At 61.2% G+C, this 56,966-nt stretch carries 53 protein-coding genes and 1 pseudogene (1 of these 54 running past the window's edge); 20 read left to right on the top strand and 34 right to left on the bottom strand.

All coding sequences use genetic code 11. The annotated features are described in order from the left end of the window. Nucleotides 1–464, bottom strand: partial view of a LysR family transcriptional regulator gene (locus M0D64_RS26170; protein WP_168435734.1) — the start only. 496 nt of this gene lie to the left of the window's left edge; only the first 464 of its 960 coding nucleotides appear in the window; the start codon lies at nt 462–464; its stop codon lies beyond the left edge, outside the window. Nucleotides 465–594: 130 nt separating this feature from the next. Here M0D64_RS26170 and M0D64_RS26165 point away from each other — a divergent pair, with 130 nt between their 5' ends. Beyond that, on the top strand, nt 595–1,761 hold the full coding sequence (locus M0D64_RS26165; RefSeq protein WP_054033760.1) for a mandelate racemase/muconate lactonizing enzyme family protein: 1,167 nt from the start codon (nt 595–597) through the stop codon (nt 1,759–1,761). Nucleotides 1,762–1,765: 4 nt separating this feature from the next. On the opposite strand, the gene M0D64_RS26160 is transcribed toward M0D64_RS26165, so the two are convergent. Then, nucleotides 1,766–1,927 carry a hypothetical protein gene (locus tag M0D64_RS26160; protein WP_154561138.1) on the bottom strand — a complete coding sequence of 54 codons (162 nt, stop codon included), beginning with the start codon at nt 1,925–1,927 and terminating at the stop codon, nt 1,766–1,768. On the opposite strand from M0D64_RS26160, the gene dctA reads away from it, so the two are divergent. Both dctA and M0D64_RS26150 read left to right on the top strand, forming a co-directional pair. Next, entirely contained in the window at nt 1,926–3,281 is a 1,356-nt protein-coding gene (gene dctA, locus M0D64_RS26155; RefSeq protein ID WP_266259814.1) for a C4-dicarboxylate transporter DctA, read from the top strand. The genes M0D64_RS26160 and dctA overlap by 2 nt on opposite strands. Before the next feature lie 472 nt (nt 3,282–3,753). Further along, complete coding sequence (locus M0D64_RS26150; protein ID WP_266259813.1) at nt 3,754–4,125, top strand: hypothetical protein; 372 nt, start codon at nt 3,754–3,756, stop codon at nt 4,123–4,125. Nucleotides 4,126–4,219: 94 nt separating this feature from the next. Here M0D64_RS26150 and M0D64_RS26145 read toward each other — a convergent pair whose 3' ends face one another. Both M0D64_RS26145 and M0D64_RS26140 read right to left on the bottom strand, forming a co-directional pair. After that, nucleotides 4,220–4,621, bottom strand: a complete 402-nt coding sequence (locus M0D64_RS26145; RefSeq protein ID WP_266259811.1) for a hypothetical protein — start codon at nt 4,619–4,621, stop codon at nt 4,220–4,222. Between the two features lie 93 nt (nt 4,622–4,714). After that, nucleotides 4,715–5,485, bottom strand: a complete 771-nt coding sequence (locus M0D64_RS26140) for a CerR family C-terminal domain-containing protein (protein ID WP_266259810.1) — start codon at nt 5,483–5,485, stop codon at nt 4,715–4,717. 109 nt (nt 5,486–5,594) lie between these two features. Between M0D64_RS26140 and M0D64_RS26135 the strand changes: the two genes are divergently transcribed. The 3 genes from M0D64_RS26135 to M0D64_RS26125 are packed head-to-tail and all read left to right on the top strand — an operon-like array spanning nt 5,595 to nt 9,827. After that, the gene (locus M0D64_RS26135; protein ID WP_266259809.1) at nt 5,595–6,737 is read left to right on the top strand and encodes an HlyD family secretion protein; all 1,143 of its coding nucleotides are present in this window, start codon (nt 5,595–5,597) and stop codon (nt 6,735–6,737) included. Next, on the top strand, nt 6,730–8,340 hold the full coding sequence (locus M0D64_RS26130) for an MDR family MFS transporter (RefSeq protein WP_266259808.1): 1,611 nt from the start codon (nt 6,730–6,732) through the stop codon (nt 8,338–8,340). Before M0D64_RS26135 ends, M0D64_RS26130 begins: the two co-directional genes overlap by 8 nt. Before the next feature lie 17 nt (nt 8,341–8,357). After that, complete coding sequence (locus M0D64_RS26125) at nt 8,358–9,827, top strand: efflux transporter outer membrane subunit (protein ID WP_266259879.1); 1,470 nt, start codon at nt 8,358–8,360, stop codon at nt 9,825–9,827. A gap of 39 nt (nt 9,828–9,866) precedes the next feature. On the opposite strand, the gene M0D64_RS26120 is transcribed toward M0D64_RS26125, so the two are convergent. Then, nucleotides 9,867–11,390, bottom strand: coding sequence for a PLP-dependent aminotransferase family protein (locus tag M0D64_RS26120; RefSeq protein WP_266259805.1), 1,524 nt, complete (start codon nt 11,388–11,390; stop codon nt 9,867–9,869). Between the two features lie 140 nt (nt 11,391–11,530). Between M0D64_RS26120 and M0D64_RS26115 the strand changes: the two genes are divergently transcribed. After that, entirely contained in the window at nt 11,531–12,193 is a 663-nt protein-coding gene (locus tag M0D64_RS26115; protein ID WP_154561124.1) for an FMN-binding negative transcriptional regulator, read from the top strand. Between the two features lie 82 nt (nt 12,194–12,275). Here the strand turns inward: M0D64_RS26115 and M0D64_RS26110 are convergent, their stop codons facing one another. Further along, nucleotides 12,276–12,914: a TetR/AcrR family transcriptional regulator gene (locus tag M0D64_RS26110; RefSeq protein ID WP_266259878.1), complete on the bottom strand. Its 639-nt coding sequence runs from the start codon at nt 12,912–12,914 to the stop codon at nt 12,276–12,278. Nucleotides 12,915–13,142: 228 nt separating this feature from the next. Here M0D64_RS26110 and M0D64_RS26105 point away from each other — a divergent pair, with 228 nt between their 5' ends. Together M0D64_RS26105 and M0D64_RS26100 are read left to right on the top strand one after the other, a co-directional pair. After that, nucleotides 13,143–13,544 carry an ester cyclase gene (locus M0D64_RS26105; RefSeq protein ID WP_266259804.1) on the top strand — a complete coding sequence of 134 codons (402 nt, stop codon included), beginning with the start codon at nt 13,143–13,145 and terminating at the stop codon, nt 13,542–13,544. Nucleotides 13,545–13,592: 48 nt separating this feature from the next. Beyond that, nucleotides 13,593–14,348 (top strand): SDR family oxidoreductase, encoded by a 756-nt coding sequence (locus M0D64_RS26100; protein ID WP_266259802.1) that lies wholly within the window; start codon nt 13,593–13,595, stop codon nt 14,346–14,348. A 118-nt stretch (nt 14,349–14,466) separates the two neighbouring features. On the opposite strand, the gene M0D64_RS26095 is transcribed toward M0D64_RS26100, so the two are convergent. After that, nucleotides 14,467–15,384, bottom strand: coding sequence for a LysR family transcriptional regulator (locus M0D64_RS26095; protein WP_266240688.1), 918 nt, complete (start codon nt 15,382–15,384; stop codon nt 14,467–14,469). A gap of 139 nt (nt 15,385–15,523) precedes the next feature. On the opposite strand from M0D64_RS26095, the gene M0D64_RS26090 reads away from it, so the two are divergent. Continuing rightward, a complete protein-coding gene (locus M0D64_RS26090; protein ID WP_154561114.1) occupies nt 15,524–16,288 on the top strand; it encodes an SDR family oxidoreductase in 765 nt (254 codons plus the stop codon). A 70-nt stretch (nt 16,289–16,358) separates the two neighbouring features. On the opposite strand, the gene M0D64_RS26085 is transcribed toward M0D64_RS26090, so the two are convergent. Next, a complete protein-coding gene (locus tag M0D64_RS26085; RefSeq protein WP_301717647.1) occupies nt 16,359–17,396 on the bottom strand; it encodes a methyl-accepting chemotaxis protein in 1,038 nt (345 codons plus the stop codon). A gap of 218 nt (nt 17,397–17,614) precedes the next feature. Then, nucleotides 17,615–18,532, bottom strand: coding sequence for an AraC family transcriptional regulator (locus M0D64_RS26080; RefSeq protein WP_154561110.1), 918 nt, complete (start codon nt 18,530–18,532; stop codon nt 17,615–17,617). Between the two features lie 100 nt (nt 18,533–18,632). Between M0D64_RS26080 and M0D64_RS26075 the strand changes: the two genes are divergently transcribed. The 3 genes from M0D64_RS26075 (at nt 18,633) to M0D64_RS26065 (ending at nt 20,095) form a co-directional block, all read left to right on the top strand. Continuing rightward, nucleotides 18,633–19,376, top strand: a complete 744-nt coding sequence (locus M0D64_RS26075; protein WP_266259801.1) for an SDR family oxidoreductase — start codon at nt 18,633–18,635, stop codon at nt 19,374–19,376. Between the two features lie 118 nt (nt 19,377–19,494). After that, entirely contained in the window at nt 19,495–19,827 is a 333-nt protein-coding gene (locus M0D64_RS26070; protein WP_233464891.1) for a hypothetical protein, read from the top strand. A gap of 64 nt (nt 19,828–19,891) precedes the next feature. Beyond that, entirely contained in the window at nt 19,892–20,095 is a 204-nt protein-coding gene (locus tag M0D64_RS26065; protein WP_154561106.1) for a hypothetical protein, read from the top strand. Nucleotides 20,096–20,174: 79 nt separating this feature from the next. Here the strand turns inward: M0D64_RS26065 and M0D64_RS26060 are convergent, their stop codons facing one another. Next, entirely contained in the window at nt 20,175–21,842 is a 1,668-nt protein-coding gene (locus M0D64_RS26060; protein ID WP_266259799.1) for an alkaline phosphatase family protein, read from the bottom strand. A gap of 292 nt (nt 21,843–22,134) precedes the next feature. On the opposite strand from M0D64_RS26060, the gene M0D64_RS26055 reads away from it, so the two are divergent. Further along, nucleotides 22,135–22,557 (top strand): hypothetical protein, encoded by a 423-nt coding sequence (locus M0D64_RS26055; RefSeq protein ID WP_154561102.1) that lies wholly within the window; start codon nt 22,135–22,137, stop codon nt 22,555–22,557. Between the two features lie 28 nt (nt 22,558–22,585). On the opposite strand, the gene M0D64_RS26050 is transcribed toward M0D64_RS26055, so the two are convergent. Continuing rightward, complete coding sequence (locus M0D64_RS26050) at nt 22,586–23,023, bottom strand: MerR family transcriptional regulator (protein WP_154561100.1); 438 nt, start codon at nt 23,021–23,023, stop codon at nt 22,586–22,588. A gap of 70 nt (nt 23,024–23,093) precedes the next feature. On the opposite strand from M0D64_RS26050, the gene M0D64_RS26045 reads away from it, so the two are divergent. Continuing rightward, a complete protein-coding gene (locus M0D64_RS26045) occupies nt 23,094–24,329 on the top strand; it encodes an NADH:flavin oxidoreductase/NADH oxidase family protein (protein WP_266259797.1) in 1,236 nt (411 codons plus the stop codon). A 61-nt stretch (nt 24,330–24,390) separates the two neighbouring features. On the opposite strand, the gene M0D64_RS26040 is transcribed toward M0D64_RS26045, so the two are convergent. The 5 genes from M0D64_RS26040 to M0D64_RS26020 form a co-directional block, all read right to left on the bottom strand. Beyond that, nucleotides 24,391–25,461, bottom strand: coding sequence for a rhodanese-like domain-containing protein (locus M0D64_RS26040; RefSeq protein WP_154561191.1), 1,071 nt, complete (start codon nt 25,459–25,461; stop codon nt 24,391–24,393). Nucleotides 25,462–25,654: 193 nt separating this feature from the next. Beyond that, nucleotides 25,655–26,311, bottom strand: coding sequence for a peroxiredoxin (locus tag M0D64_RS26035; protein WP_171928162.1), 657 nt, complete (start codon nt 26,309–26,311; stop codon nt 25,655–25,657). A 307-nt stretch (nt 26,312–26,618) separates the two neighbouring features. Next, complete coding sequence (locus M0D64_RS26030; RefSeq protein WP_266259795.1) at nt 26,619–27,122, bottom strand: HPP family protein; 504 nt, start codon at nt 27,120–27,122, stop codon at nt 26,619–26,621. A gap of 69 nt (nt 27,123–27,191) precedes the next feature. Continuing rightward, nucleotides 27,192–28,394, bottom strand: a complete 1,203-nt coding sequence (locus M0D64_RS26025; RefSeq protein WP_266259794.1) for an NAD-dependent formate dehydrogenase — start codon at nt 28,392–28,394, stop codon at nt 27,192–27,194. A 157-nt stretch (nt 28,395–28,551) separates the two neighbouring features. After that, the gene (locus tag M0D64_RS26020; protein WP_266259793.1) at nt 28,552–29,481 is read right to left on the bottom strand and encodes a LysR family transcriptional regulator; all 930 of its coding nucleotides are present in this window, start codon (nt 29,479–29,481) and stop codon (nt 28,552–28,554) included. A gap of 209 nt (nt 29,482–29,690) precedes the next feature. Between M0D64_RS26020 and M0D64_RS26015 the strand changes: the two genes are divergently transcribed. Continuing rightward, nucleotides 29,691–30,350 (top strand): M24 family metallopeptidase, encoded by a 660-nt coding sequence (locus tag M0D64_RS26015; RefSeq protein WP_266259792.1) that lies wholly within the window; start codon nt 29,691–29,693, stop codon nt 30,348–30,350. A 34-nt stretch (nt 30,351–30,384) separates the two neighbouring features. Here the strand turns inward: M0D64_RS26015 and M0D64_RS26010 are convergent, their stop codons facing one another. Together M0D64_RS26010 and M0D64_RS26005 are read right to left on the bottom strand one after the other, a co-directional pair. Then, on the bottom strand, nt 30,385–31,878 hold the full coding sequence (locus tag M0D64_RS26010) for a HAMP domain-containing sensor histidine kinase (RefSeq protein ID WP_266259791.1): 1,494 nt from the start codon (nt 31,876–31,878) through the stop codon (nt 30,385–30,387). Continuing rightward, a complete protein-coding gene (locus M0D64_RS26005) occupies nt 31,875–32,630 on the bottom strand; it encodes a response regulator transcription factor (RefSeq protein ID WP_054033720.1) in 756 nt (251 codons plus the stop codon). Before M0D64_RS26005 ends, M0D64_RS26010 begins: the two co-directional genes overlap by 4 nt. Before the next feature lie 254 nt (nt 32,631–32,884). Between M0D64_RS26005 and M0D64_RS26000 the strand changes: the two genes are divergently transcribed. Together M0D64_RS26000 and msrA are read left to right on the top strand one after the other, a co-directional pair. After that, the gene (locus tag M0D64_RS26000) at nt 32,885–34,771 is read left to right on the top strand and encodes a cytochrome c biogenesis protein DipZ (RefSeq protein ID WP_266259790.1); all 1,887 of its coding nucleotides are present in this window, start codon (nt 32,885–32,887) and stop codon (nt 34,769–34,771) included. A 47-nt stretch (nt 34,772–34,818) separates the two neighbouring features. After that, the gene (gene msrA, locus M0D64_RS25995) at nt 34,819–35,556 is read left to right on the top strand and encodes a peptide-methionine (S)-S-oxide reductase MsrA (RefSeq protein WP_266259789.1); all 738 of its coding nucleotides are present in this window, start codon (nt 34,819–34,821) and stop codon (nt 35,554–35,556) included. 29 nt (nt 35,557–35,585) lie between these two features. Here the strand turns inward: msrA and M0D64_RS25990 are convergent, their stop codons facing one another. The 16 genes and pseudogenes from M0D64_RS25990 to M0D64_RS25915 form a co-directional block, all read right to left on the bottom strand. Continuing rightward, nucleotides 35,586–36,419, bottom strand: coding sequence for an AraC family transcriptional regulator (locus tag M0D64_RS25990; protein ID WP_266259787.1), 834 nt, complete (start codon nt 36,417–36,419; stop codon nt 35,586–35,588). 123 nt (nt 36,420–36,542) lie between these two features. Beyond that, nucleotides 36,543–38,051: a DHA2 family efflux MFS transporter permease subunit gene (locus M0D64_RS25985; RefSeq protein WP_266259785.1), complete on the bottom strand. Its 1,509-nt coding sequence runs from the start codon at nt 38,049–38,051 to the stop codon at nt 36,543–36,545. Nucleotides 38,052–38,270: 219 nt separating this feature from the next. Continuing rightward, the gene (locus M0D64_RS25980; protein WP_266259784.1) at nt 38,271–38,948 is read right to left on the bottom strand and encodes a glutathione S-transferase family protein; all 678 of its coding nucleotides are present in this window, start codon (nt 38,946–38,948) and stop codon (nt 38,271–38,273) included. Between the two features lie 165 nt (nt 38,949–39,113). Further along, complete coding sequence (locus M0D64_RS25975) at nt 39,114–40,754, bottom strand: AMP-binding protein (protein ID WP_266259877.1); 1,641 nt, start codon at nt 40,752–40,754, stop codon at nt 39,114–39,116. A gap of 76 nt (nt 40,755–40,830) precedes the next feature. Continuing rightward, nucleotides 40,831–41,226 carry a RidA family protein gene (locus M0D64_RS25970; protein WP_054033712.1) on the bottom strand — a complete coding sequence of 132 codons (396 nt, stop codon included), beginning with the start codon at nt 41,224–41,226 and terminating at the stop codon, nt 40,831–40,833. Continuing rightward, complete coding sequence (locus M0D64_RS25965) at nt 41,223–41,666, bottom strand: thioesterase family protein (protein ID WP_266259783.1); 444 nt, start codon at nt 41,664–41,666, stop codon at nt 41,223–41,225. Before M0D64_RS25965 ends, M0D64_RS25970 begins: the two co-directional genes overlap by 4 nt. Next, nucleotides 41,663–42,871 (bottom strand): acyl-CoA dehydrogenase family protein, encoded by a 1,209-nt coding sequence (locus M0D64_RS25960; protein ID WP_266259782.1) that lies wholly within the window; start codon nt 42,869–42,871, stop codon nt 41,663–41,665. Before M0D64_RS25960 ends, M0D64_RS25965 begins: the two co-directional genes overlap by 4 nt. 1 nt (nt 42,872) lies before the next feature. Next, on the bottom strand, nt 42,873–43,724 hold the full coding sequence (locus tag M0D64_RS25955; RefSeq protein WP_154561078.1) for an enoyl-CoA hydratase family protein: 852 nt from the start codon (nt 43,722–43,724) through the stop codon (nt 42,873–42,875). Between the two features lie 23 nt (nt 43,725–43,747). Further along, nucleotides 43,748–44,305 carry a MarR family winged helix-turn-helix transcriptional regulator gene (locus tag M0D64_RS25950; protein WP_168435731.1) on the bottom strand — a complete coding sequence of 186 codons (558 nt, stop codon included), beginning with the start codon at nt 44,303–44,305 and terminating at the stop codon, nt 43,748–43,750. Continuing rightward, nucleotides 44,302–45,075: an SDR family NAD(P)-dependent oxidoreductase gene (locus tag M0D64_RS25945; protein ID WP_266259781.1), complete on the bottom strand. Its 774-nt coding sequence runs from the start codon at nt 45,073–45,075 to the stop codon at nt 44,302–44,304. The genes M0D64_RS25950 and M0D64_RS25945 overlap by 4 nt, the downstream gene beginning before the upstream one ends. Next, complete coding sequence (locus M0D64_RS25940; protein WP_171928167.1) at nt 45,072–47,444, bottom strand: bifunctional salicylyl-CoA 5-hydroxylase/oxidoreductase; 2,373 nt, start codon at nt 47,442–47,444, stop codon at nt 45,072–45,074. Before M0D64_RS25940 ends, M0D64_RS25945 begins: the two co-directional genes overlap by 4 nt. Before the next feature lie 174 nt (nt 47,445–47,618). Further along, nucleotides 47,619–50,975, bottom strand: a complete 3,357-nt coding sequence (locus tag M0D64_RS25935) for an EAL domain-containing protein (RefSeq protein ID WP_266259780.1) — start codon at nt 50,973–50,975, stop codon at nt 47,619–47,621. Between the two features lie 410 nt (nt 50,976–51,385). Continuing rightward, the gene (phbB, locus tag M0D64_RS25930) at nt 51,386–52,129 is read right to left on the bottom strand and encodes an acetoacetyl-CoA reductase (protein ID WP_266259778.1); all 744 of its coding nucleotides are present in this window, start codon (nt 52,127–52,129) and stop codon (nt 51,386–51,388) included. Nucleotides 52,130–52,269: 140 nt separating this feature from the next. Beyond that, nucleotides 52,270–52,836, bottom strand: coding sequence for a TIGR01841 family phasin (phaP, locus tag M0D64_RS25925; RefSeq protein ID WP_266259777.1), 567 nt, complete (start codon nt 52,834–52,836; stop codon nt 52,270–52,272). A gap of 293 nt (nt 52,837–53,129) precedes the next feature. Then, a pseudogene (locus tag M0D64_RS25920) lies at nt 53,130–53,324 on the bottom strand (hypothetical protein); the annotation flags it as partial. An 800-nt stretch (nt 53,325–54,124) separates the two neighbouring features. Further along, the gene (locus M0D64_RS25915; protein WP_266259776.1) at nt 54,125–54,274 is read right to left on the bottom strand and encodes a hypothetical protein; all 150 of its coding nucleotides are present in this window, start codon (nt 54,272–54,274) and stop codon (nt 54,125–54,127) included. On the opposite strand from M0D64_RS25915, the gene M0D64_RS25910 reads away from it, so the two are divergent. Both M0D64_RS25910 and M0D64_RS25905 read left to right on the top strand, forming a co-directional pair. Further along, a complete protein-coding gene (locus tag M0D64_RS25910) occupies nt 54,275–56,206 on the top strand; it encodes a protease pro-enzyme activation domain-containing protein (RefSeq protein WP_266259774.1) in 1,932 nt (643 codons plus the stop codon). A gap of 234 nt (nt 56,207–56,440) precedes the next feature. Next, nucleotides 56,441–56,599 (top strand): hypothetical protein, encoded by a 159-nt coding sequence (locus tag M0D64_RS25905; RefSeq protein ID WP_171928170.1) that lies wholly within the window; start codon nt 56,441–56,443, stop codon nt 56,597–56,599. The last annotated feature ends 367 nt before the right edge of the window (nt 56,600–56,966 follow it).

The following is a 56,966-nucleotide window of genomic DNA, read 5'->3' as shown; positions in this document are numbered from 1 at the left end:
AGCCGGCTGTCAGGGAGTTCGCCAAAACGAATCGCCATATCGAACGCCTCCTCCACCAGATCGATGGGCCGGTCGGTCACCTCAAACTGGATCTCCACGTTGGGAAAACGCTTCGCGAATTCGGACACAAGCGGCGCGATGGTCGTGCGCCCGAAGCCGAGCGTCGCATTGACGCGTAGCAGTCCGTGGGGATCGGATCGAGCCCCCGATATCTCGTCCTCCATCTGCCGGACTTGCCCGACGATCTGTGTCGCGTAGCGCAGGTAAGTCTCGCCCTCGGGCGTCAGGCTGACACTCCGCGTTGTCCGGTTGACTAACCGCGCCCCCAGTCTTTGTTCCATCAGCCCCAGGCGTTTGGTCGCGGCCGGCGGGGTGAGATCGAGCGCCCGCGCCGCTCCCGACAAGCTTTTGAGTCTGGCGAGGAGGATGAAAAACTCGAAGTCGGATGCTGAGTCAGTCGTCACTTCAGTTGTTCACCAAAAGTAAAAAATGAAATGAATCCAAGTGAATTCTAATCCCTCCTTTCGCGGATAAGCTAGTTTCCATTGCAGCGGGACGCATGCAAAACGTGCCCAAAACTCAGGAGACCCCGTCATGAGAATCGTTGAAATCCGCGAAAAAACTGTTCCGATCAGCTCCCCGATCCGGAATGCCTACATTGACTTCAGCAAGATGACGCTGAGTCTCGTCGCCGTGGTGACGGATGTCATCCGGGACGGAAAACCGGTCGTGGGTTATGGCTTCAATTCCAACGGCCGCTACGGCCAGGGCAAGCTGATGCGCGAGCGCTTCATTCCGCGCATTCTTGAAGCCGATCCCGCCACGCTCGTCAACGATGCCGGCGACAACCTCGATCCGCACAAGATCTGGGCGACCATGTTCACGAACGAAAAGCCGGGCGGTCACGGCGAGCGCTCGGTCGCCATCGGCACGATCGACATGGCGATCTGGGATGCGGTGGCGAAGATCGAAGGCAAGCCGCTGTTCCAGTTACTGGCCGACCGTTACGGCAATGGCCAACCCGATCGCAAGATCTTCGTGTACGCGGCGGGTGGTTACTACTACCCGGGCCAGGATCACGAGAAGCTGAAAGACGAAATGCGCAGCTACATCGACCGAGGCTATACGGTTGTGAAGAAGAAGATCGGCGGCGCTTCGCTCGATGAAGATCTGCGCCGCATCGACTCGATCCTGAGCGTACTCGGCGACGGTCAGAAACTCGCCGTCGATGCCAATGGCCGCTTCGACCTTGACACCGCGATCCAGTACGCGAAGGCACTCTCGCAATACGACCTGTTCTGGTACGAAGAACCGGGCGACCCGCTCGACTACGAATTGCAGGCGACGCTGCGCAACTACTACGACAAGCCGATGGCAACTGGCGAAGACCTGTTCTCGATGCAAGACGCACGCAACCTGATCCGTTACGGCGGCATGCGTCCGGATCGCGACTGGTTGCAGTTCGACTGCGCGCTGAGCTATGGCCTGGTGGAGTATCTGCGCACGCTCGACATGCTGCGTCAACACGGCTGGTCGCCGAGCCGCTGTATTCCGCACGGCGGGCACCAGATGTCGTTGAACATTGCGGCCGGACTCGGTCTGGGTGGCAATGAATCTTATCCGGACCTGTTCCAGCCTTATGGCGGCTTTCCCGACGGCGTGAAGGTGGAGAACGGCTTCATCACCATGCCGGATCTGCCTGGCATCGGCTTCGAAGGAAAAGCGGATCTTTTCGCCGAAATGCAAAAGCTGTCCGCATAAGCCTTCAAACGGCAAAACGCGCCGACAAAAGCGTCGGCGTAGCGTTCATAAGAATAGACAAAAGGAACGCACGCGAAATCAGTCCGTGCTCGCCGCAGCGGTAGATCCCGCTGCGGCGGCTGGTGCTGAATTTCATTAAAAGATGCCACGCATAGGAGACAGTCATGCGGGTTTCAAAGATCGGAAAATCTCTTTCCAAGCTCTACGTACAGGTTCTGATTGGCATTGTTGCCGGCGTCCTCGTCGGCCATTTCTATCCTGACATCGGTTCTCAGCTCAAACCTCTCGGAGATCTGTTCATCAAGCTGATCCGGATGCTGCTTGCGCCGATCATTTTCGCGTCTGTTGTCGTCGGCATTGCCCGCATGAACGACCTTCATGCGGCCGGTCGCGTTGGCGTCAAGGCGGTTGTTTACTTTGAAATTGCATCGACGATTGCGCTTGCTGTTGGCCTTGTAATCGTGAACGTCATCAAGCCGGGCAGTGGTATGAACATTGACCCCGCGCATATCGACAGTTCGGCCATTTCCAGCTACACCCATGCGGCACAGCAGCACGGCATGCTTGAGTTCTTCATGAGCATTGTTCCGAACAGCATTGTCGGAGCGTTCGCAAATGGAGATATCCTGCCCATCATCTTCTTTTCGCTTCTGCTCGCCATCTCTCTCGCCAGGCTTGGTCCCCGCACTGTGCCGTTCGTCGACATGCTCGACATGTTCCTTCAGGGCATGTTCGGTGTCGTACGAATCGTGATGTATGTCGCGCCCATCGGTGCCTTTGGCGGCATGGCATTTACCATCGCGAAGTACGGAATTGGCACGCTCGCATCGTTCGGCCAACTGATGCTGTGCCTCTACCTGACCTCGATCTTCTTCGTGGTCGTTGTGCTTGGTTTTGTCATGCGGATGAGCGGACTGTCGCTGTGGAAGTTTCTCCGCTACATCAAGGACGAGATCTTCATTACTCTCGGTACCGCTTCGACTGAAGCGGTGCTCCCGCAGATGCTCATCAAAATGGAGAAGCTGGGGTGTTCACGCCCCGTGGTCGGGATGGTGCTGCCTACGGGCTATACCTTTAACGCCGATGGCACGGCGATCTACCTGACTATGGCCTCGATGTTCGTCGCGCAAGCGATGAATATCCACTTGACGATCGGCGATCAGTTGCTGCTCCTCGGTGTGTTGCTGCTGACATCCAAAGGGTCTGCGGGTGTGGCCGGAGCCGGATTCGTCGCGCTGGCTGCTACGCTGGCCTCGATGCACAAAATCCCTGTGTCTGGACTGGTGCTGCTGCTAGGCGTCGATCGCTTCCTCAACGAAGCTCGTGCCGTCACAAACTTGATCGGCAACGGGGTAGCGACGATTGTCGTCGCTCGATGGGAGGGGGCGCTCGATATGAACAAGGCCCGCGCGATGCTCAACCGTACCGACGTGAGCATCGATGCGTTGGAGTCCGCCGACGAGACGCCGGCGGATCGGACGCCTCCGAAAGACGCTGTTATTCGGCCCCACACGCATTGAATCGTCGAGGCAACTTGATGCTGAGCAGATTCCTTCGCCGCGAGTAGCGCAACGCTGACGCAAGCACTCGTAGAAACACATCCTTGGCGTATGGCCGATCCATGCACGTCGTGCGATCTTCGCCCCCAAAACACCTCGGCGTGTTCCTACAAGCGCTTGCGGCAACCGTCTACGAAGAAACGCGAACGGCAAGACTGCGGATACAGAGAGGGTGATCCCGGCCGAATCATGTAGCCCCGCGCTCTGTGACCTCGAGATTCTGTCATCAACCGTATAACGAATTTATAAAACCGAGGGGTGTGTACCGTAAATTCAGCATATCTAGGCGCACGTCTCGCCATTCCACTCGACCCACATACCTTCTTTATCAAGAAGCCCGCGCTTTATACAACGGCTTTAGATACAGCTCGATATCATCGCTCCGCTTGACGCCGCTGCTTCACAGCCAGGCGTCATTCTTCGGAGAAAAATCATGTTTGAAATTGGCAAAGAGTATTCCCGGGAAGACATTCACAGGGTGACGGGAGGATGCAAGCAGGCATTCTTGCCTACGAAGGGCGGCAAGGTCGTCGCTGCGCGATTGCGTCAGGACCTCAACCCCTATGCCCCAGATGTGATCGTCTGCGATAGCAGCGCCGCTGCACGTGCGGCCGGCCGGACGCTCGCGCGACAGACCGAGCCGCTTCCTATTTTTGTCCGAACAGCAACTGACCGATTCCGTTACATGGGCGAGTACGTCACCGATGAATCGTTCACTGCTCCGCTCGACTACGCCAAATACGTGCAGAACACCGGATTTACGCTTGGTCAGATTTCACGCGTGATCAAGATGAAACGCCGTTGATCTCTACGGCGTTTTCGATTCGTAATCGTTCTTTCGCCGGCTGGGTTGTTGCTCGCACCCAACCGGCGATCATCAATGACGCGACAGACAGCGCTCACTCCTCGCACTTCACATCCTGCCGTCGCACGACGATGATCACCGGGTAGGTGCCGTGCTCGAGTTCCACGCGTGCGACCACAGCCATCGTCGCGTTGTCGACGTCGTCGTACACGCTGACTTTTTCGTTCCGAAGGTTTGTCACGCCGGTACAGGCTGACGCGCGACCTTCGTCGGAGATCTTGCATTGAATCGGGTTGTCAGCAACGTAGCGATATTTGTCCCGGTCGGGGGTTGAAAGGTATTCACGAAAGCTCTGCGCCGATCCACCGACGCCGGTGAGATACCCAATGGCGCACTGCAGTTTGGGTGCGTCGCTGCCCCCGGATGTTTGGGCGGTTGCGATCGTGCTTGCGGTTGCAATGACCGCGGCGAGTGTCAATGCAAGGGGATATCTCATGGCGCAAATCACCGTTGTCGGTTCGAAGTGCTGGATTGTAATGGCATCTTGCCCAACGGGTTCGAAAGCGTTGATGCGTGCGCCGGCGTGAGATCACTGCTGCTTGCGCGGCTTTCCTTTACCCGTGGTTTGCGTGGTTTGCGCGGGGGGTGTGAGCCCCTCGTCACGTTCCCGGCTCCAATGCTCGAGCAGCGTGCGAGTCTGATCGCGGACGGTCGACGTGAGCAGTGCCGCCTTCTCTGCGTCGATGCTCTTCCAGCCGAGCATCGACAGCTTGGACGGATGCGCGAGGTGAAAAATCACCAGTTGCCCATGCAGGCTGAAGGTGCGGATCAAGGTGACCGGATCGTCGGCTGCACGCCCGGAAATTCGCGCCACTAGCGCCACGCTGACATCGTTGAGCGGCTGGCGAATCCGGCAGCCGAAAATCTGCATGGCACTCTGAGGTTCGTGTCCCGCCTGTTCGCGCGCAAAGAACATCCGCCGGCCGGGCTTGCTTGCCTTGACGAAAGCGCTGTGCGCGATCGCTGTCTGAATACCGATGAAGGCGTCGATCAACGCCGGGGTGTCGGCGTTTTCACGCAGCGCTTCCTGCGCGTGTTCGATGGCCGGGCCGAATGTCTCCCATGCGTCGTCGGCGAGCATCTCGACACATGCGCGATACACCCCTTCCTTATTCTCGAAGTAGTACTGCAGCGCGGGCGCGTTGACGCCGGCGCGGGCCGCGATGTCGCGTGTCGACGCGCCCTCGAAACCGTGTTCGCCAAACAGTTCGATCGCCGCCTCGATGATCCGGTGCCGCGTTTCGTCGCCGCGTGCATAGCCGCCCTCCGGCGAGCGACGCAGCTTCTTTGCGGTGCTCATGCATCTTTCTCCATTGCGCGTATTGCGGGAATTCGTAAGAAATATATCACTTGACACAATTTGATCAACTGGAATAATTGTGCCACGTGGAAACAATTGGACCGATACGATGTCAGCGACCGCAGGCTCTCCCTCCCGCCCGATACCCGCCAATGATTCGCCCGCAGCAGGCGCGAGGCGTCCCAGCCGGCGCACGGTGCTGATCGCGCTCGGCGTCGTCGCGCTGATCGTCGGCGCCGTCTGGCTCGCCCGCTGGTGGACCGTGGGCCGCTTCATCGAAAGCACCGACGACGCCTATCTGCAGGCCGACAGCGTCACCGTGGCGCCCAAGATCGCCGGCTACGTTACGGAAGTTTACGTCGCGGACAACCAGGTCGTGAAGCCTGGTGATCCGCTTGTCCATCTCGACGCCCGCCAGTATCAGGTCGCGCTCGACCAGGCGCGGGCCACGATCGATGCGCGCAAGGCCGACATCGAACGCGCGCAGGCCGACATCAAACAGCAGCAATCCAACATTGCGCAGGCCCAGGCGCAGCAACAGGTGGCGCGCGTGAGCGCGCAGCATGCGAGTGACGAAGTGCGCCGCTACGCGCCGCTCGTCGCCACCGGCGCTGAAAGCAGCGAACGGTTGGCGGAATTGACCAGTAGCCGCGATCAGGCGAATGCCACGCTCGCCGCGAATGCGGCGGCGGTCGAGGCAGCACGCTCGCAGATTGGTTCGGCCACCGCGCAGCTCGCGCAGGCGCGCGCGCAGCTCGAAGCCGCCCAGGCCAGCGCGCAGCAATCGCAACTCGATCTCGACAACACCGTGGTGCGCAGTGTCCTCGGCGGCAAGGTCGGCGATCGCACCGTGCGTGTGGGTCAGTACGTGCAACCCGGCACGCGGATGCTCACGGTCGTGCCGGTCCAAAGTACCTATTTGCTGGCGAACTTCAAGGAAACGCAGGTGGGCGGGATGCGCATCGGTCAGCCGGTGGAAATGCACGTCGACGCGTTGCCCGGTCATACGCTGCACGGCGTGATCGACAGTTTCTCGCCCGGCACGGGCTCGCAGTTTGCGCTGCTGCCGCCGGAAAATGCCACGGGTAACTTTACGAAAATCGTGCAGCGGGTGCCTGTGCGGATTCGGATCGACACGGGCACGGAGACGCGCAGCGTGCTCTTGCCGGGGCTGTCGGTAACCGTGGATGTCGACACGCGTTCGGCACGCGATCGTGACGCACGCATCGATAGCGAGAACCATCGTGGCTGAATCGGGAACCACCAGTCCCGCCGCCGTGGCGCCACCCGCACCGCGTGGGGAGGAGCGAGCCAGCGTCGGCGACTGGATCGCCGTCGCCGCAGGCGCGCTCGGTGCCCTGATGGCGACACTCGACATCTCGATCACGAACTCCGCGCTGCCGCAGATCCAGGGCGAAATCGGCGCCACCGGTACGGAAGGCACCTGGATTTCGACCGGCTATCTGATGTCGGAAATCGTGATGATTCCGCTGGCGGCATGGCTTACGCGCGTGTTCGGCCTGCGCAATTTCCTGCTGACGAATTCGGCACTTTTCATTGCGTTCTCGATGATGTGCGGCTGGTCACACACCTTACCCATGATGATCGCCGGCCGCATCGGCCAGGGCTTCACGGGCGGCGCGCTGATTCCGACGGCGCAGACCATCATCCGCACGCGCCTGCCGCTATCGCAGATGCCGGTCGGCATGACCATGTTCGGCTTGATCGTGTTGCTCGGGCCGCTGCTTGGACCGGTTGTCGGTGGCTGGCTCGCGGAGAACATTAGCTGGAGCTGGTGCTTCTTCATGAATCTGCCGATCTGCCTTGCGCTGATGACCCTGTTGATCGTCGGCCTGCCGTCAGACCGGCCGCACTGGGAAGCGTTTTTCAAGGCGGACTGGCTCGGCATCGTGGGTCTCGCGATTGGCCTCAGTTCGCTCACGGTTGTGCTCGAGGAAGGCCAGCGCGAGCGCTGGTTCGAATCGTCGATGATCGTGACGCTTACCTGCGTGTCGCTCTTCGGCATGATCTTGATCGCCGCCTCGCAAATGACCGCGAAAAAGCCGATCGTACGTCTGGGTCTGATGCGCAACCCGAATTACGCCAGCGTGATCGTGATTGTGTCCGCGGTCGGCGCAGCCCTTTATGGTGTGTCGTATCTGCTGCCGCAGTTTCTCGGGGTGGTCGCGGGCTACAACGCCGAACAGTCCGGCGCGATCATGCTGCTTTCCGGGCTGCCGGCCTTCATGATCATGCCGATCCTGCCGCGGCTGCTTGGCAAGGTCGATTTCCGCGTGCTGGTGATCACCGGGCTGGTGTTGTACGCGATCAGTTGCATGATCGACATTGAGTTGACGGCACAGAGCGTCGGGCACGATTTCATCTGGTCGCAACTGATACGCGGCACCGCACAGATGCTCGCGATGATGCCGCTCAATCAGGCGTCGATGGCGGCCGTATCGCGCGAAGATTCCGGTGACGCCGCCGGTCTGTACAACATGGCGCGCAATCTCGGCGGGTCGATCGGCCTTGCGATCATCGGTACTGTGATCGACCGGCGCACGACCTTTCATACCGCGATGATCCGGGAGTCTGTCAGCGCAAATTCGCTGATCGGCCAGGAGAGCCTGGCGGCGAACGCGGCGAACTGGTTCGCCCACACGGGCGACATGGCGTACTCGCAGATGCGCGCGCTTGGGCAACTCGGCGCGCAGATCCAGCAGCAGGCCGTCGTGATGACCTATTCGGAAACCTTCTATCTGCTCGGCATCGCGCTGATCGCCTGCATTCCGCTTGCGCTGCTTCTGAAAACACCCAGCCGGAACGCACCGCCGCCTTCTTCCGCCGGACACTAATGTCTTTTCATCACACCATGATGTTTAACCGTCCCTCGTCTATCGCACTGGCCGCCGTCGCGCTTCTGTCCGCCTTGTCGGGTTGCACGGTCGGCCCGGATTATCACGGCGCACCGCCGGTTGCGCAGGACGCCCGCAGCAGCGCGACCTTCGTGCGTGCGCCGGCTTCCGGTACGACTGCGACGCCGGCGCCGAACCAGTGGTGGCTCGCATTCAACGATCCGCAGCTGAACGACCTCATCGCCGCCGCCTTTGCGCATAGTCCCGACGTGCATATTGCGCAGGCCCGGTTGCGGGAATCGCGTTCACAACTGCAGAAGCAACGTGCGAACGAATTGCCGAAAATCTCTGGCGATGCTGCCGCGCTGCGCTTGCGCTCGCCTGATCTGAGTTCGCTCAGCTCCGGAAGCTCGTCAGGCAGCAGTACAGCGTCGTCGGGTCGCGGCCCGTTGCAGCTCTATACCGCGGGCTTCGACGCTACGTGGGAAATCGATCTGTTTGGCGGCACGCGGCGCGCCATCGAAGCGGCGTCCGCGGATGCGGAAGCCGTCGACGCCGATCTCGCGGACACCCAGGTGTCGCTCGCGGCCGAGGTTGCGCAGGCCTACATCGAACTGCGCGACCAGCAGACGCGGCTTGAACTCGCGCAGCGTCAGGCAGAGACCGAACAGAAGATGTTGACGCTCACACAGCAGCGCCGGGAGCGCGGCACAGCAGCAGACATCGATGTGGAACGCCTGACCACGCAGGTTGAAAACACGCGCGCGACGCTGATTCCGCTCGACGCGCAACTGACCGATTCACTCGACCGCCTCGCCGTGCTGACCGGCCGTGAGCCCGGTGCGCTGGACCAACAACTCGCGGGCACGCGGCCGCTGCCGGCGTTGCCGGAGACGGTTGCGATCGGCGATCCGTCGGTGATGTTGCAGCAGCGTCCCGACATTCGTGCGGCGGAGCGGCGGCTTGCGTCGAGCAATGCGCAGATCGGTGAACACATCGCGGATTTTTTCCCGAAGGTGACGTTGCTCGGCGATATCGGTTTCAGCGCAGGCGATCCGGGGCATCTCGTGCGCAAAAACAATTTCAGCTGGATCGCCGCGCCGTATCTGCAATGGAACGCGTTCGATTTTGGCCGCACACTGGGTAGCGTGCACGCAGCCGAGGCATCGCGTGACGAAGCCGAGGCGCGTTATACGAAGGCCGTGCTCGGCGCGCTGCAGGACGCGAACTCCTCGCTCTCGCGCTATGGGCATCAGCGCGAGCATGTCGTCACGTTGCAAAAGGTGGAGGCCTCAGCAAGCCACTCGGCCACGCTGATGCGGCAGCGCTATTCCGCCGGTGTCGCCACGCTGATCGATCTGCTTGACACGCAGCGCGAAGAATTCACCTCGCAGCAGAGTGTGGTCGCGGGGCAGGCCGAGTTGCTCAAGGACTTTGTGTCGCTGCAGAAAAGCCTCGGCATCGGCTGGCAAGCGCAGCAAGGCTAGCGCCGCGCGGGACCGACCATTCCCTGGTAGATCGTTCAGTTACGCTTTGACGGTAGCGACGCCCTGCGGATTCGCACGGCGCGCCGCTTTTGCCGCAGCCGCGATACACGCGGCGAGACGTTGAGTGGCAATTTCAATTTCGGCGTCGCTGAAACCGCCGAGACCCAGTATCAAACCCATTGGACCGGTCCCATTGGAATACATGGGTGACACCGCTCGTACAGCAACCCCGCTTTCGCCCGCCAACGACGCCACCAACCGGTCGTCGACGCCCCCTCCAAGCCAGAGCACGAGGTGCATGCCCTGATCGCTCGGCTGCAACCAGGCGACCTCTTTCGGCAGCAGTCGCTCGAGCGTCTCGATGATGCACGCGCGGCGGTCCGCATAGACGCCACGAATACGCCGGATGTGACGATCCAGATGGCCTTCCGCGATGAAGGCCGCCAGTACGTGCTGATCTGCGTTTGGGGGATTGCGGTCCATTAGCACGCGCGCGCCGCAAAAGGCCTCTACGAGGTTCTCCGGGACAACGGCATAGCCGAGCCTCAATGACGGAAACAGGATCTTGCTAAAGGTGCCGAGATAGACCACCCGGTTAGGGTCCAGCCCCTGGAGCGACGGAAACGGATGTCCCGCATACCGCAGTTCGCTGTCGTAGTCGTCTTCGACCACCCAGGCGTTGTTCGCGCGGGCCCACGCCAACAGCGCGTTGCGTCTCGCCATGCTCAATGGCATTCCCAGCGGATACTGGTGCGACGATGTGACGAACGCCACCCGCGCGTGCGGGCCCAGCTTGATACCCTCATCGACGTTGAGGCCCTCCGCGTCGACAGGCACCCGGATCATGCGCTCCGGGTGACCGGTGCTTTCCAGAATGGCCGTAATGCCCCTATACGCCGGGTCCTCTACCCACGCCGACGCGTCGCCGTCGAGCAGCACCTGGCATGACAGGTAAAGACCCTGCTGTGTGCCGCTCGTGACGATCACCTGGTCCGCCTCGCAACGAACCGAGCGCGATTTCCTGACGTAGTCGGCCACCGCTTCGCGCAGCGCCAGCGCCCCTTGTGGGTCGCCATACCCAGCCGGAGCGCCGGGTCCGCGGGCGCGTAGCCGGTTGCCGAGCCGGCGCCAGACATCGTCGGGAGCGGCAGGGCCAATGGGTACCGAAACTGCGAAAGGTGCCTGCGGTACGGCAGAAAATTGACGTGCAACCTGTGCGAACAGACGGGCGCGTTCTGGAAGCGGGGCAGTTTCAACGGATGAGGACCGCGCTCGGGGATCGGCAGGGACCGTCAACGATTGCGCCACGCGCGTGTCGGAGCCAGGCTGCGATTGCAGAAAGCCTTCGGCGATCAGTTGCTCGAATGCCTCGACGACGGTTCCCCGCGCAACATGCAACGACGCAGCTAACGTGCGCGTGGAGGGGAGCACCTCGCCGGGTTTGAGGTCACCACGGCGAACGGCGTCGCGCAGTGCCTGCGCGAGCTGACGACCCAAATGGCCCGCGGCGCGATCCAGCATGCCGATCGACGGAACTTCCACCGCTTTCGGTTTGCGAGCCATGGCTTTCTGGTCCAAAGAAAATGATCCAAACTGGTTCTACAATATAAACCAGTTTGCCGCCACAATTCTTTGCAGGCCTGCCGCACCGGCGTTGCCTGCAATGAGGGTTAGCGCATCGCTGCACTCATCACGGAGCCCCTATGTACGTACCCACCCATTTTGATGAACCGCGCACTGAGGTGCTGCACACGCTGATCGCAGAGAATCCGCTTGGCATTCTGTTCACGCATGGCAAAAGCGGTCTCGACGCCAACCACATTCCGTTTGATCTGAAAGCCGGCGAAGGCGCATGTGGTGTCCTTCATGCTCACGTGGCTCGCGCAAATCCGGTCTGGCAGGACGTGGCCAACGGGGACGAGGTACTGGTCGTGTTTCGCGCGGGCGACGCCTACATCTCGCCCACCTGGTATCCGAGCAAGCACGAGTTTCACAAGCAGGTGCCGACCTGGAACTACAGGGTGGTCCACGCTCATGGCCGGGTGACCATCCGCGATGACGAACGCTATGTTCGAGGGCTGGTCGCCCGTCTCACGCGGACCCATGAAGCCTCCCAGCCACAGCCGTGGAAGATGACGGACAGCGCCGCCGACTACATCGATACGATGCTCAAGGCGATCGTCGGAGTCGAGATCGAAATCACCCGCTTGGTCGGGAAGATCAAGCTCAGCCAGAACAAGGAGGTGCGGGATATACAAGGGGCCGGCGCTGCCCTAAACGAACGGGGAGAAAACGTGATCGGCGGAGCCATGCTTGAGTACGCCGCCATAAAGGCCGCCGCAAAAGCGGGCGATTCCCCCGCCTGACGCTCATGAAAAATCGCGACGAGCATGGAACAGCGGTGAGTCTCGGTAAAGCTCCATACACACCACCGAACGACACATTGGGCTACCGTCGGCGCGAACGTCCCCGCGATTGAATCTCAGGCTGCGTGTCCACCGCAGCGAGGAGATGCTGGCGACCCTCGTCAAGAATTTCATCTGCGAGCGCCGGATCAACGTCTGCAACAGCACGCGAAAGCAGCAGCGCACCGACCATCTGGCTGAACAGAGTGATCGCCTTGCTGCGGCCACCTTCGCTGATCCCCTCGGTCTCTTCGATGACCTTGGCGAATCGGTCGAGGTTCACCGCGAGCCCCTCTGCGTAAGAGCCGCGCGCGACGTCGTCGAATCGGCGGGCATCGCCTACAAAACCCGACCACGGGCAACCCGCCTCGATATTCGCGCGATGTTCGGGAGACAGGTACCACTCAATGTTGTACTTGACCGGATCAGCGCCAGATGACTTCGCGCCGTCGATCAGGGCGGCATAAGCCTCTCCCCCTTCTTCCATCGCCTTTTCCATCACCGCGGCGACCAGCGCGTCTTTTGATTTGAAGTGGTTGTAGAAACCGCCCTGCGTAAAGCCCGCCGCTTTCATCAGCTCTGCGAGCCCGACCGCATCGACGCCGCGCTCGCGAAACAGCTTCTCAGCCGCTGCCACGATCGCGTGCCGGTTTTCCGCCGCCTGCTGCCTGGAAACACCCACTTTCCCTCCCTTTGGCCGATAGCGACCCAATAAGACCCATCAAAAAATACAATGGTGATCGCCATTGACATCGCTGGGGCGGACACCCACAATCCATTTCAATGACAATGTCATTCACCATTGTCGTAAGTATAGCCTTCTTTACCTGTATGTCCAGGCAGCAGGAGGCACAACGGTTATGCGACGCGTGAGTGCGTCGTCACCTCACTCTTGAAAGAGGACCTCGACATGACGAAGACAACCCCTGAACAGAACAAGGCGCTCGTGCTGGAAGCATTCGAGACCCTGTTCAACAAGCGCGACTACGCGGCGGCTGAGCGCTTGTGGTCGGACCGCTACATTCAGCATAGCGCCCATATCGCGCCGGGACGCGAGGGCCTGTTCAACCTGGTTCGCACGCTGCCCGACACCGCGCGCTATGAGAACCAGCTGATCGTGGCCGAGGGCGATTACGTCATCGCGCATGGCCGCTTCACTGGGATCGGCCGGCCCGCTGCGTGGATCGCAGCCGACGTCGTCCGCTTTGAAAACGGCAAGCTCGCCGAGCACTGGGACGTGCTTCAGGACGAAGCGACTCGGACCGAATCAGCGAGCGGTCTGCCGATGTTCGGCGACAGCTTCCCTGCCTGACCGCACCAACCTCATCTACAGCAAATCAACTTCATCAGGAATACGATCATGAAACTCACCGGAAACACGATCTTCATCACGGGCGGCGGTTCGGGCATTGGCCGCGGGCTTGCCGAGGCACTCCATAAGCGCGGCAACAAGGTCATCATCAGCGGCCGCCGGCGCGGGCATCTCGACGAGGTGGTGGCAGCGAATCCCGGCATGGCTGCAATCGAGCTCGACATTGCCGACCCGGCCAGCATCGAGAAGGTATCGGCGCAATTGATCGCGGACTATCCCGACCTCAACGTGCTGATCAATAACGCCGGGATCATGGAGCCCGACCAGGCGGGCGGCCACATCGACGACGCGCTGCTGGTGTCCACCATCACGACCAACCTCATCGGGCCGATCCGCATGACATCGGCGCTGCTCGATCATCTCAAGACCCGGAACGACGCTGTCGTCGCCTATACGAGCTCGGTTCTCGCTTTCGTTCCGTTGGCCGCGACGTCTGTGTATTCGTCGACCAAGGCTGCGCTGCATTCGTACGTTCTCTCGCAACGCTTCATGCTGCGGAACACGAAGGTTCGCGTGCTTGAGATCGCACCGCCCTGGGTGCGCACGGACCTCATGAACAGCCGCGAGGCCGAACAGGCGATGCCGCTTGACGCCTTCATCGACGAAACGATCGCTGTCCTCGGAACGGACGCGGAAGAAGTTCTGGTCGAAGGGGCGAAGGCGTTCCGCGCGAACCCGGGACCCGGTGAGCATGCCTTCGTCAATAGCTTTAATGCGCAGATGATGGAAGTGTTCGGTGGGTGATTGACCGCTTGCCGGATACGCATCGCAGGCACGTAGACGCGTATCCGGTGGCGGTAGCATCGAGGTTCAGGCGCGCCGGGCAGTGGCAAATCGTGAGCGGAGGCGACGTGACACCCGCTTAGCCTCCGCTATCCCGATCCCACGGCGGCACGCCGCCGAACGCATCGACGAGGAAATCGACCACCGCGCGTATCTTGGCACTCAGATGCCGACGACTTGGGTACAAGGCGAGTACGTCGATGTCAGGCAAGCGATAGTCAGGCAATACCTGAACGAGCTTGCCGGCGCGCAGGTCGTTACCGATAAGAAAGGTGGGTTGCCAGATCACGCCTTGCCCGGCGAGCGCGGCCGCACGTGCCGTATCGCCATTGTTGGTATGCATGTGACAGTTGACCTTCACGGTGTGAGCCTTGTGCTCACTGTCCATCAGTTGCCACTCGTCGCCGGTGGCGGCGTACGAGTAGCCGATGCATTGATGCTCGATCAAGTCGGCGGGCGCTGCAGGGTATCCGCAACGCGCCAGGTAGTCTGGCGACGCACACAGGATATTTCTCGATGTCGCCAGCTTACGGGCTGCGTGGCTGGTCGAACCGGCGCGTGAGATGCGGATGGCGAGGTCGTAGCCTTCCTCGACGATATCAACGACGCGGTCAATCAGCGCGACGTCGAGTTCCACGCCGGGATATTTCCGCATGAACTCAGGCCATAGCGGCGCCAGATGCAGAATGCCAAAGCTCACGGGCGCATTGATGCGCAGTCGGCCACGCGGTTCGACTGAGGCCGATGACACAAGCCCCTCAGTCTCGGCGACGTCGTCGAGGATAGATTTGCAGCGGGCGTAAAGGGTTTCGCCGCCCTCGGTCAGCGAAAGCCTGCGTGATGTGCGATTCAGCAGACGTGTGCCGAGGTGCGCTTCCAGCTCATTCACGTAGCGGGTCACGTTGGCGGGCGACGTCTCGAGCGCATCGGCGGCGCGCGTGAAGCTGCCGCGGCTCACCACGGTCACGAAGACTTCATAAGCACGCAGCCGGTCCATGTCTTTTCCCGATTATTCATAAATACTGAATGATATACCCATGTTTTGAGCCTTCCTGCAATAGTGACTGAAGCCTATATTGCTTCTCACGGACCAAGGCACTGGGCACTGGTCAACACACTGCAGCAGGAGATTGAACATGCAACGCTTATCAGGAAAAGTCGCCATCGTGACCGGTGCAAGCGCGGGAATTGGCCGTGCCACCGCAAAACTGTTCGCCGCGGAAGGCGCAAAAGTCGTGATCGCGGCGCGCCGCGAAGCTGAACTTGAAACGCTCGCGGCCGAGATTGCCAGCGAAGGAGGTGAGGCCGCGTTTCTGGCGGGCGACGTGCAGTCAGAGGACTTCGCGAAAGCGCTGGTCGCGCTCGCCGTCAGTCGCTTCGGCCGGCTCGACATCGCCTATAACAACGCCGGCACGCTGGGCGAAATGGGCCCGACCTCGGGTGTGTCGGAAGCAGGCTGGTCGGCTGCTTTGGCGACGAATCTGACGAGCGCCTTTTTGGGTGCGAAGCACCAGATCCCCGAGATGGTGAAGCACGGTGGCGGTTCGGTTATCTTCACGTCGACGTTCGTTGGCTACTCATTCGCTTTCCCGGGCACCGCGGCATACGCTGCGAGCAAGGCCGGCTTGATTGGGCTGACGCAAGCGCTGGCTGCCGAGTATGGCCCGCAAGGTGTGCGCGTCAACGCCATTCTGCCTGGTGCCGTGGACACGCCGATGTATCGCGACATGAACGACACCGCCGAGTCGCAAGCCTTCGTGACCGGGTTGCATGCGCTCAAGCGCGTCGCACGGCCGGAAGAACTCGCCCGTTCGGTGCTTTATCTCGCGTCCGATGACTCGTCCTTCGTGACCGGTACTGCTTCGCTGGTCGATGGCGGCGCATCGATTACGCGTACGTGAATCTCTTGACGGCGTCCGGTGTTCGGGACGCCTTGTTTGAAGAGATCACGAGGCGGTCAAGGCAACTGACTTAAGCCGGAGGCGACTGCACGATCACGCCGTACCACCCCAGGCCGCGATAACTTTCATAGCCTGGGGTGGCGGCGAACGACACGGTGCGGCCGTCAGTCAGTTGATAAAAACCTGCTGGACGGCCGTCGGTATTCAGACGGAACTGTTCGTCGAGCACGCCTTTGTCGTCCGAGCTCGCAATCACGCGGTGCGACGCGCTGACGATCATGCAGCGCGTGCGCCGCCATTCTTCCGCCGTGAGCCGCACGCCTTTAACGACTGCCGACGCTTGCGGCGCCCAATCGAAAAAGATCACCAGCGCACCAAGCGGCTTGCCGTCGACCGCGCCGTTTTCGCGGATCGCTGTCGCATAGGTTGCGACGTGCGCGTGTTTCAGAAGCGGCAGCGCCTCGATATCGCCCGCAACAAAGTCCGCGCCGGAAGGCGTCTTCATTGCATCGCGAAACCAGCTGGCGTCGGCGACATTGCGATCGTGCACCGCATACGTATCGGGCCGGCCGTTCGCGACCACATTGCCCGCGGCGTCGATGATCCATAAATCGCGGTACACGGTATAGCTATCGAGAATCACCGACAGACGGCGCGACGCATACGCCCGCGCTTCGGCACTCTGATGGGCGAGGCAGTCGACCACCGCGGAGTCGGTGGCCCACCAGCGCACGTCACATGAGCGTTCGTACAGATTGCGGTCGATCACGTCGATCATGTTCAGCGCGAGATCGGCGCAACGCTGGCCTTCGTGCGAGCGCAGCCGTTCGATCATGCTGTCGCCGAGATCAGTCAGCTTGGTCAGCGAGCCGGCGAGTTCGCGATTGAGCACCGTGGTGATTTCGCCGATCCGCGCGGACACGTGCTTGACCTGGTTTGCCACGACCGCGAAGCCACGGCCCGCATTGCCCGCACGTGCCGCTTCGATCAATGCGTTGAGTGCGAGGAAGGTGGTCTCGCGATTGATGTCGTTGATATCGGAAATTTTCCCCGTCGCGAGCTTCTTGACGTGATGCGTCAGTTCGACGATTTCGAGCGGATTCGACATGGCCTGGTCCCGGTGGCGTGGAAATGTTGTGGCTACATAAAAGCAAGCATTGGGCCGGGTTGATTCCATGGGCTTCGTGTGCGCTGTCGTGCACACCGCAAACGTTTGGTGATGATGTCATGGTGCAGGCATGATTTGCGATGACCGGCGGCGCACCCGCTACGTGCATTACCGTGAGAGACGGCATAGGCAGGCAGCACTCGTTTGTCGACGGACTATCAAGTGGTTTGTGCGGGTGTCTGAAACTCCCGCGCATACCGCGTTGGAGGCAATCCGACAAAGCGGGTGAACGCCACGCTGAACGCGCTTGCGGAGCTGTAGCCGACGCGTTCCGCAACTTCGGCGACGCCACCCTCTTTCTGCCGCAGCAGCTTCTTGGCCAAGGCCATACGCCAGCCGAGCAGATACTCCATCGGCGCCACCCCCACTGCGCGGTTGAATCGTTCGAAGAACGCCGAGCGGGAGAGGGAGGCCTCTTTCGCCAACTGCGCAACCGCCCACGGACGGGTCGGATTTTCGTGCATTCGTCGTATCGCGACTGCGAGGCGTTCGTCGGCAAGCCCGCGCAGGAGGCCCGGCGACGCGGCGGTCCCCGCCGTGGATCGGAGGGCTTCGATGAGGAGAACTTCCAGCAGGCGTGCCAGGACGACATCGCGCGCGGGCCGCTGCTCGCGCGATTCTTCGCCCACGAGCTGCACGAGGGTGGCCAACCTCTTCTCGCCGCGAACGTGCACGAGTTGCGGGAGAAGCGAAACCAGCAAGGCCGCATCAGGCGAACCAAAGACGCAATAGCCAATCAGCGATCGAACATCAGGCGGCCCGCTTTGAACGCCGAGTCTGAACCCGCCTTGAGGCAGCGCGACGGGCGCGGTGTCGAAGTCTTCCGATGTCGCCGGGTCGAGGCTCGACATCGAGAAGCCATACGCTGAGGGGATCAGCACAAAGTCACCCTCCTGGAGGGTGATTGGCTCGTGCCCGTCGACCGCGAGACGGCACGACCCTTCAAGGATCACACAGTAGAAGGGCCGCCCGGCCTCCGAGCGGCGAACACCCCAGGGGCCTGCGCCGCTGACGAATTTCGAGAACGGGGCGCCCGGTTGGAGCAACGTGACCACCTCGGCAAGCGGATCGACCATGCCGGACTCCTGCAAACGAAACGTGGACTCCTGATTGTAGCAAGTCCGGCTGCGGCGACGTATCGTTCCTGTACCGCAAACCACCTTCAGGAGTCTCCCCATGAAAACCGTCCTGATCACCGGATGCTCGTCCGGGTTCGGCCTCGAAATTGCCCGGTACTTCCTCGATCGTGACTGGAAGGTCATCGCCACGATGCGCACGCCGCGCGAGGACGTTCTGCCGCGCTCCGAGCGTCTACGCGTGCTCGCGCTCGACGTCACCGATCCGGACAGCGTGCGTCATGCAGTGGAGGCCGCCGGGCCGATCGATGTCCTGGTCAACAACGCAGGGATTGGCGTGCTGGGTGCCCTCGAAGGCACTTCGATGGAAACTGCCCGCGAGATCTTCGAGACGAACACCTTCGGTACGATCGCGATGACGCAGGCGGTGCTGCCTCAGTTCAGGCAACGGAAGGCCGGTGTCATCGTGAACGTCACGTCGAGCGCGACGTTGGGGCCGCTCTCCCTGCTTGCCATCTACACCGCGAGCAAGGCGGCGGTGAACGCGTTCACGGAGTCTCTTCAGCTCGAACTCCAGCCATTCAATGTGCGAGTGAGCCTGGTACTGCCGGGGCGGGCACCGGAGACGCGCTTCGGTGAAAACGCGCAGCCGCGGATGCAGGGTGCTATCCCCGATGCCTACGCCGGCCTCGCGCAAAGTGTTTTCGCGGAATGGGCGAAGTCGACTGCGGTCACCCGGGCGCTGGATGTGGCGGAAGCGGTGTGGCGTGCGGCGAACGACCCGTCGTGCCCGGTTCGCCTTGCTGCCGGCGCTGACGCCGTGGCGTTGGCGGGATCACGCTGAATCGGAGCGCGGCCTTTAACCGGGTCGCTGCGGACCATAACGCCCTGCGAGACTCAAGCTTCGACATCTGCGCGCCGTTATACGGGTTACAACCGTAAAAACTCGGGGGAGAACGGCGATGAACAACGATGAGCGTCTTCGGCGTGAATTCTATGTGAACCCGGCTTCCTATTGCCGGGTGATGGCCGTTGTCTCGGCCGTTACCTTCGGTCTCTACCGGGTGGAAGGCGGCGGAACGGTCGGCATGCTTTCCGTGCGCTGGGAAAAACTGGGCAATGAGGTCGTGCCTCAACTGCATGCTTACTATGACAGTTGGCGCGTTCTCGCTTCGTTCTCTGATGTTCTCGCACGGATGAGCGAAGTGGCGGGTTCATCCTGCTCGCCCGAAGCCTTGTGTCAGATCTTGCTGGATTGCGGATTCGTCAATCGAATCGAATCGAACCGGGACTGACTGAAAGCGTTCAACCGTCGATCACTCGTGAGAGATCAGTCTTAACAGGAAGGAAATCGTAATCATGTCAGTAACGGTTCGCGTGGAGTATCAGTATTGCCAACACGGCAAGAAAGCGGTTCAGACAGGAAGCGACCTGCTAACCGTGTCAGAGGATACCAAGAGCGCGATTCTCGCTATGTTGCGGCTCCTGCATCCGCGTTGGGAGTCGATCAAGGTGCTGTCTACGTCCCCAGCGACGCCGTCAGAAACGACCTCGAGCAATTGAAAAAACAGCGTTGTAGGCGAAGTGCGTCGCGTCGGTCAGGCGCGTGCGCGGCACTAGCCGCGCACGCGCATCCATTCGCTTAAAAGTGCTCGCGCTCGAAGCCCGGCAGCGCACGCGTTCCTTCAATAGCGACCGAGTGCAGCAGTTCAGGTTTCAGGTCGAGCAACCGCAGGATCGTCGGCGCGACCTGCGTGGTCGACACACGCTCGTCGTTGGTCCGACCAGCGTGATGGGCGTGAGGCACGTAGATCACGAGACCAAGATGGCTGTCGTCAGGAGCGTTGCCGCCGTGCTCTTCGTCTTTCGCCTTACTCGAGGTATAGATGACCCCCGGGTTCGGTTGGACGATGATGTCAGGCGTGCGTCCGCGTGCCGGATCGCCAAACCGGTCGGCCAGTTGCGAGCCGTACAGAATGTACGCCTGCGGGCCGTCCGCACAAATGCCGGGTGCGTTGCAGCTCAGGTTGGCTTTCAACGTCTTCACGACCGCCGGCAGTTGGCTTTGATCGCGCAACCAGATCAGGCCGACGTCATCGGTCTGGACGAAACCCGTATTGACCAGTCCCGATCCGTCATTCAGGTTGCCGCTCGTCGTATTGGCCTGCCCGAAGTTGCCGGTCGGATCCAGATAGTTGTTTGCTTCAAGCAGTTTCGAGAGCGTGTCGCCGTTCTTGACCAGCTTCGAATGATCGGTCGGGGACTGCCCATGCTTCGCAGTGACGATGATCGCCGTCGACGAATAAAGGTTGTGCTGCTTGAGTTCGGACACGATGCGACCCAAGGCGTTGTCCAGATAAGCAATCGCGCCGGTTACCTGCGGACCCGGCGTAAAGCTCGCATCCAGATAGCCGCCTCCCGTCGCCACCGTTGCCTTCTGGGCGACGCTCAAGGTCTGGAAGTTGGCTCCAAACAACGTGGGCACGTCGGCGGTGGATTTGCCCGTCGAATCCATGCCGTCAATTTGATTGATCAGCGACTGCACATGGAAATTGTCGAACTGTTCCGTGTGCATGTAGAGGTCGGTGTAGTTCGTGTGGGTCACCGGATCAATCGAATTGATCTCGGTGCGCGACAGATCGTCGACGCCTGCGCCGGACGGTCCATTGAGCCAGTCGTAGCCCCACGCATGTTTGTCTGCCCAGGCGGTGCGAGCGTGTTTCACGTTGCCTTTCACCACTTCGAAGATCGTGTTGGTCTTCACATAGTTGTGCGGGTAGACGGGCGTGCAGACGCCGTTGACCAACGCCTTCGGGATGGCCTGAGGATTGAACGCGCCACCACCGTTGAGATTTGTCAGTGGGCCACCGTTCTCGCCATCGATGCCCGTGGTCTCGTCGAATACGACATTCCAGCCTTGCTTGCCGGTGCAAGTGCTATCCGACGGTGCGTAGAGCGTGCGGTCATACGATACGTCGTAGAACAGACCCGCGGATTTGGGCGAGCCACCGGTGACGAGCGCTGCGAGGCCCGGGAACGAATCCGAAAGACCTGGCGTGTGCGCGTTGGTGTAGGTGGTCCCCGACTTGGCCAGCAACGCAAGATTGGGACACGCATTCGAACCGATACAGCGTGCGACGTCCTGCTCATGCAAACCGTCGAAGCTAATCAGCAGCACATGTTTCACCGACTCGTGCTCGTGATCGTGTTCATCGTCCGCCGCAGCGCCCAGCGAGTACAGTCCAGCAAGCAACGCAACGCTTACGCCAATGGCGCTTTGTGTACGCTTCCATCTCCTGATCGTCGTCATCTCTCGTCCTTTTTGGTTGCTACGAAACATTTGGTAATCGGAGACTGAATGTGCAGTGGAATTGAGTCGCCTGGATGAATCGACGCTTTCGATTCCATAACGCACTAACGATTTGTGCAACGATGAGAAAATCACGTAATAGTTTGTATTGCCTAAGGTTTCCTTAAGCATTGCATGGTCCGGCGAACGCCGACTTGCCCTAAAATCACGCTTACGCTACGTACTATAAATTCCAAGACCAACCATGCCACGCTACGCCATATCGAGTCTCCGACGCGCTTCCGCCGGCGTCATGTTGGCTGCGATTTCCACCTTGGTAACCGGCTGTAGTGACGGGATATCCGAGGCCGACGCCGCATTCGTTACCACCGGGACGCCGCCCCAATTCGAGTCGTTGCGGATGTACGGCGCAGCGCCCGATAACCCTGCGCCGGGCAGCGGCAACACGCATGCTCTGGGCCGGCTCCATCAGGGATGCATGGCGATCATCCGCGCCGGGGGCCGCGATGTGCGCGAGACGGTGATTCTGGAGGACGAGCCGGGTCCTTCCTTCGATCTTGATGTCACCCGTACGTCCGACGGATGGAGCGTGACTTCGGACGGACTCACACCGCCGAGCACCGATCCCGTCGGTTTCCGCACGCGCTTCACCCACTGCGTGAACGCGATCCGGGACAAGTACGCAGCCGAACCGGAAAAGGCTCCGTTCAAATAAGCTTCGATCGCGCTGCGCGCGGTGTTCTTTATTCGCGTCGGGTTTTTGACCGGCGCGACGGTTCCTGCTGCTGTGCCAGGAGCTGATTGGCCAACTCCACGCCGTCGACACAATTTCCTGCAGCCCACGCTTCGCTGAGCGTGGTGCGAAGCGTGCGTAGCGTCTTGCGCTGCGTACGCAGGGCAGTCATGAGTTGCTCGATCTCGTCGAGCCGCGTATCGAGTTTGTGCAGCAAATCCTCTTTCGGGTAAACCTCGTCACCAGCGAAGGCCTCACGCAATCTGTCGAGCGGAAAGCCCAGAGTCTGCGCCAACTGCACCATGCGCAGACGCCCAATGGCCTGGTCAGAGTAGACGCGATAACCGTTGGCGCTGCGCTCCGGCTCGGGCAGCAAGCCGCTCTGCTCGTAAAAGCGGATGGCAGATGGTGCGAGGCCGGTTTTTTCCGCGAGTTCGCCGATTCTCATAACGCTTGACCTTCAAGTTGACTTGAATCTTAGTATAGCGGCATCGCTCATTTTGGATGCTCTTTTCGCCATGACTACATCGCTGTTCACACCCGTGCAGTTGCCCAACGGCAGTTGGCTGCCCAACCGTCTAGCCAAAGCGGCGATGGAAGAGAATCTTGCCGACGCGGGGCAACTGCCCGGCGAGACGATCCATCGGCTATACCGTTCGTGGGCCGAAGGTGGCGCAGGTCTTATCGTCACGGGCAACGTGATGATCGACGGCCGGGCGCTGACCGGGCCAGGCGGAATCGTGCTCGAGGCCAAGACGCCTCTCGGACCCTTCACGCAGTGGTCACAAGCGGCCCGCAGCCGTGGTGCCCAGGTGTGGATGCAGATCAATCATCCGGGCCGGCAAGTGCTGGCGGCAATGGGCGGCACGGCGTGGGCGCCCTCGGCTGTCCCGATGGCGCTCGGCAAACACAGCAAGCTGTTCGCGCAGCCGAGCGCCATGAGCGAGGACGAGATCAGCGAGACCATCGGCCGCTTTGCCGCGACGGCGCACGCTGCCGAGCAGGCGGGGTTCACAGGCGTGGAAATTCACGCCGCACATGGCTATTTGATCTCGCAGTTCCTTTCGCCGTTGACCAATCGCCGCGCCGACCGTTGGGGCGGCGATCTTGCCAACCGTGCCCGTCTGTTGCTGGACGTGGCGCGTGCGGTACGCGCAAGGGTTTCACCGGGTTTTTGCGTGGCCGTCAAACTGAACTCCGCTGACTTTCAGCGCGGTGGCTTTTCGGAAGAGGACGCCCGGCAAGTCGTGCTGTGGCTGAATGACCTGTCGGTAGACCTGGTCGAGCTATCCGGGGGCAGCTACGAAAGCCCCGCGATGCAGGGCGACACTGCCGACGGGCGCACCCTCGCGCGCGAAGCCTATTTCCTCGAATTCGCCAAGGATCTGGCCAGTGTCGCCACGATGCCTGTCATGACCACCGGCGGCATCCGGCGCCGCGCGGTGGCCGAGCAGGTGCTGAACAGTGGCGTCGCCGTCGTCGGCATGGCCACGGCGCTCGCCGTGATGCCCGATCTGCCCGCACGCTGGCAAGCGGGCGCCGATCTTGGGGCGCACATTCAGCCGGTCGAGTGGAGCGACCGGGCGCTCGCGGCACTCGCGCGCATGGCACTCGTCAAACGGCGCCTGCGTTCGCTCGGCACGGGACGTACGGCACCTGCCCGGTATTCCGCGGTCTTGACGTTGATCATCGATCAACTGCGCACGCGCCGGCTGACGCGGCGTTATCGGCAATGGAAGCAGGAGCACGCATGAAGCGTCAAATCGGACGCGGCGTGGCCGATGGTTAGCCATCAGCCGACGATTGACGATTCCGTCACATGCTGTCGTTTTCGACGACGCGGCCTTCCGCACGCCAGCGGAGCATGCCGCCGGGAAGGTTGGCAACCTGCTCGAATCCGGCCTGTCGCAGCATGATCGTGGCTTGTGCTGACCGTCCGCCGGCCCGGCAGACAGTCACGATCGGGCGTTCCTTCGTGAGTTCAGCGGCGCGCCCGGCGAGCTCACCCAATGGAATGAGCGTGGCAACGGGGATGCGCCCCAACGGTCCGTTGAACTCGTCGGGCTCGCGCACGTCGACGATCTCGACCGCATTCAGATTTTCCTCGAGCCACTGGGCATTGATTTCCCAAATGCCTGCAAAGCTGCATGTTAGTGGCGCCCAATCGGGCTCCGCCATCTGCGCGGGGTAGCTCGCGGCCAGGCCGCATTTCAGGTTCGCGGGCACGGCCACATCGATCTGCTTCGGATGCGCCAGGCGCAGGTTCGTCATGTATCCGGCGAAATCATCTTCACACAGTTCACCGCCAAGACGTGGATTGAAGCGCCGCTCTTCGTCCACACTGGTGACCGTCAAACCGCGATAGTCGTGGGCCGGGTAAAGCAGGCACGCGGCGGGTAGCGTAAAGATGTGGTTGTGGATCGCGCGAAACATGGCGTGCGCGTCACCGCGCTGGAAATCTGTGCGGCCCGTGCCTCTGATCAACAGGCAGTCGCCGGTAAACGCCATGGTCTCGTTGTCGAGTACGAGTGTGATGCATCCATCGGTATGGCCCGGTGTCGCGCGTATGCCCAGGTACCTCGCGCCGAACTCGACCTTGTCGCCGTGGCTCAGATAGCGGTCCGCGCCTTCGGCGCCGCTCGCAGCCGAGATCGCAATCCGGCTACCTGTGCGGCGATTCAGCATCCATGCACCGGTTACGTGATCGGCGTGGACGTGGGTATCGATTGTGTAAAGCAGATGCAATCCAAGTTCTTCGATCAGGGCGGTATCCCGGCGCACCTGTTCGAATACCGGATCGACCAGCACGGCCTCTCGCGTCGCACTATCGGCAAGAAGATACGTGTAGGTCGACGATTGCTGATCGAATAGCTGCCGGAAGATCAACACGATTTCACTCCGCGGCCCGCTTTTGCGAGCGGTTAAGGATCGCGGCCCATGGAACGTCGCCAAACCGTCCTGCAGGCAGTCGAATTGGGCGCACCCCGTTCAGCGGGCCGGGTACGTGGATGCACCCGGACTCGCATCGGCCGCCGGACTTCATACTATCCGGCACCCGCCGTTCCAATCAATTAGGGCTTTACTTTGGTTGTTCAACGTATCGCAGGTAAGGCTTCACGGTTTTGAAACCCTGCGGATATTTTTGCATCGCGGCATCGTTGGAAACGGACGTTGGAATGATCACGTCTTCACCCGGTTTCCAGTTCACCGGCGTCGCCACCGTATGTTTCGCGTTGAGTTGCAGGGCATCGAGCAGCCGCAGCACTTCGTCGAAATTGCGGCCTGCACTCATCGGATAGACGAGCGTGGCTTTGACCTTCTTGTCTGGCCCGATGAGAAACACCGAGCGTACGGTCGCGTTGTCCACCGCGGTGCGTGGGCCGGCGCCGCTCGCCTCGGGATGAATCATGTCGTAGAGCTTGGCGACCGTCAGGTCCGGGTCGCCGATCAGCGGGTAGTTGACCGCGTGGCCCTGCGTCTCCGCGATATCCTTGACCCACTCCTTGTGGTCACTGACGGGATCGATGCTGAGCCCGATAATTTTCGTGTTGCGCTTATCGAATTCTGGCTTGAGACCCGCCAGGTAGCCGAGTTCCGTCGTGCAAACCGGGGTGAAATCCTTCGGATGCGAAAACAGGATCGCCCAATGGTCTCCGATCCATTCGTGAAAACGGATCGTCCCTTCGGTGGTTTCGGCAGTGAAATCGGGAGCGTTTTCTCCTAGTCGAATCGACATCATCAGTCTCCATAGGTGAGTGCACCGAGGTGCCCGTGCCGCGGTCGGCGTGACGTCCCCTGGGCTGCCTGGGTGTTGAGTGGCAATTGGTCTGACTAGAGACTACCCTCCGGCCGGTTGCACCGTATTGCACCATATCGCGCCGGAGGACCGTCTGCGGGCGCAGCAGATTCAGAGACGCTCTCCAATAGCCGGGATGCGGGAAAGACGTCGGGACGCGCTGCGAGTCGCTCCTATAGCGTAGAACAAAAAAGACTGTCCCTGTAGGCGGGTTGTTAGGGGGAATCCGCCGTTGCGCTGCAACTAACTACCGCGAGGCACGCTTGCGGACAATGTTGTTGAACAGCAGCGCGATCACCTGCAACACCAGCACACCGGCCAGGATAGGCCAAATCAGAAAGCTTGGAGACATCCCACCCGCGAGCATGATCACGAGCGGATCGGCGCCTGCGGGGGGATGCACCGTCCTCGTCAGTTGCATGGCGGCAATTGCGGCGCCGACGGCCAACGCAGCCTGCCAGATTCCAGCGCCTGCGATCCAGAAAACCGTCGGCCCGACCGCCGAGGCGATCAGATGTCCCAGCACGAGGTTTCTCGGTTGGGCAAAGGCGCTATCAGGGGCCGCAAACAGCAGTACGCTCGATGCACCGAATGGTGCGATCAACAGCGGCAAGCCGGTGAGTTTGCCGATCGTGCCGAGCACGCCGATCGCAAGGGTTCCGCCTAGAAATCCTAGTACGGCCGGCATGGCGACATGACGAAACGTGGAGCGGGAGCCGACCGCCGCCGACCCGGGAACACTTTGTTGCATGGATACTCCGGCGTGGGCGGCGTGCCGTCCGCGCGGTGGGTCCACGCCTGACGGCAAGCGGCAACAGGATCAGGCAGCCTTGAAGCGGCTGGCTTCTTCGGAACCCGTCGTAGCATTGCCCGCCGAGTACGAATGGGCACCTACGCCCGCGAGTTGTCCGCCATCGACAATCAGGTATTCGTCTCGAATCGGCCGCTTTTCGAACCAGCACTCAAGAATTTCGCGTGTGCCAGCCGCGTATCGTGTCTGTGCGGACAAGGTCGTACCCGACGTGTGCGGCGTCATTCCCTGATGCGGCATCGTGCGCCACGGATGATCGCGCGGCGCGGGTTGAGGGAACCACACATCCCCTGCATAGCCTGCCAGTTGCCCGCTTTCGAGCGCGCGAACAATTGCGTCGCGGTCGCAGATCTTGCCGCGCGCCGTGTTGATGATGTACGCGCCGCGCTTCATCTTCGCGATCATTTTTTCGTCGAACAGATGCTCGGTTTCCGGATGCAACGGACAGTTGATCGTCACGACATCGCATACCTTCACCATCGATTCGACATCCGGATGCCAGGTCGCACCCAGTTCGCGCTCCACATCCGCCGGCAGACGATACCGGTCCGTGTAGTGAAGCCTGACGTCGAAAGCCTTGAGCCTGCGCAGCACCGCCGCGCCGATGCGTCCGGCTGCAACGGTGCCGACGTGCATGCCTTCGAGGTCGTATGCCCGTTCGACGCAATCGGCGATATTCCAGCCGCCTTGCTTCACCCACTCGTGCGAAGGCAGATAGTTGCGGACCTGGGAGAGGATCATCATCACCACGTGTTCCGCGACGCTGATGCTGTTGCAGTACGTCACCTCGGCGACCGTAATGCCGCGTTCGATCGCCGCTTGCAAATCGACGTGATCGGAGCCGATGCCGGCGGTTAAGGCGAGCTTGAGCTTGGGTGCTTTGGCAATGCGTTCCGCTGTCAGATAGGCTGGCCAGAACGGCTGCGAAATGACGATCTCCGCATCGTGCAGCTCACGTTCGAACACCGAGTCCGGACCGTCCTTGTCGGACGTGACGACCAGCGTGTGTCCTTGCGATTCGAGAAAACGACGCAGCCCCAGTTCGCCGGAGACGCTGCCGAGCAACTGGCCCGGCGTGAAATCGATCGCCTCGGGCGTCGGCGCTGTCTGACCATCGTGATAGCGGGTGATTGCCGGAATGTCGTCGCGCGCATACTTTTTCGGCATGCCCCCGACAGGGTCGTCATACAGTACACAAAGAACCTTGGCCATCTTGTCTCACTCCACTCAGTGCAATAGTGATCCGGCGTCATGCATCGGCCGGGTGGATCGATGCGTGACATCGACCGGCACAGTGTCTGTGAGGGAAGCGGACCCGGTCCAATCGTTTGGACGGATTGACTGATAACCTGTGCTTATCAAACCTGGTTCATTGCAAGGCTGCGATATCCGTCTTCTGTAGCAATGCATCGAACGACTGCTGCAGGTCGAGTCGTTCTACTGCGCTCCACATGGCTGCTGCCAGCGGTGGCATCGACGGAGAATTGCGCGTGATCAGGCCAATCTCGCGTGTCAGTTCGGGCAACAAGGGCGTTGCGCTAATGCTGGTCCGGGTGTCGAGCACGCTCAAAAGGCTGTGCGGCAAGATGCTGTATAAGCCGGCATGCTGTACGTTCGAATACAGCGCGAGCAAGGAATCTGTTTCGAGTACGACGGTTGGCTGAACACCGGCCCGACGAAAGGCCGCATTGATGACCTGCCGGTTCTGCATCGAGGTGCCCAGCAGGCAGAAAGGCAGTTCGCCGAGCGCGTCCCAGCGGTTCAGACCCGGGTCGGCAGGCGAGTCAGGAGGGGACAGCAGGAAGTAACGCTCGCGATACAGCGGGAGCACGGCAAAACCGGCCTGAACGCGATCGTCCAGATAGGTGAACCCGACATCCAGTTCATAGTCGTCCAACTGGCGCAGGATGGTGTCGGCACTTAGCGAGCGCGCGGAGTATCGGATCGCGGCATGATCTGCCCGGCACGCCCCCAGCAACAAACCGACGATAGGCATCGTCGTTGGAATGACGCCGATGCGGATCGTACCGGTCAACCGCACCTGGGCGGCCGACGCGTCCTGCCGCATATGTTCGAGTGTGGCGAGTGTCTGACGGGCCCAGCCGAGCACCCGCTCGCCTTCCTCAGTGAAGCCGATGAAACGCCTGCCGCGCCGGACAATGACCAAGCCCAATTCCGCCTCGAGGCTTCGAATCGCCGAGGACAGTGCCGGTTGCGAAACATGGCTCAGCTCGGCTGCCTTGGCGAAATGCTGTTCTTGCGCAAGCGTGACCAGATAATGAAGTTGACGGATGAACATCGCGCTCCCCGAATACCGGCAGGTGCCGTTTGCACATGCCCGCCTCGTTATATCACATGGAATATAGCGACTGCGCGTGCCCTGAACTGATGGACGCACGCCATTTCGCGCGGAATGGCCGTCTCTGCGACGCACGATCGGCAGAAACAGGACGTGGACACCGATGCGTTCGATCGTTATATTCGAGCGAACGTAACCGGAGAATATGGATGGAAGCAGCGGCGAAACAGGCGGTCGGAAGCAAATACGTGCTCGAGTCGATGAAATATGCTCAGCGCCGAACGTGGGACGTGGTGGAGCAGTTGGCGCAGCGGGTTCAGCCCGGCATGCTCGAGTCGGAGGCGACGGCCGAATGCAAGAACGTATTGAACGAGTTGGGCATGGATCGTATCTGGCATCCGGTGCTGGTGCGCTTCGGCGAGAACACGCTGAAGACGTTCAAGCAGCGATCGGATGGCGATCCGCGACTCAAGGACGACGATATTTTCTTCGTCGACCTGGGCGTGGTTTGGGATCAGCACGAAGGCGATGCGGGCGCGACCTTCGTGGTCGGCCATGATGCGGAGATGAAGGCCTGTGCCGATGCCGCGAAGACCGTGTTCGACGAAGTCGAGCATCACTGGCGCTCGACACGTGCGGGCGGCAAAGCGTTGTACGACTTCGCAGCAGAGCGTGCGGCGGCGCTTGGGTGGCGTCTGAATCTGGATATCAAGGGCCACCGTGTCAGCGACTTTCCGCATGCGATCTACAAGGCAGGAAATCTGGGCGATTTCGCGGAGTGTCCGGACGCCGGCCTGTGGATTCTCGAAATCCAGCTCGCGCATCCGACCCGGCCGTTCGGGTCGTTCTATGAGGACTTGCTGGTCTGATCGCGCCCGATACGGCAAGCCGCCGTACGATCGGTCAGAGCGGGATGCCGGCGACAGCCGGCTTTTCGGTGGTCGGCAGTTCGAAACAGAATACCGTGCCCGTTCCCTCACGTTCGAGCAGGCGTATCTGGCTGTGATGCAACTGCAGCATGCGTTGCACGATCAGCAGACCGAGTCCGCCGCCGCGATGCGCGCCACCTGAACTGAACGGACGCTCGAACAGTCCTTCGCGCTGCTCCGCCGGAATGCCGGGACCGGTGTCGCTGACCGTGACCGACACCTTGCCGTCCTTGTGCGCGAGATCGACGTCGATCGACCCACCGGAGGGTGTGTGGCGAATCGCGTTGTCGAGCAGGTTCGTCAGCACGCGCTCGATCATCCCCAGGTCGGCGTAGACCGCCGGCAGGCGAGGCGGAAAATCGGCACGCAACTGGATGTGCCGTGCCTCGGCCGGCAACTCGAATTTCTGGAACACGTCCTGGACCAGATCGACCAGCGAGAATGGTTCGAGCGCGGGTTGCACGTTGCCGTGTTCGAGCCTGGCCAGTTCGAATAGCGCCTGCGCGAGCCGCCCGACCTTGACGCTCTGTGCAAGCGCAATCGCCAGATAGCGTTTGCGCTCCGTTTCGCCGAGCGTCTCGGCCTTCAGCGACAGCGTCTCGAGGTATCCATGCAGCGAGGTCAAAGGCGTGCGCAGGTCGTGCGAAATATTGGCGATCAGCTCGCGCCGCTGCTGATCCTGGCGCGTCAGCGCACGCCACTGCTCGCCGATGCGGTTGGCCATCTGCGCGAACGTTGCTTCGAGTACGCCGATTTCGTCGCGCCGTCCGGCAGGCGACGAGCGTGGCACTGCCGGCTGGGTGTCCGGCTCGCCGTCGGCATCGAAACGGCGCATGGCGTCGGTGAGGCGGCGTAGCGGCCGCGTGATCAGGCCGAATGCCGTCAAACCTGCAAGCAATCCCAGCAGCGCGACCAGCGCCATCGACCAGAGGGTGGTCCGCAGCACCGAGCTGGCGGCCACGCGTGCGGCGAGCGCGTCGTGTTCCTCGCCGAGCAGGACCACATAGATATAGCCGGACGGCGGCTGCCCGTTCAATTGCAGCGGCGCGGCGCTAAACACTTTCTTCCCGTCGACGCTGCGCGGGTCGTCGCCGAGGATCGGCAACGCCTCCCCGGCGATGAATTGCCGGATCGGTGCGAGATCCACCTGAGCGCGTTTGACGTGGCCCGCGGGGGCGTCGTCACCTTCGATGCGCCCCTGGTTGTCGAGCAGGTACACCTCGACGCTCGGATTCACCATCATCAACTGGCCGAACAGTTGGCGCACCGCGTCGGGCCGCAAACCGTTCGCGTCCATCAGCGTGGTGCGGTGCGCGATATGGTTGGCGAGATCTTTCGACAGGCGCTGCACGACTTCTTTTTCGTGCAGGTCGCTCGAGCGGATCTGCAGCCACGCCGACGCGCCGCAGCACGCCAGCAGCAGCGCGGAGAAGACGAGCGAGAGCCGCTGGGTCAGTGTCAGATTCACGGCGCGTCCTGAGGTGCGCCGGCAGGCGTGGGCCCGTCGCCTGGATTGCCGGGCATAGCCAGCTTGTAGCCGCGCCCCCAGACGGTCAGGATGCGCTCGGGCTGGGCGGGGTCGGTCTCGATCTTGGCGCGCAGGCGGTTGATGTGGGTGTTGACGGTGTGTTCGTAGCCCTCGTGCTGATAGCCCCACACGGCATTGAGCAGGTCCATCCGCGAGAACACTTTGCCGGGATGTTGTGCGAAGTAATACAGCAGGTCGAATTCACGCGGCGTCAGTTCAATCGGCTTGCCGTCCACAGTCGCCTCGCGCGTCAGCGGATCGATCGTGAGCCCGGCGAGTTGCAGACTGCCCGCGTCAATGCGCGAGTCTTTCGCCATGGCTTCGACGCGCCGCAGCAAGGCTTTGACGCGCGCGACCAGTTCGAGCACCGAGAACGGCTTGGCCAGGTAGTCGTCGGCGCCGAGTTCGAGGCCGAGGATCCTGTGCACTTCGCTCGACCGCGCGCTGGTGATGATGATCGGCGTATAGCGCGTCATCGCGCGGGCGCGCCGGCAGATTTCCAGGCCGTCGACGCCGGGCAGCATCAGGTCGAGGATCAGCGCGTCCCAGCCGCCTTGCTCCAGCAGGCGCAGCCCTTCGCTGCCGTCGGCGCTGTGCACGACTTCGTAGCGCTCGTCGCGCAGATGAAGGCTCAGCACGTTGGCGATGTCGACGTCGTCTTCAACGATCAGGATGCGCTTCAGTGGGTCCATGGAGGGCTTTAGCCGCGGGTTAGGGTGTGGTTCGGGGCGTGGTTCAGGGCGGTGGAAAGACAGGGCGCCCGCAAAAACGGGCCGTTGCGCCATTGTGCAAAATTTCCGGGCGGCGAGTTATCACATTTAATTTAACTTTTCGTGAGGACTTTGACACCCCTCGCGCCCTAGGATGTGGGCACTTTCCGCTGATTTGCAGCGTACGCAAGCCGCGTAACCATCCTAACCGACTTACCACAACGCCCGGAACCGACATGCTACTCATCGTTCTTGCCTATCTTGGCGGCGCTCTCACGATCCTCAGTCCGTGCATCCTGCCGGTGCTGCCCTTTGTCTTCGCGCGCGCCGATCAGCCTTTCGTGCGCAGCGGGCTGCCATTGCTGGCCGGCATGGCGCTGACTTTCGCCATCGTCGCAACCCTCGCCGCCGTGGGTGGCGGCTGGGTCACGCAGGCTAACCAGTATGGCCGCTGGCTTGCCATCGTCTTGCTCGCCGTCTTTGGACTGACGCTCCTGCTGCCGCGTTTCGCGGACCATCTGATGCGCCCGCTGGTGAGCGCCGGCAATCGCCTGTCGAATTTCGCGCAGGGCGACGGCCAGCAGGTTAGCGCGGGATCGTCCTTTCTGCTGGGCATCGCCACCGGCCTGCTGTGGGCGCCGTGCGCCGGTCCGATTCTCGGCCTGGTGCTGACCGGCGCGGCATTGCGGGGCGCGAGCGTCGGCACCACGCTGTTGCTGGTTGCCTATGCGGCCGGTGCGGCGACGTCGCTCGCGGTGGCGCTGCTGATCGGCGGCCGGGTGTTCACGGCGATGAAGCGCTCGCTGGGTGCGGGCGAATGGATCCGCCGCGGGATCGGCGCGGCGATGCTGGGCGGCGTGGTGGCGATCGCGCTTGGGCTCGACACCGGCGTGCTGGCGCGTGTATCGACCATCGCTACCGGTGGTATCGAACAGAAACTGGTCGACAAGCTGTCGCCCGGCGCGACGCCGGCTAATCCGGTGGCGGCGGGCAACAAGACCAATGCACCGACCAACGCACCGGCCAACGCACCGGCCAACGCATCGGGCAGCGATGCCGTGATGACGGCCAACCCTGCCGCCGATGCAAGCGACGCCGGCGCGATGATGCGTGTTTCGCAAGGCGCGTCAGGGGGCGCGGCTGCGTTGCCCGTCGAAGGTGTGCTGCCGACCTTGAACGGCGCCGTTCAGTGGCTGAATTCACCGCCGCTGACGGTTCAGGACCTGCGCGGCAAAGTCGTGTTGGTCGATTTCTGGACGTACTCGTGCATCAACTGCCTGCGTTCGCTGCCGTACGTGAAAGCATGGGCGCAGAAGTACAAGGACCAGGGGCTCGTCGTCATCGGCGTGCATGCACCGGAATTCGCGTTCGAACGCAACGTCGACAACGTGAAGAAAGCTGTCCACGATCTCGGCGTCGACTATCCCGTCGCGATCGACAACAACTACGCGATCTGGCGCGCACTGAACAATCAGTACTGGCCGGCCCATTATTTCGTCGATGGTAAAGGGCAGATTCGCTATCACCATTTCGGCGAAGGCGATTATGCGGAATCGGAAAAGGTGATTCAGGAATTGCTGACTGAGGCAGGGCATGCGAATGCGTCGAAGGTCGCAATCGGTATCACCGGCACGAGCGCGCAAGGCGTGCAGGCAGCGGCCGACAGCGCCGACATGCAATCGCCGGAAACCTATGTCGGATACGAGCGTGCCGAGAATTTCACGTCGCCCGGCGGCGCAGCGGAGGACAAGGTTCACACCTACACAGCGCCGTCACAGCCCGCCGTCAACGATTGGGGGCTGGCCGGTGTGTGGAATGTGGGTGCCGAACAAGCGACGCTCGCCGCGGCGTCCGGACGCATCGTTTATCGCTTCCATGCGCGTGATCTGCATCTGGTGCTCGGTCCGGGCAAGGACGGCAAGCCAGTTCGCTTCCGCGTAAGCGTGGATGGCGCGGCACCGGGCGCTGCGCACGGAACAGATGTCGCCGCTGACGGTACGGGCACCGTTACCGAGCAGCGTCTTTACCAACTCGTGCGGCAAACCGGCGATGTTGCTGATCACACGTTCTCGATCGAGTTTCTGGATCCGGGCGTGCAAGCGTATGCATTTACGTTTGGCTAAGCTGAGCCTGACGGCGTGAATCAACCACTTATCGAAAGACTGACATCATGCAAACAACCTCTACTAGCAAGGTTTCCCAACGCAGGCGTTCGTCGTTTTTCCGGCTCGCGGGTTGCGTCGCCATTGCGGCGGGCGTCTTCGCCGCGCAGCGCATCGCGAACTCAGCCGAAGCATTGACGAAGATTCCGCCGCCTGCCCATGACGAGAGCGTCGGCTCGGTGCATAGCGAAACCGCTGTGTTCGCGGGCGGCTGCTTCTGGGGCGTTCAGGGAGTGTTCGAACACGTGCGCGGCGTGAAGCAGGTCGCCTCGGGATACACGGGCGGCGCGGCTGGGACTGCGCAATATGAAACCGTCAGCGAGGGCGATACGGGGCACGCGGAGTCGGTGCAGGTCACCTATGACCCGACGCAGATAACGTACGGACGTTTGCTGCAGATTTTCTTCTCGGTTGCACACGACCCCACCGAGCTGAACTACCAGGGGCCCGACCACGGCACGCAATATCGCTCGGCGATCTTTCCAGCCAATCCTGAGCAGCGTAGCGTCGCGCAATCGTATATTGCGCAGCTCGACAAGGCGCACGTATTTTCAGGGCCAATCGTCACGCGCGTGGAGGATTTCAAGGGTTTCTATCCGGCGGAAAGCTATCACCAGAATTTCCTCGCGCTCCATCCTGACTACCCGTACATCGTGATCAACGATCTGCCGAAGGTGAGTGGACTGAAGCGCATGTTTCCCGATCTGTATCGCAACGATCCGGTGCTGCTCAAAGTGAGCGGCTAGTTTCTCGAGCTAGCCGCCCAACCCTCGAATCAAGCCTTCAACGGTAGCCAGATTTCGAGCCCACCCATGCCGCTGACCGGATCGAACTTCTCGTCATAGCGCTCGAAGTTGGGCGCATCGGCGGGAATATGTCCCGATGCCGGCAGCCACTGATTCCAGATCGTGTTCCAGGTGCGCCGTATGGTCGAGATATGCTCGCGGTGGTTGAACACCGCGTAGCGCTGCGGGGAAATGCGCAAGCGGCTCAGTTCGGCAGGCAATGCCGAAAAGTCGCTGACTTCGACGCCGCACAAATAGTCGACGTTGCCGGCGTCGTCGGCGTTGTAGCAGACGCCATACGCCATGTTGCCGACCTGGCCCGGCACTCTGCCGAAGTATTCGCCAAAGCGCTGCCACTGCGAAGGAATCGCGGCGCAGGTTTCGCTTGTATAGCGCTCGCTCAGGCCCGCGACGAGAAACGGTTTGCCGTCTTCGAAACGCGGCGGTTCGAGATGCGTGAGAAGGGTTTCGTCCATTTTGATCGGCTCCACGATGGCGATGTTGTCGAGGTGACCACGCGCGCGCAGCGCTTCGGGCGTCAGTCCGAATTGCTCGCGAAACGCACGCGTGAATGCTTCGTGAGAACCGTAACCGGCGTCGATGGCGACGGTCAGAATATCGGGTGCACCGTCGGCGAGGCGTCGTGCCGCTTCGCTCAAGCGGCGCGCGCGAACATAGCGCATCACCGAAAGCCCCGTGGCCGCTTCGAAAGCGCGCGCCAGGTGAAAGCGCGACACGCATCCACAGTTGGCGATGTCGTCGAGCGTCAACTCGCGAGCAAAGTGGCTTTCGATAAACCAGAGCGCTTTTCCAACGGGGTTCATTTCGGCTCTCACGTCAGCATGAAGCCAGCATAGCCAGGCGCGATGCGGCGCATTTGATCGCGCTTGCGGTTTTTCGGTGGGCGTCTGATTGACCGTGATCGGCCAGGTTTCAGATCGGAGAGGTCAGTAGTTTTCGGTCGCTGCCGTGTTGCTGGCACCACGCGACTGCGCTGCAGCGGACCCGCCGTCACCGTGTGCATCCGCGTGCGCGTTCGCGTTCGCGCCACCGGGTTGCCCCGGGCGCAGCAGCAAACCGCCCAATACACCCGCCGCTGCCGCGAAAATCGCACCGAACAGGAACGCCACGTGGTAGCCGCTGTTGAGCGCCGTCACCGCGTTTTCAGAAGCCTGCATCGCGTCACTGCGCGCTGCCGCGAGACTCGCGAGCACGGCGAGACCAAGTGCGCCACCCATCATGAACGACGTATTGACGATCCCGGACGCGAGACCCGAGTCGCTCGGATCGACGTCGCTCATGGCGGCCAGCAGCAAGGGATTGAATGCGATGCCCGCGCCGAAGCCGAGCAGGATCATGCCGGGCAGCACGTCGAGCACGAAGCTGCCGTTGACGGGCGCGCGCGCAAACAGCGCGAGGCCAATCGCCGCGACCAGCAGCCCGACGGCAAGCGGCGCGCGCAGACCGAAGCGCATCACCACGCGCGCCGACAGGCCCAGTGAAAAGAACGCCATGATCAGATTGGCCGGCAAAAACGCGAGCCCGACCTGCAAGGGCCGGTAGCCGAGCACGCGCTGCAGATACAACGCGGAGATGAAGAACCACGCGAACATTGCCGCTGCCCACAGCACACCGACCACATTGGCGGTTGCGACATTGCGCAGGCGGAACAGACCGAGTGGCATCAACGGATGCTGCACGCGCGCTTCGATCACGAGAAATACGGCCAGCAGCGCGAGCGCGGCGAACAGCAGTCCGAGCGTCTGCGCCGAGGTCCAGCCCGCTTCATTGCCATTCACGACGGCGTACACGGCCAGCATCAGCGAAGCGGTGACTGTCACCGCGCCGGCCACGTCGAGCCGCTCGCCATGAGCATGGCCGCGCGCCGATGGCAGGAGCGCGACGCACAGCGCGTAGACGGCGATGCCAATCGGCAAGTTGACGAGAAAGATCCAGTGCCAGCTCAGCAGGTTGGTCAGCAGACCGCCGAGCAACACGCCGATGCTGCCGCCGCCCGCGCAGACGAAACCGTAGATACCCATCGCTTTCGCCCGTTCGCCCGCTTCGGTGAACAGATTCATGATCAGCGACAGCGAAACAGCGGAGACGACTGCGCCGCCCAAACCCTGCACGGCACGCGCGCACACCAGCAGGATTTGCGAATTCGCCAGGCCGCACGCGAGCGACGCCAGCGTGAACAGCGTGATGCCGCCGAGGAACAGCTTGCGATGACCGTAGAGATCGCCCAGCCGTCCGCCCAGCAGCAGGCAGCCGCCGAAGGTGAGCATGTACGCATTGACCACCCACACCAGCGAGGTTTCGGTAAAGCCGAGGTCCGCGGCGATCGACGGCAAGGCAACGTTCACGATCGTCGTATCGAGCACGATCATGAGCACGCCGAGGCACAGAACGATCAGCGCCAACCAGCGTTTGTTGCCGTGGATGGAATGGGTCATGCAGGGGCTCCTTTGCCGTGGTCTATCGAGCGGAAGCGGGCTCAAGCGGGCTCAAGCAGGCTCAAGCGGGCACCAGCGGATGCAATCGAATGCCGGACGTTCCGCCGCTCGGCACGAAGTCGAAGCCCGGTCGGCAACCCGTTGATGGCAATGGGGATTTTTAGTCTAGCACCCGCGAGTTTTAAGCCACAACTACGAATTCCTGGGCGGGGTTGCCCATTAATCGCCGCCCAGCAGTTCGTACTTGCCGCCGCGCTCCAACGCTCGCTGATAGGCGGGCCGTGCGTGAATGCGTTTCAGGAAATCGACGACGGCGGGAATCTGCCCTTCCATGCCGCCGCGCGCGGTGGCGGCTTCGAGCGGAAAGCTCATCTGAACGTCAGCCGCCGTGAAATCGTTGCCGACGAACCAGCCGGTCGCGCTCAATTCCTTATTGATGAAACCGAGGTGCAGTTTCAACTGCGGATCGATGAAGCTCGATTGCAGCGTCCACGCGATCTTGCGGGCGATCGGCTTGGCGAAGAACGGCATCGGCGCGCTGGCGATGCGCAGGGCGATCAGTTTCAGCAGCAGCGGCGGCATCGCCGAGCCTTCCGCATAGTGCATCCAGTAGGTGTAACGCAGCCGCTCGGGCGTGCCCGCTGCGGGCGCGAAGCGGCCTTGACCGTACTTGTCGACCAGATACTCGATGATTGCGCCGGATTCGGCGAGGGTCTGGCCGTCGTCCGTAATGACGGGCGACTTGCCGAGCGGATGCACCGCGCGCAACTCGGGCGGCGCCAGCATCGTTTTCGGGTCGCGCTCGTAGCGCTTGATTTCGTATGGCACGCCGAGTTCTTCGAGCAGCCACAACACGCGTTGCGAGCGGGAGTTGTTCAGATGATGGACGATCAGCATGGGTCGAAGGAGGTTGGCCGGTGAAGCGTCACATCATAGGGGCGTTGTGCCGAGGCGGGGCTCTATTTGCTCGCCCCTTTGACGAAAGGGGCGAGCCATGCGGTGCGTCTCTTACTCCGATCCCATGCAACATAGTTGCCGAGGAAAGAGGGACTACATGAGGGGCTACCCGAGCGTACGCAATTCAAAGCGTTTGATCTTGCCGGTTTCGGTGCGCGGCAGCGAGTCGATGAAAGCGATGACGCGTGGGTATTTATACGGCGCCACGCTATTTTTAACGAAATCCTGCAGTTGCGCGACCATTTGGTCGTCAGGCGTATAACCTGGGTTCAGCACCACGAAGGCCTTGACGATCTGTCCGCGCGTCTCGTCGGGTACGCCGATCACGCCGCATTCGGCCACCGCGTCGTGTTGCATCAACACGCTTTCCACTTCCGGGCCGGAGATGTTGTAGCCGGCGGAGACGATCATATCGTCGGCGCGGGCCTGATAGAACACGTAGCCGTCTTCGTCGAGATAAACCGAGTCGCCGGGAAGATTCCAGCCGTCGCGAACGAACTTCGCTTGCCGTTCGTCGGCGAGATAGCGGCAGCCCGTCGGCCCGCGCACCGCGAGTTTGCCGATTGTGCCAGCCGGGACGGGTTGCATGGCGTCGTCCACGGCCTGCACGACATAACCCGGCACCGCGCGACCGATGGCATGCGGGCGGATCGCGTCGCCTTGCGCCGAGATGAAAATATGGATCAGTTCCGTGCCGCCGATCCCGTCGATCATTTCGATGCCGCTTGCGTCGTGCCATAGGCGGCGCGTCGAATCCGGCAATGCTTCTCCAGCCGAGACCGTTTTCTTCAAGCTTGAAACGTCGTGATGCGCGACGAGCGGAGCCATCTGCCGATAGAACGTTGGCGCGGTGAACATGACTGTCGCGTGAAAGCGCTCGACGGTTTGCAGCAAGGTCTCGGGCGTGAGCTTCTCGATCAGCACCGTCGACGCACCCACTCGCAGCGGAAAGCACAGCAAACCACCGAGGCCGAATGTGAAGGCGAGCGGCGGCGTGCCGCAAAACACATCGCTCGGTGAAGGTTTCAGAACATGCCGCGGAAACAGATCGCACATCGCGAGGACGTCGCGGTGAAAGTGCATGCAACCCTTCGGTGCGCCCGTCGTGCCGCTGGTGAAGGCGATCAGGCAGACGTCGTCAGCGGCAGTGTCGCAGGCGGTGAAGTGGTCCGGTTTGTTGATCGCCAAGGTATCGAGCGAATCGGCGGAATCATCATGAAACAGGCGCGTTTGTTTCAAACCCGCGCAGTAGAACTCGTCCTTGGGATCGTTGCAGCGTGCGAGTTCGGCGGTCAGGCGTGCGTCGCATAGCGCGGCGTTGACTTGCGCCTTGTCGATGATCTGCTTGAGTTCTTTCGCACGCAGCAGCGGCATGGTGGGCACCACGACGAGGCCGGCCTTCAGCGCGGCGAGCGCCGTCACCGCCATGTGCAAGGTGTTCGGTCCGCGCAGCAGCACGCGGTTGCCTGGCTGCAAACCCATTTCGTCGACCAGCACATGCGCGCTGCGATTCACCAAGGCCAGCAACTCACCATAAGTAGTCGCCTGCGGTTTCCCATCCACGTCCGACCAGATCGCCGGACGGTCGCGATGTCCCGCTTCGATCGTTCTGTCGAGCAATTCCGTCGCGCAATTGAAGCGCGCCGGGTAAGCAACGTCCGGGTTGTCGAGCAGAAAGACGGGCCATTGATCCTGCGGCGGAAGATTGTCGCGCGCGAAGGTATCGACGTGTGCTGACGGTTCCATCATGGTCTCCCGGGCGTTGAGCCGGCTGAATGCGCTTCGGTTGGCTTGGTGGCTGGCTATTGCGTGTTTCGTGTGCTTACTGCGGAATCACTGCCGTGGCTTCGATCTCGACCTTGGCTTCGTCTTCGATCAATGCAACGACCTGTACCGCGCTCATCGCGATGTCGTAGTCGCCGATCAACTCGCGAAACGCGCGGCCGATATCTTTCAGCGAGGCGAGGTATTCGCGCTTGTCCGTGACGTACCACGTCAGCCGGACCAGATGCTCGGGCTTGCCGCCCGCTTCGTGCAGGACGGCGAGGATGTTCTTGAGCGCCTGAATCGCCTGCTGCGCGAAGTCGGTGGTCTGAAAACGCGCCTGTTCGTCCCAGCCGATCTGGCCGGCGATGAACACCTGCGTGCCGGTTGCGGCAACGCCGTTCGCGTAGCCGCGCGGCTTGATCCAACCGGCGGGAAGGAGAGCTTTTTTCATGAGCGATGCGCCTCGATGGATTCAGGCTGTGGGACAAACGCCGCGAGCGCGCTCGCGATGTCTGTGGGAATGTCGATGGATGTGCCGCTTTCGAGCGATGTCGTTACCAGCACCTGTTTCGCGCGAAACCGGATTTCGTCGCCGTGCTGGCCGACGATCTCGATACTGATCGAGCGGCGCCCGACCTTCGTGACGCTGAGTGACAGCGTGATCGTTTCGCCCATCTGGCTCGGCCGCGAAAACTCGCAATCGAGCTTGACGATCGGCAAGCCGACCCGGCGTTGCGCGATCATTTGCGCATAGTCGATCTGCATGCCTTCGTTGAACCAGTCTTCGACCAACGCGTTGGTCATCACCAGATATTGCGGAAAGAACACGATGCCGGCCGGATCGCAGTGCTGGAAGCGGATACGGACAGCTCGTTCGAAGGTCGCGTTCATTTCGCTGCGTCCTTGATGACTTCCGCGGCGTGCGCCTTCAGAAGGTCGCGGCCGACAATCAACTGTTGCACCTCAGTCGCGCCTTCATAGATCCGCAACGCACGAATTTCGCGGTACAGCATCTCGACGGCTGTGCCGCTTTGCACGCCCATGCCGCCATAGAGTTGCACGGCGGCGTCGATCACGTGTTGCGCGCCTTCGCTTGCGTGCCACTTGGCCATCGCGGCTTCACGGGTGACCTGTTCGCCCTGATCGCGCAGCCAGGCCGCGCGATAGACCAGCAATGCGCTGCTGTCGATCGTCAATGCCATTTGCGCGAGCTTGGCTTGCGTCAACTGAAAATCGCCGAGCGTCTGTCCGAACATCTTGCGCGACGCCGCACGCGAGAGACCTTCAGCCATCGCATGACGCGCGAAGCCCAACGACGCTGCCGCCACCGAGGTGCGGAAAATATCCAGCGTACGCATCGCGAGTTTGAAACCTTCGCCGGGTGCGCCGAGCATCTGGCTGCGCGGCACGCGTGCGCCGGCAAAGTGCAAACGCGCTAGCGGATGCGGCGCGATCACGTCGATGCGTTCGGCGATTTCCAGACCCGGGGTGTCGGCATCGACGATGACGGCGGTGATGCCGCGTGCGCCCGGCGCTTCGCCGGTTCTGGCGAACACTACGTAGAAATCGGCGATGCCGCCGTTGGAGATCCACGTTTTGTCGCCGTCGAGTACGTAGAAGTCGCCGTCTTCGCGCGCTGAGAGGGACATCGCAGCGACGTCCGATCCCGCTTCCGGTTCCGACAAAGCGAAGGCGGCGATAGCCGTGCCATTTGCGACCCGTGGCAAATAACGTGTCTTTTGCTCATGAGTGCCGCCGAGCGAGATCGCGCCAGAGCCGAGTCCCTGCATCGCCAAGGCGAAATCCGCGAGACCGGAATGCTTGGCGAGCGTCTCACGCAGCAGGCACACCGCGCGCGTGTCGATCGTGTCGCCATTCCCGCCGTAGGCAACGCCGCCGACACCGTATTTCAGCCAGCCCGCTGCACCGAGTTCACGGACCAGGCGGCGGCAGGTTGCATCGACGTCGTCATGTTCTACGTGCGAGAGATTCGCGCGGCACCATGCTTCGATACCTGCGGCCAGTTCGCGATGGCGTGGTTCGAAAAACGGCCAGGCCAGTGCGCTGTGCAGATCCAGATCGCTGTTGGTGCTCAATTCAATCTCCCTCGAAGACAGGGCGCGACTTCGCGGCAAACGCGCTATACGCACGTTCGAAATCGCGCGTGCTCATGCAGATTGCCTGTGCTTGCGCTTCCGATTCGATCGCTTCGTCGATGCTCATGCTCCATTCCTGGTGCAGCATCTTCTTCGTGATGCCGTGCGCGAAGGTCGGACCGGCGACGAGATCGGCGGCGAGCTTCTGTGCGTCTGCGATGAGCGCTGCCGGTTCGCACAGGCGGTTATAGAAGCCCCATGCGTGGCCCTCGTCACCACTCGCCGAGCGGCCCGTGAACAGCAATTCGGCGGCGCGTCCCTGACCGATGATGCGCGGCAGGATCGCGCAAGCGCCCATATCGCAACCGGCGAGACCGACGCGAGAGAACAGAAACGCGAGCTTGCTGCGCGCGGTGCCGAGCCGCATATCGGACGACATTGCCAGGATCGCACCGGCGCCGGCGCAGACGCCGTCGACCGCGGCGATGATGGGTTGCGGGCAGTGGCGCATCGCTTTGACCAGATCGCCGGTCATGCGCGTGAACAGCAGCAGTTCCGGCATCGGCAGATCGATCAGCGGCGCGATGATGTCGTGCACGTCGCCGCCTGAGCAGAAGTTCTCGCCCGCGCCGTGAATCACGACTGCCTTCACGTCGGTCGCGTACGCGAGTTGCCGGAACAGATCGCGCAATTCAGCGTACGACTCGAACGTCAGCGGGTTTTTGCGTTCGGGGCGGTTCAGCGTGATCGTCGCGACCTTGTCGGCGACCGACCAGCCGAAGTGCCGCGCCTCGTAACCGGCGAGTGTCAGGCGGTTGCCGGCTAGCAGCGCGTCGGCGTTGGATCGTGTCATGAGTGTCTCCAGTTCGGTGCGGATCAGTCTTTCAGACTGTCGAGCAGATGTTGTTTGAGTTTGCCGAGGCGCTGATGGGTCCGCGATTTTTCATCGAGGCTCAAGCCGCCGAACAGTTCGACAACCCATTGCTCATGCGCGATGGCCATCTTGTCGAACGCCTTGCGACCCGCGGGTGTGAGGCACACGCTGATCGAGCGGCGATCGTTGGGATCGGTGCCACGCGAAACCAGACCTTCTTTTTCGAGCTGATCCGTAATGCCGGTCACGTTGCCGCCCGTCACCATCAAACGGCGCGACAGTTCGGTCATCTTCAGGCCTCCCGGATGACGTTCGAGTTGCGCCATCAAATCGAAACGCGGCAACGTGGTGTCGAATTCATTACGCAGGCGCTTGCGCAGTTCGGCTTGCACGAGATTGGTCGTGGTCAACATGCGCAGCCACAGACGCAGGCCCATGTGACTATCGGCGCCGGTACTCATTTCCAGATCCACGACGTTCTCCGCTGGTTTGGCGACGCCTTTGCGCGGCGGCTTTGTTTCAGCCGTCGTAGTCTTTTTGAAGTTCGATAACTTGGTCACATTACTTCTCCACCGGAGATGGAAATGGATTGACCCGTGATCGCGTCCGAGCCGGGTTGGCAGAGCCAAAGCACTGAGTTCGCGACTTGCTCCGGGCTCACGAAACGACGCTGCGGATTCGTGCGCAGCAAGGTTTCACGCGCCTGCTGTTCGGTGCGCGAGGTCTTGCTGGTGATCTGTTCGAGCGATGCGTGCAGCAGTTCGGTTTCTGTATAACCGGGGCAGACGGAGTTGACTGTGATGCCCTTAGTCGCGACTTCCAAAGCGAGTGAACGCGTCAGGCCGATCACGCCATGTTTCGCGGCGCAGTAAGCGGCGACGTAGGCGTAGCCGATTTGCCCCGCCGTGCTCGCGACATTGACGATGCGGCCGTGGCCACGCTCGAGCATGCCGGGCAACACGGCGCGCGTGCCGAGGAAGACGCCGGTGAGGTTCACGTCGAGCATGCGCTGCCAGAGCGCCATGTCGGTGTGAGTGAAGGGTGCGGCTTGCGCCTGGCCGGCGTTGTTGACGAGGATATCGATTGCGCCGGCTTGTGCGAATGCCTTCTCGACCGATTCTTCGCTGGTGACGTCGACGCTGATGCAGGCGACCTCGCCGAGCCCGTTGAAAATCTCCCGCTGCGCATCGAGACGTTGTGCGTTGCGGCCCATCAAGGTGACGCGGGCGCCGGCGCGCAGCAGCGCTTCGGCTACGGCGGCGCCGATGCCGCTGCCGCCGCCTGTGACGACAGCGTGCTGTCCTGCGAGGGTCGTGTTGGGCGTATTCACGTTGTCCCCTCAGCGCGTTGCGCGCGTTCTTGTGGCGACAAGCCTGCGTTCGCGGCGGCCTGTGCACGCTCGCGTTCGAGATTGCGCTCGAGTTGCGATTTGGCTGCCGTGTAAGGCTTCGGCCACGTCACGTCCAGATAGCCGATTTTTGCGGCTTCATTCAACGTCCACGACGGATTGGCCAGATGCGGCCGCGCGATCGCACAGAGATCGGCACGGCCCGCCGCGATGATGCTGTTCACGTGGTCCGCTTCCGAGATCGCACCAACGGCGATGGTTGCGATGCCGGCTTCGTTGCGCACGCGGTCGGCGAAAGGCGTCTGGAACATGCGGCCAAACACGGGCTTTTCCTGCTTGCTGACCTGGCCCGACGAGACGTCGATCATGTCCGCGCCTGCGGCTTTGAACGCGCGGGCGATCTGAACGGCGTCGTCGGGCGTGGTGCCGCCTTCGACCCAATCGTTAGCGGAAATACGCACGGAAATCGGCTTGTCTTGCGGCCAGACGGCGCGGATCGCCTTGAAGACCTGCAACGGGTAACGCAGACGGTTTTCAAGTGAGCCGCCATATTCGTCGGTGCGCTGATTCGTCAACGGCGACAGGAAGCTCGAGAGGAAATAGCCGTGTGCGCAGTGCAGTTCGAGCCAATCGAAGCCGGCTTCCGTGGACATTTGTGTGGCGCGTACGAATTGCGCTTCGATTTCTTTAAGTTCGTCTCGTGTGGCTTCATGCGAGGTCTGACTGACGCCGCTTAAATATTGCTGCGGCGAAGCGGACACGAGCGGCCAGTTGCCTTCGTCAAGCGGCTGGTCGATGCCTTCCCACGCTACACGTGTCGAGCCTTTTGCGCCGGAGTGCCCTAGCTGAATGCCGATCTTCGCGTCCGATTGACTATGCACGAGATCGACAATTCGCTTCCATGCCGTGAGATGCTCCGGCGCGTACATGCCGGGACAAGCGGGCGTGATGCGCGCTTCGGGCGACACGCAGGTCATTTCCGTCATGACCAGCCCGGCGCCGCCCATGGCGCGGGCACCGAGATGCATCAGATGATAGTCACCGGCGATGCCGTCGACGGCGGAGTATTGCGCCATCGGCGAGACGACGACGCGGTTTTTCAGGGTGACGCCACGCAACGTGAAGGGCGTGAACATCGGCGGAACGGAGTGCTTTTCAGGCGCGCGTTCAATGCCGGAGCGGTGTGCGAGCCAGTCTTCGAACGTCGAGAGATAGGTCGCGTCACGCTCCCGCAAGTTCTCGTGCGAAATACGCTGCGAGCGCGTAAGCAGCGAATACGCGAACTGCTCCGGCTCGAACGATGTGTAGCGATCGACATGCTCGAACCACTCCGTCGAATTGCGCGCGGCGTTCTGGATGCGCAATACGTCGATACTGCGGACATCCGTGTAGTGCTGCAACGCAGCGGGCAAATCACCCGGATGCGCGCCCATGCTGTTGGCGAGTTCGATCGAATCTTCGAGCGCGAGCTTGGTGCCCGAGCCGATCGAAAAGTGCGCGGTGTGCGCGGCGTCGCCCATCAGTACGATCGGTGTTTGCGTGCCGTCGGCGTTGCCGCGCCAATGCACCCATTCCTCATTGACGACGCGCGGGAAGCGAATCCACTGCGACGATCCACGCAAATGCGCGGCGTTCGACAGCAACGGGTTGCCGTCCAGATACTTGGCGAACAGCTTCTCGCAGAACGCGATGCTGTCTTCCTTGCTCATTTCGTCGAGACCGGCGGCGCGCCATACGCGCTCCGGTGTTTCCACGATGAACGTAGAGGTCTGATCGTCGAAGCGATAGGCGTGGGCCTGGAACCAGCCGAACTCGGTTTCTTCGAAGGCGAATGTGAAGGCGTCGAAGAGCTTTTTGGTGCCGAGCCAGACGAAGCGGCAATCGCGCATGTCGATCGCGGGCTTGTAGGTGGCGGTGTACTTCTGACGGATGGCGCTGTTGGCGCCGTCACAGGCGATGATCAAGTCGGCGTCGTAGGTGGTGTCGTCCGTGACCTGGGTTTCGAAAACCAGCTTGACGCCCAGTTCTTCGCAGCGGGCCTGGAGGATATTCAGCAGACGTTTGCGGCCGATGCCGCAGAAGCCGTGGCCCGACGAGCGAACCTGCCTGCCGCGGAAATTGATCTCGATGTCGTCCCAGTGGTTGAAGGCGTCGAGGATCGCGTCTGCGCTCGGGGCGTCGGCGGCGCGCAGGTTGCCGAGTGTCTGGTCGGAGAAGACCACGCCCCAGCCGAAGGTGTCATAGGGCCGGTTGCGCTCCACCACCGTGACGTCATATGCCGGGTTCCGGCCCTTCATTAACAGGCCGAAGTACAAGCCGGCCGGGCCGCCGCCGATACATACGATGCGCATGTTGACTCTCCATGTGGACCTTTCTCTGGAGGGTAATTTAGGCGTCGATAGTTTAGATGTCAAGTAAATTGTGGGGCGGCGCGCGTGCGCGTTGCGGCGGATGGTCAGTCAACAAATGAAGCGGGCGAGACGCGCATCGTATGCCCGTTCACCGGACGGGTGTCCCGTCGTTGGTCAACTACGTGTATCAACCCCGCGGAGAAGAACTTCCTCCATAGGGGCGGGGACATGGACGAAGTACCCCTGTATGTAGTCGGCTCCCATGTCTCGCAGCAATGCCGCGACGGCGGCTGTTTCGACGAATTCCGCAATGGTCTGCTTGCCGACTGCCTTTGCTACATCGCAGATACACCGCACCATCGCCTGATCAATGGGGTCATGTTCGAGATTGGTGATGAACTGTCCGTCGATCTTGAGGTAGTCCACAGGCAACGCTTTAAGGTAGCCGAACGACGATGCGCCACTTCCGAAATCGTCCAGGGCGAAGTGCATGCCGCGCAATCGCAGCGACTGGACGAACTCCGTTGCAACTGACAGATTCGTGATCGCCGCTGTCTCTGTTACTTCAAAGCAAAGCTTATGCGTGTCGAATTGAAATGAGTCAGCCAGATCCCTCACGTACCGATGGAAGGCGTGGTCACCAATGGACTGGCCGGAGAGGTTCACCGCGATACTGTCAACGTGGTCCAACTGGTCGCGATGGTGTGTCATCCATGCGAATACGTATTTGACCACCCAGCGGTCAATGCGGGAGGCCATGTGGAAACGTTCAGCCGCTGACAGAAAAACGTCGGGCAGTACCAGAGTCCCATCAGACTCGCGCAGGCGCAACAGAAGTTCGCACCGAAGATGGTTCTCCTGCTGACCAAGCGCCCGTATGCGCTGGGCATATAGCTCGAAACGGTCTTCATCGAGGGCCTGCTCCAGACGCGTGACCCACTGCATCTCGCCGTGCCGCGCGATTACGGCCTGATCGGCGTCGAACCACGAGTGCACACGGTTACGCCCGGCGTCCTTGGCGGCGTAGCACGCATTGTCAGCGGCCTGAAGCACGGCCGCAGTCGTTGGCCAGCGCTCGTCAATGGGTACCAGACCGATGCTCGCACCAATATGGAAGCGACGTTCGTTGTAGGCAAATCGAAATTCGTCGAGGCGCTCGCAGATCTGGGAGGCGACCCGACGGGCCTGCTCCGTGTCGCATTGCTCCAGGATGACGCCAAACTCGTCGCCTCCTAGCCGGGCTAGTGTGTCGGTTGCCCGGATACACTGTCCCACCTGTTCCGTCACTTGTCGCAGCAACTGGTCGCCGGCGATATGCCCGAAGGTATCGTTCACGACCTTGAATTGATCAAGGTCGATGTACAGCATGGCGTGTTTGCTGCCTGCCTCGCGTGCATGGATTAGCACGCGGTTAAGTTGCGTTTCGAATTCCGCGCGATTTAGCAACCCCGTGAGGGCATCATGTGTGGCGCGATAGCTCATTTCTTTGGTGAGCCGACGTTCTTCGGTCACGTCGTGAAACACCAGAACGACACCCAGAACTTCGCCAATCGTACTGACGATCGGGGCAGCGGAATCCTTGATCGCATGTTCTGCACCGGACCGTGATATCAGGACGATATTGTCAGTGTTACCTACGACGCGGTTCTCACTCAGACACTGGGTGACGGGATTCGGAGCGTGCATGCGCGTTGATTCGTTGCGGGCATCAAATACATCGTCCAGCGGAAGGCCGCGCGCCTGGGCAATGAGCCAGCCCGTTAGTCGCTCTGCCACTGGATTCAGGTATGTGACGCGACCGTGCGGATCGGTTGTGACGACGCCGTCGCCGATTGAATGCAACGTTATCTGGAGGAATTCATGCTGTTCGGCAAGGGTCGCCTGCATCCGCTTGCGCTCGGTGGTCTCGAGGACCAGAACAGCACACTGATTGGGGCCGGGGCGATATGCCACCATGTCAAACCAGCCGTCCCCTGCTGTCGGTATATCCTGTCGCGCAACCGGCTCGCCGGTGAGTACAACCCCAGTTAGCGTGCCGAGCCAGTCCCATTCCAGGTCTGCCAGCCCGGCAAACACCTCGGAGACCTTCCTGCCGATCATGAGATCGGACGGAATATGACTTGTCCTTGCAATTGCCGGATTTGCCGCGACGAACCGGAAGTCGACAACCTTCGCGCTTGCGTCGCTGACAATATCCAGCAATACGAATCCGACCTGCATGTGCTCAAAAAGTGCGCGATACCGGCGCTCACTTTCGAGCAGGGTGGCCTCGACCTTCCTGCGCTCAGTGATATCCTCGATCACGGCCATGGACCGCCATGGCACGCCGTCGCTCTGCCTTTCGAGAAAGGCGGACAACAATACGTCGATCACTTCGCCGTCCTTGCGCACCATTTCGTATTCGACGTTGCGGCAATGACCGGTGCGGAAGAACTCGGGAAGCACGACCTGACGGGCGTACTCGCGCGACGCGGGTGTCAGGAAATCGGATGACGGCCGCCCCAGCACCTCGACCCGGTCATACCCAAGCGTGCGAAGCCATAAGTCGCTCACGCTTATGAGCCTGCCTTGCACATCAATCGAGTGAAGCATCGCCGGGGTGCGTTCGTAGAGTTCGCGATACCTCCGCTCGCTCTCGATCAACGCCTGTTCGGCGCGCCTGCGTTCACTAACATCGCGTCCCACTGCATGGATCGCCACAATCCGTCCGTCGATGTCTGTCACCGGTCGGTAGTTCCAGCGCACCCATCGTTCGACATTATTTATCGTGGACATACGGGCGACCAGCGTCGCGCCCGATCGACGCGTCACCACGTCACGTAGAGCCGCGGCCACCGATGCGCGGTCCTCGTCGGCAACCGTATCAAGCAGGTTGGCACCCGCAAGCCTCGACGAGGAGCCGTCCATATAGCGTGCGGAGGCGTCGCTAACGTAGCCGATCTCTCCACTGGAACTGGCCAGCACGACGAGGTCTGTTTTCGGCTCAGGAGCGGTGTTCAGATTGAATCCCTTCCCGAACTGGGCGTCGGCGAGGGCACCCGCAGTGGGATTGAGCAGGCAGGTGCTGACAATATGCGCCAGGCTGTCCAGAGCAGCACGTTGCATATGAGTCAGTCGTTGCGGCTCGCATGCCGCCACCGACAGCACACCTATGCACTGCCCCATCGGGAGAAGGATCGGCGTATTTGCATAGAACCGGATCTCAAGCGTACCGAAGATGAACGGATTCTGGGCAACGCGAGGATCGTCTGCCGCATCGACCACCTCAACCGCTTGATGGTCGCCCGCAACGAGCAGGCAGAACGCCGCCTCAGCGGCCGTCCACTCTTCCGCAGATAACCCGACATCTGAATGAAGCCAGCTCGAGTCAGGATCCGGCAAGGTTACTGCGGCGATCGGCACCTCGCAAATCGTCGCAGCGAGGCGTGCGACCTCTTCAAAAACTGAGGTGATTGTGCCACTGACAATAGCCGAATTGATAGCGTCGCCACGATGCGCGGGCCGGTACTCAGGCAGACGGTGAGATGTCATGTCGGGGTTCCCCGGAAGATTGCACGACTGAATGCGAAAGGTATCAACAGCGTACGCTGTTTTTTTGTTTTTGCCGTTTCCGGAACATATCTTGACTGACGGTCCCGACAAGGACCACAAGTCTGCACGGCAGGGTGAATCTGTCATGGATGCGATAACGGCTGGTTGCCGTCGGCGCGCAGGCGAGCGGAGACGGCGCGATTCCGAAGGTAGGCGAGCAATGCGCATACCCGGTCCGGCGCGACCGCACAGAGGACCGAAGAGCGGGTCATGTGCTTTTGCCTTGCGCATACCATGTACGGATTGACGGTCACGCAGACAAGCGTCCTCCCGGCACGGATGGCTTCGCTACCCCACGCTTAACCGTCTGAACCTCAGAGTTGCCTTGATCCGGACGTCGGCACTTCGACTCACTGGAGGTGCTGGCCGCCGTTGATGGCGATATTCGCCCCGGTCAGAAAACCTGCCTCGCGCGAACACAGGTACAGGACTAGCGCAGCGACTTCGGCGGGCTGTCCGAGCCGTCCGACAGGTATCTGGGGAATGATCCTGGTTTCGAGGACGTCCTGCGGCACCGCCATCACCATCCGCGTCGCAATGAATCCTGGCGAGATCGTGTTAACGGTTACACCTCTTTTCGCGACCTCGAGCGCCAGCGATTTCGTGAAGCCGTGGATGCCTGCTTTCGCGGCCGCATAGTTGGTCTGGCCGAAGCCGCCTTTGGAACCGATGATCGAGGATATATTGATAATGCGTCCCCAGCCACGCTCGACCATGCCGTCGCAGACGGGCTTCGTCATGTTGAAGACCGAATCGAGGTTGGTGCGGATGACTGCATCCCAGTCGACCTTGTCCATCTTCCTGAAAACGGCATCGCGGGTGATACCGGCATTGTTGACCAGGATGTCAACCGGGCCCACTTCGTCGAGGATTCTTCCGGCACACGTTGCACACGATTCGTGGTCCGCCACATCGACGGCATAGGCGCGGAACAGGCGGTCCTGGGTTTCCATGCGTGCAAGCCACGCGTCGACGCCTGTGTTTTTAGGCGAGTAAGTGACAATGGTCGTGTAGCCGGCATCGCGCAGTCTGATGCTGATGGCTTCGCCAATCCCGCCGGTCCCACCTGTGACAAGGGCGATCTGATTCGTCATTTCCGTTACCTGATCGTCGATTCAAAGAAAAAAGCGACGCACGAGCCTCCGAAAAGATCGGAGCGTTCCCACACCATGAATTTCGCAGTTTGACGACCTGCAGATGCGGACATAACAGCCGTACGTCGCGGAAGGAACGACTACTTCGATGTAGCACGAGCAGCCCGTTCGGCCGCCTGCCTGGTGGTTTTTGACACGACTTCACTCACTGCTGCGGCATTGCTTTCTGCAGCGAGGATCGCCTGTTGAGTGGCCTTGTACGTCGTCTCGTACCAGGTGCCTGCGGCGGCAATCGCAGACTTCAAGGATGTAATGGCGGTTTCTGCAGCGGCCGGCGCATGCCGCGCGGCCCCGCCAATCGCCTCCTGCAATTTGCGCTGCTGCCCAGTGACATACTCATTGATGACGTTTGCAAATTCCAGTTGGGAATTTGATGCAATGGCGAATAATTGCCGGTAGTACGACTGGATTTGCGGCGCGATCCGTTCCGCCGCGCCACTGTGCAGTGCGCCCCATTCTTGAAGACTGTTTCCCGATAGCGCTTCGAACACTACCTCTCCGGTTTCGGTGATACTCGACCTGGCGGTTTTCAGATTCAGTTCGATCATCTTCTGAAAAGTCTCGACGGTTCTGTTTGCCAAAGCAAACGATGCTTCCATGCTAGCCTGTTGCCCCACAGAGTTTTGCTCAGGATTCCACAGATTCATCGCTTGCTCCAAAAAGGTGACAGGAAAGGGGTACGTTGAGAGAGAAAAAAACCTTCATCCAATGAAGCCGGGTTGTGTCAAAAGATCTTCGCCCCTGCGCCCTTGACGACATGGGCATCTGGAGCGCCGATATCGGCTTCTGTTACAGGTTCGAGAGGCAACGCTAAGGCGAGGGGATGCTCCGATCTGCCTGTACAGCATCTGCAGTCCCGTCGCCCGGACAGCACTGCCTTCGGCTTGCTGCCGGGTGCGGTGCGTCGTGGACGGCTCGGCTCATCATGCTGCTCCACGTCGAACCGGTCCAACTGCAGAAGCAGGCTATCGATCGAGCATAACTGGACCTTCGTGAGATGGCACGAGTCGAGTAACCGGTAGAGCCGTCTGCGCCAATATTCGGCTGGCAGAATCGGGCCGTCTTCAAACCCGCATAACGACGGACGCATCACGCACTCGATGTGCGCGATGTCCTCATCGATCAATATACCCATGCCCGCCCCCGGTGCATTTTCGAATACTGCTCAATGACGTGTTTTACATTCGTGTGTGACCGGTACTATAGGTCTATCTATCTTCGAAATCCAATCTTAAATCGTGCATATGGCGATGCCGATGCCTGTCCGTAAATAGTTCGATAGAAAATCGTTAAAAAAGAACGCGCGATTCAAACACCTTTTCGCTTTGGCGTAACGCTATATGTCGAAGCAGGGGATCCTTGTGCGAGCGTAACTCTGGCGAATATCCAATGTGCATGACGTTCGCTGGGTGGAGAAGGAATCAAACGGCGTCGTTGCCGCGTGGTGCAACAGCGAAGAGTCAATTTATTGGCGAATTGAGCACCTGTTACGTGCCGCACGATGGTGCACACGTGGTGAATTCGAGCTCGCCGAATCGTGCAAACGGGCATAGGGCGGCGGAGCCTTGACAGCGGCTCAATGGTTCCTACTATCGATTGACTGACCGGTGCCAAGACGAGAGCGAAGACTGCCTTTCTCTCCGTGGCATGGGAAGTTGCGGTCGAAGATGCGCGGCCGTCGCCGCGACCTGAGGTTGTCTGCGAGCAATGTACGTCCCTACGCTCAATGCTCTCAGGAAGGCCGTTGAAATTTGCCCCGGCTGGATGATTGGGGTGCTGTCTCGACAAGCTCCGAATACGACTTGCTGCTGATTTTCGGATGCATAAGGTGGGTGGCCGATGTTGCGAGGGCGTGTACGGAGAAACGACATGTTCACTCGATTCCAATCAAGATTCCGGGTCATTGTTCTGATTCTTTTCACTGTGGTTTGTACGTCATCCGAAGCAATAGCGCAAACGACACGGCAGCTCGTCACTCAGGTTGTCGACGAGCGGCAGACCATTGAGCTGGCCGGCAATATTCGACCCGAGGCAAGCGCGCAGAACGATCTCGGGCGGGTCGACGACACGCTTGCGCTTGACCACATGCAGCTTCTGCTCAAGCGCCCAACCGAGACCGAAGCGGCTCTCGTGCGCTTCATCGATCTACTCCATGATCCGAAGTCGCCTTATTTCCATCAGTGGCTCACGGCCGAGCAATTCCGCGCGAATTTCGGTCCGGCAGACGCCGATGTGAGCATGGTCAGCAATTGGCTTTCGAGGCACGGACTCACGGTGAACGGCGTGCAGGCAGGTGGCATGGTGATTGACTTCTCGGGCACCGCCGGGCAGATCCACGACGCGTTCAGGACAGAAATTCATCGGCTCGACGTGGGCGGCGTCGGGCATGTCGCGAACATGAGCAATCCCCGAATTCCGGCAGCACTTTCGGATGTGGTGAATGGGATCGTGTCACTGAATGATTTCCGGCCGCACACAAATTTCAAGTCCAGACCCGAATACACGTACACCAGTGGCAGTTCAACCTATCATGCAGTCGCTCCCGCGGATCTCGCTACGATCTACAATCTGAACCCGATGTTTCGTTCCGGCATCTCCGGCCAAGGCCAGACGATCGTCGTGATCGAGAACACCAACGTTTACAGCCCAGCCGACTGGACGACCTTCCGCTCGACCTTCGGATTGTCCAGCTACACGTCGGGCTCCTTTACTCAAATCCATCCGGTGCCGGCAAGCGGTGCGAACAACTGCACGAATCCCGGAGTCGTCGCGGGCAACGAGAGAGAAGCTGAACTGGACGCAGAATGGGCCAGTGCCGCGGCTCCAGGCGCCGCCGTCGTACTCGCGTCCTGCGGGGACACGAGTACCACGTTTGGCGGCCTGATCGCGCTCCAGAACCTCGTGAACAGCAGCAACCCGCCGGCGATAATCAGTATCAGCTACGGCGAATGCGAGGCGATGAACGGGGCCACCGCCAATGCCGCTTACAGTTCGGTCTACCAGCAGGCGGTCGCCCGCGGCATCTCTGTTTTTGTCTCGGCCGGTGATGAAGGGGCCGCGAGCTGCGACGCAAATTTGGGAAATGCCACCCATGGAATCGGAGTCAGCGGCTTTGCCTCGACACCCTACAACGTTGCGGTTGGGGGCACTGATTTCGGCGACACCTATGCCCGGACCACGGCTTCTTACTGGACCGCGGCTAATGCCGCGACCTATGGCTCGGCGATATCTTACGTCCCGGAAATTCCGTGGAACGATTCCTGCGCCAGCGTGCTGATTGCTGCTGCGAACGGCTACCGCACGAGCTATGGCACGACCGGTTTTTGCAACAGTCCGACCGGCAACGCCAATTACCTGACGACGGCGAGCGGCAGCGGCGGCCCAAGCGGCTGTGGGGCGGGTGCGCCGTCGGTGAGCGGCGTCGTGAGCGGAACGTGCCGCGGCTATGCCAAGCCGGTCTGGCAAACGCTGCTTCTGCTGTTGGGCAACCCCGCCGACGGCGTGCGTGATCTTCCTGACGTCTCACTCTTCGCGGCCAACGGCGTTTGGGGCCACTACTACATTGTCTGCGATTCTGACGTGCCGGATGGCGGTGCGGTTTGCACAGGAGCCCCGAGCGGGTGGGCCGGCGGCGGGGGAACGTCATTCGCCGCGCCGATATGGGCCGGGTTCCAGGCCCTGGTGAACCAGGCGACCGGGTCCCGGCAGGGTAATCCGAACCCGGTCTACTATTCCCTCGCGGCCACGGAATATCTGTCGGGCGGGACCAGCACCTGCAATTCGAGTCGCGGCAATGGCGTCGCCAGCAACTGCGTCTTCTATGACATTACGCTCGGCGACATTGACGTGAACTGCTCAGGCACGAATGATTGCTATCGCCCGAGCGGCAATTACGGCGTCCTCTCAACGAGAAACAGCAGCTATTCGAAAGCGTACGGCACCGGTGCTGGTTGGAACTTTGCCACCGGCATCGGCACGGTCAACGTCACCAATCTGGTGAACGCCTGGCCGCGTTGACCGGTTCGATAAGTGGGTGTGTGGAGGCTACGCGCGCCGCGCAGGAGACCCCTTGGGGGGCAGCGGCGCTTGCGTTCGCGCGTCGGTCGATGATTGTTTTCGCCCACGTTGTTCAGCCGGGCGCCGGCTTTGGCGAAGAGTGCAGCGCAAGCCAGTTAGAGCACGCCATGGACCAACCGGTAGCGCACGCGGCTCATGTGCCCGCGATAAGTCATGTCGTGAATGGAGGTTCCGATGAGTGAAGCAGTGGGAATCGTGATGAGTTCGTTCGTGCTGGCGATGGCACCCGTGTTCGTCGCCGCTCATTATTACCGGGAGCAGATGCGCCGAAAGCGGCTCAGGCAACTGGCTCACCGTCACTACTGGCCGCACTGGAGCAACGCCCGGCATTGAGCTTTTGCGCTCGCTGCGCTGTTGTTGCGGTACCAGGGGGGCGCGTCGTTGCCGGCACGTATGCGCGCACGGGTTTCGTCAGGAAACGCACACGGGCAATACCTACGCAATGGCTGCCGTCGCTTCGTACGCCACGCGGTAAACATCAATTCGGGCGACGCTGAAACAGCGATATCTTGTGACTCGGCTGCCGCGTTCTCAGGCGCGGTGGCCGCCTTCGGATGCTGCTGGTCCTCTCAACCAGCAGCATCCCCTCGGTCAGGGCTTCACCGCCCTGGCTTTTTTGTGCGCCCGACATGGGCGCACTCTTGCGGGTGCAAGGCGATGTAAGAAACGGACGATTTCAGTTCTCCGGATGCTTCCACAT

This window comes from Paraburkholderia sp. WS6, from assembly GCF_030464835.1.
In the GTDB taxonomy this organism is placed as follows: Bacteria; Pseudomonadota; Gammaproteobacteria; order Burkholderiales; family Burkholderiaceae; genus Paraburkholderia; species Paraburkholderia madseniana.
Note: the sequence above shows the minus strand (reverse complement) of the source record. Positions and strands in the feature narration are given on the sequence as shown.

Bases quoted from the DNA above. Each gene is read 5' to 3' on its own strand.
- M0D64_RS26165 (WP_054033760.1), top strand. From the start codon at position 595: ATGAGAATCGTTGAAATCCGCGAAAAAACTGTTCCGATCAGCTCCCCG.
- dctA (WP_266259814.1), top strand. From the start codon at position 1,926: ATGCGGGTTTCAAAGATCGGAAAATCTCTTTCCAAGCTCTACGTACAG.
- M0D64_RS26160 (WP_154561138.1), bottom strand. From the start codon at position 1,927: ATGACTGTCTCCTATGCGTGGCATCTTTTAATGAAATTCAGCACCAGC.
- M0D64_RS26150 (WP_266259813.1), top strand. From the start codon at position 3,754: ATGTTTGAAATTGGCAAAGAGTATTCCCGGGAAGACATTCACAGGGTG.
- M0D64_RS26145 (WP_266259811.1), bottom strand. From the start codon at position 4,621: ATGAGATATCCCCTTGCATTGACACTCGCCGCGGTCATTGCAACCGCA.
- M0D64_RS26140 (WP_266259810.1), bottom strand. From the start codon at position 5,485: ATGAGCACCGCAAAGAAGCTGCGTCGCTCGCCGGAGGGCGGCTATGCA.
- M0D64_RS26135 (WP_266259809.1), top strand. From the start codon at position 5,595: ATGTCAGCGACCGCAGGCTCTCCCTCCCGCCCGATACCCGCCAATGAT.
- M0D64_RS26125 (WP_266259879.1), top strand. From the start codon at position 8,358: ATGATGTTTAACCGTCCCTCGTCTATCGCACTGGCCGCCGTCGCGCTT.
- M0D64_RS26120 (WP_266259805.1), bottom strand. From the start codon at position 11,390: ATGGCTCGCAAACCGAAAGCGGTGGAAGTTCCGTCGATCGGCATGCTG.
- M0D64_RS26115 (WP_154561124.1), top strand. From the start codon at position 11,531: ATGTACGTACCCACCCATTTTGATGAACCGCGCACTGAGGTGCTGCAC.
- M0D64_RS26105 (WP_266259804.1), top strand. From the start codon at position 13,143: ATGACGAAGACAACCCCTGAACAGAACAAGGCGCTCGTGCTGGAAGCA.
- M0D64_RS26100 (WP_266259802.1), top strand. From the start codon at position 13,593: ATGAAACTCACCGGAAACACGATCTTCATCACGGGCGGCGGTTCGGGC.
- M0D64_RS26095 (WP_266240688.1), bottom strand. From the start codon at position 15,384: ATGGACCGGCTGCGTGCTTATGAAGTCTTCGTGACCGTGGTGAGCCGC.
- M0D64_RS26090 (WP_154561114.1), top strand. From the start codon at position 15,524: ATGCAACGCTTATCAGGAAAAGTCGCCATCGTGACCGGTGCAAGCGCG.
- M0D64_RS26085 (WP_301717647.1), bottom strand. From the start codon at position 17,396: ATGTCGAATCCGCTCGAAATCGTCGAACTGACGCATCACGTCAAGAAG.
- M0D64_RS26080 (WP_154561110.1), bottom strand. From the start codon at position 18,532: ATGGTCGATCCGCTTGCCGAGGTGGTCACGTTGCTCCAACCGGGCGCC.
- M0D64_RS26075 (WP_266259801.1), top strand. From the start codon at position 18,633: ATGAAAACCGTCCTGATCACCGGATGCTCGTCCGGGTTCGGCCTCGAA.
- M0D64_RS26070 (WP_233464891.1), top strand. From the start codon at position 19,495: ATGAACAACGATGAGCGTCTTCGGCGTGAATTCTATGTGAACCCGGCT.
- M0D64_RS26065 (WP_154561106.1), top strand. From the start codon at position 19,892: ATGTCAGTAACGGTTCGCGTGGAGTATCAGTATTGCCAACACGGCAAG.
- M0D64_RS26060 (WP_266259799.1), bottom strand. From the start codon at position 21,842: ATGACGACGATCAGGAGATGGAAGCGTACACAAAGCGCCATTGGCGTA.
- M0D64_RS26055 (WP_154561102.1), top strand. From the start codon at position 22,135: ATGTTGGCTGCGATTTCCACCTTGGTAACCGGCTGTAGTGACGGGATA.
- M0D64_RS26050 (WP_154561100.1), bottom strand. From the start codon at position 23,023: ATGAGAATCGGCGAACTCGCGGAAAAAACCGGCCTCGCACCATCTGCC.
- M0D64_RS26045 (WP_266259797.1), top strand. From the start codon at position 23,094: ATGACTACATCGCTGTTCACACCCGTGCAGTTGCCCAACGGCAGTTGG.
- M0D64_RS26035 (WP_171928162.1), bottom strand. From the start codon at position 26,311: ATGTCGATTCGACTAGGAGAAAACGCTCCCGATTTCACTGCCGAAACC.
- M0D64_RS26030 (WP_266259795.1), bottom strand. From the start codon at position 27,122: ATGCAACAAAGTGTTCCCGGGTCGGCGGCGGTCGGCTCCCGCTCCACG.
- M0D64_RS26025 (WP_266259794.1), bottom strand. From the start codon at position 28,394: ATGGCCAAGGTTCTTTGTGTACTGTATGACGACCCTGTCGGGGGCATG.
- M0D64_RS26020 (WP_266259793.1), bottom strand. From the start codon at position 29,481: ATGTTCATCCGTCAACTTCATTATCTGGTCACGCTTGCGCAAGAACAG.
- M0D64_RS26015 (WP_266259792.1), top strand. From the start codon at position 29,691: ATGGAAGCAGCGGCGAAACAGGCGGTCGGAAGCAAATACGTGCTCGAG.
- M0D64_RS26005 (WP_054033720.1), bottom strand. From the start codon at position 32,630: ATGGACCCACTGAAGCGCATCCTGATCGTTGAAGACGACGTCGACATC.
- M0D64_RS26000 (WP_266259790.1), top strand. From the start codon at position 32,885: ATGCTACTCATCGTTCTTGCCTATCTTGGCGGCGCTCTCACGATCCTC.
- msrA (WP_266259789.1), top strand. From the start codon at position 34,819: ATGCAAACAACCTCTACTAGCAAGGTTTCCCAACGCAGGCGTTCGTCG.
- M0D64_RS25990 (WP_266259787.1), bottom strand. From the start codon at position 36,419: ATGAACCCCGTTGGAAAAGCGCTCTGGTTTATCGAAAGCCACTTTGCT.
- M0D64_RS25985 (WP_266259785.1), bottom strand. From the start codon at position 38,051: ATGACCCATTCCATCCACGGCAACAAACGCTGGTTGGCGCTGATCGTT.
- M0D64_RS25980 (WP_266259784.1), bottom strand. From the start codon at position 38,948: ATGCTGATCGTCCATCATCTGAACAACTCCCGCTCGCAACGCGTGTTG.
- M0D64_RS25975 (WP_266259877.1), bottom strand. From the start codon at position 40,754: ATGGAACCGTCAGCACACGTCGATACCTTCGCGCGCGACAATCTTCCG.
- M0D64_RS25970 (WP_054033712.1), bottom strand. From the start codon at position 41,226: ATGAAAAAAGCTCTCCTTCCCGCCGGTTGGATCAAGCCGCGCGGCTAC.
- M0D64_RS25965 (WP_266259783.1), bottom strand. From the start codon at position 41,666: ATGAACGCGACCTTCGAACGAGCTGTCCGTATCCGCTTCCAGCACTGC.
- M0D64_RS25955 (WP_154561078.1), bottom strand. From the start codon at position 43,724: ATGACACGATCCAACGCCGACGCGCTGCTAGCCGGCAACCGCCTGACA.
- M0D64_RS25940 (WP_171928167.1), bottom strand. From the start codon at position 47,444: ATGCGCATCGTATGTATCGGCGGCGGCCCGGCCGGCTTGTACTTCGGC.
- M0D64_RS25935 (WP_266259780.1), bottom strand. From the start codon at position 50,975: ATGACATCTCACCGTCTGCCTGAGTACCGGCCCGCGCATCGTGGCGAC.
- phbB (WP_266259778.1), bottom strand. From the start codon at position 52,129: ATGACGAATCAGATCGCCCTTGTCACAGGTGGGACCGGCGGGATTGGC.
- phaP (WP_266259777.1), bottom strand. From the start codon at position 52,836: ATGAATCTGTGGAATCCTGAGCAAAACTCTGTGGGGCAACAGGCTAGC.
- M0D64_RS25910 (WP_266259774.1), top strand. From the start codon at position 54,275: ATGCAGCTTCTGCTCAAGCGCCCAACCGAGACCGAAGCGGCTCTCGTG.
- M0D64_RS25905 (WP_171928170.1), top strand. From the start codon at position 56,441: ATGAGTGAAGCAGTGGGAATCGTGATGAGTTCGTTCGTGCTGGCGATG.